This is a genomic window from Stratiformator vulcanicus, assembly GCF_007744515.1.
GTDB lineage: Bacteria > Planctomycetota > Planctomycetia > Planctomycetales > Planctomycetaceae > Stratiformator > Stratiformator vulcanicus.
Window position 1 is genome coordinate 2,626,840 of sequence record NZ_CP036268.1, and the last position, 57,671, is coordinate 2,684,510.

Annotated in this window: 46 protein-coding genes and 1 pseudogene (2 of these 47 only partly in view); 29 read left to right on the plus strand and 18 right to left on the minus strand. The window is 58.5% G+C overall.

Translation table 11 applies throughout. From position 1 onward, the window contains the following. The 6 genes from Pan189_RS10290 to Pan189_RS10315 all read right to left on the minus strand — a co-directional run. Positions 1–666, minus strand: the 5' portion of a protein-coding gene (locus tag Pan189_RS10290; RefSeq protein WP_145363832.1) for a DNA polymerase IV. The gene continues 528 nt to the left of window position 1, outside the view; the window shows 666 of its 1,194 coding nt (coding positions 1–666); it begins with the start codon at positions 664–666; the stop codon falls past the left edge of the window. A 90-nt stretch (positions 667–756) separates the two neighbouring features. Next, positions 757–2,811, minus strand: coding sequence for a DUF1549 domain-containing protein (locus tag Pan189_RS10295; protein WP_145363833.1), 2,055 nt, complete (start codon positions 2,809–2,811; stop codon positions 757–759). Positions 2,812–2,819: 8 nt separating this feature from the next. After that, positions 2,820–3,443 carry a sigma-70 family RNA polymerase sigma factor gene (locus Pan189_RS10300; RefSeq protein ID WP_145363834.1) on the minus strand — a complete coding sequence of 208 codons (624 nt, stop codon included), beginning with the start codon at positions 3,441–3,443 and terminating at the stop codon, positions 2,820–2,822. Positions 3,444–3,584: 141 nt separating this feature from the next. After that, on the minus strand, positions 3,585–4,853 hold the full coding sequence (locus Pan189_RS10305; RefSeq protein ID WP_145363835.1) for a DUF1501 domain-containing protein: 1,269 nt from the start codon (positions 4,851–4,853) through the stop codon (positions 3,585–3,587). Positions 4,854–4,956: 103 nt separating this feature from the next. Beyond that, positions 4,957–5,340, minus strand: a complete 384-nt coding sequence (locus tag Pan189_RS21675; protein ID WP_375154873.1) for a four helix bundle protein — start codon at positions 5,338–5,340, stop codon at positions 4,957–4,959. Between the two features lie 23 nt (positions 5,341–5,363). After that, positions 5,364–7,040, minus strand: a complete 1,677-nt coding sequence (locus Pan189_RS10315; protein ID WP_310820313.1) for a DUF1549 and DUF1553 domain-containing protein — start codon at positions 7,038–7,040, stop codon at positions 5,364–5,366. A gap of 473 nt (positions 7,041–7,513) precedes the next feature. On the opposite strand from Pan189_RS10315, the gene Pan189_RS10320 reads away from it, so the two are divergent. From Pan189_RS10320 to Pan189_RS10330, 3 genes are all read left to right on the plus strand, one after another. Further along, positions 7,514–7,858: a 4a-hydroxytetrahydrobiopterin dehydratase gene (locus tag Pan189_RS10320; RefSeq protein ID WP_145363837.1), complete on the plus strand. Its 345-nt coding sequence runs from the start codon at positions 7,514–7,516 to the stop codon at positions 7,856–7,858. A 30-nt stretch (positions 7,859–7,888) separates the two neighbouring features. Further along, the gene (locus Pan189_RS10325; RefSeq protein ID WP_145363838.1) at positions 7,889–8,287 is read left to right on the plus strand and encodes an FHA domain-containing protein; all 399 of its coding nucleotides are present in this window, start codon (positions 7,889–7,891) and stop codon (positions 8,285–8,287) included. Positions 8,288–8,398: 111 nt separating this feature from the next. Then, on the plus strand, positions 8,399–9,772 hold the full coding sequence (locus Pan189_RS10330) for a dipeptidase (protein WP_145363839.1): 1,374 nt from the start codon (positions 8,399–8,401) through the stop codon (positions 9,770–9,772). Between the two features lie 68 nt (positions 9,773–9,840). Here the strand turns inward: Pan189_RS10330 and Pan189_RS10335 are convergent. From Pan189_RS10335 to Pan189_RS10365, 7 genes and pseudogenes are all read right to left on the minus strand, one after another. Then, positions 9,841–11,445 (minus strand): annotated as a pseudogene (locus tag Pan189_RS10335) (FAD-dependent oxidoreductase); the annotation flags it as partial. Between the two features lie 74 nt (positions 11,446–11,519). Then, positions 11,520–12,845, minus strand: coding sequence for a sulfatase family protein (locus Pan189_RS10340; protein WP_145363841.1), 1,326 nt, complete (start codon positions 12,843–12,845; stop codon positions 11,520–11,522). 438 nt (positions 12,846–13,283) lie between these two features. After that, positions 13,284–14,918, minus strand: coding sequence for an arylsulfatase (locus tag Pan189_RS10345; RefSeq protein ID WP_145363842.1), 1,635 nt, complete (start codon positions 14,916–14,918; stop codon positions 13,284–13,286). 64 nt (positions 14,919–14,982) lie between these two features. Further along, positions 14,983–17,199, minus strand: a complete 2,217-nt coding sequence (thrS, locus tag Pan189_RS10350) for a threonine--tRNA ligase (protein WP_145363843.1) — start codon at positions 17,197–17,199, stop codon at positions 14,983–14,985. A 332-nt stretch (positions 17,200–17,531) separates the two neighbouring features. After that, positions 17,532–18,995, minus strand: coding sequence for a DUF805 domain-containing protein (locus Pan189_RS10355; protein WP_310820314.1), 1,464 nt, complete (start codon positions 18,993–18,995; stop codon positions 17,532–17,534). 70 nt (positions 18,996–19,065) lie between these two features. After that, positions 19,066–19,884 carry a glutaminyl-peptide cyclotransferase gene (locus tag Pan189_RS10360; protein ID WP_310820315.1) on the minus strand — a complete coding sequence of 273 codons (819 nt, stop codon included), beginning with the start codon at positions 19,882–19,884 and terminating at the stop codon, positions 19,066–19,068. Positions 19,885–20,047: 163 nt separating this feature from the next. Beyond that, positions 20,048–21,379 (minus strand): dihydroorotase, encoded by a 1,332-nt coding sequence (locus Pan189_RS10365; protein WP_145363845.1) that lies wholly within the window; start codon positions 21,377–21,379, stop codon positions 20,048–20,050. Between the two features lie 105 nt (positions 21,380–21,484). Between Pan189_RS10365 and hisI the strand changes: the two genes are divergently transcribed. From hisI to Pan189_RS10380, 3 genes are all read left to right on the plus strand, one after another. Continuing rightward, a complete protein-coding gene (gene hisI / locus Pan189_RS10370; protein ID WP_145363846.1) occupies positions 21,485–21,952 on the plus strand; it encodes a phosphoribosyl-AMP cyclohydrolase in 468 nt (155 codons plus the stop codon). Further along, the gene (locus tag Pan189_RS10375; RefSeq protein ID WP_145363847.1) at positions 21,952–22,401 is read left to right on the plus strand and encodes a 6-pyruvoyl trahydropterin synthase family protein; all 450 of its coding nucleotides are present in this window, start codon (positions 21,952–21,954) and stop codon (positions 22,399–22,401) included. Before hisI ends, Pan189_RS10375 begins: the two co-directional genes overlap by 1 nt. 293 nt (positions 22,402–22,694) lie before the next feature. Further along, positions 22,695–24,221 (plus strand): S10 family peptidase, encoded by a 1,527-nt coding sequence (locus tag Pan189_RS10380; RefSeq protein ID WP_310820316.1) that lies wholly within the window; start codon positions 22,695–22,697, stop codon positions 24,219–24,221. 57 nt (positions 24,222–24,278) lie between these two features. Here the strand turns inward: Pan189_RS10380 and Pan189_RS10385 are convergent, their stop codons facing one another. Further along, positions 24,279–24,581, minus strand: a complete 303-nt coding sequence (locus Pan189_RS10385; RefSeq protein WP_145363849.1) for a L28 family ribosomal protein — start codon at positions 24,579–24,581, stop codon at positions 24,279–24,281. 287 nt (positions 24,582–24,868) lie between these two features. Here Pan189_RS10385 and Pan189_RS10390 point away from each other — a divergent pair, with 287 nt between their 5' ends. The 20 genes from Pan189_RS10390 (at position 24,869) to Pan189_RS10485 (ending at position 48,850) form a co-directional block, all read left to right on the plus strand. Further along, positions 24,869–25,909 (plus strand): Gfo/Idh/MocA family protein, encoded by a 1,041-nt coding sequence (locus tag Pan189_RS10390; RefSeq protein ID WP_145363850.1) that lies wholly within the window; start codon positions 24,869–24,871, stop codon positions 25,907–25,909. Between the two features lie 126 nt (positions 25,910–26,035). Beyond that, positions 26,036–27,025: a 2-hydroxyacid dehydrogenase gene (locus Pan189_RS10395; protein ID WP_145363851.1), complete on the plus strand. Its 990-nt coding sequence runs from the start codon at positions 26,036–26,038 to the stop codon at positions 27,023–27,025. A gap of 138 nt (positions 27,026–27,163) precedes the next feature. Next, the gene (locus Pan189_RS10400; RefSeq protein ID WP_145363852.1) at positions 27,164–27,994 is read left to right on the plus strand and encodes a hypothetical protein; all 831 of its coding nucleotides are present in this window, start codon (positions 27,164–27,166) and stop codon (positions 27,992–27,994) included. Positions 27,995–28,219: 225 nt separating this feature from the next. Continuing rightward, positions 28,220–28,702: a SufE family protein gene (locus Pan189_RS10405; protein ID WP_145363853.1), complete on the plus strand. Its 483-nt coding sequence runs from the start codon at positions 28,220–28,222 to the stop codon at positions 28,700–28,702. 312 nt (positions 28,703–29,014) lie between these two features. Continuing rightward, complete coding sequence (locus Pan189_RS10410; RefSeq protein WP_145363854.1) at positions 29,015–29,224, plus strand: hypothetical protein; 210 nt, start codon at positions 29,015–29,017, stop codon at positions 29,222–29,224. Positions 29,225–29,234: 10 nt separating this feature from the next. After that, on the plus strand, positions 29,235–30,482 hold the full coding sequence (locus Pan189_RS10415; protein WP_145363855.1) for an aminotransferase class V-fold PLP-dependent enzyme: 1,248 nt from the start codon (positions 29,235–29,237) through the stop codon (positions 30,480–30,482). Positions 30,483–30,581: 99 nt separating this feature from the next. Continuing rightward, the gene (locus Pan189_RS10420) at positions 30,582–31,868 is read left to right on the plus strand and encodes an aminotransferase-like domain-containing protein (protein WP_145363856.1); all 1,287 of its coding nucleotides are present in this window, start codon (positions 30,582–30,584) and stop codon (positions 31,866–31,868) included. A 108-nt stretch (positions 31,869–31,976) separates the two neighbouring features. After that, positions 31,977–33,692 carry a hypothetical protein gene (locus Pan189_RS10425; protein WP_145363857.1) on the plus strand — a complete coding sequence of 572 codons (1,716 nt, stop codon included), beginning with the start codon at positions 31,977–31,979 and terminating at the stop codon, positions 33,690–33,692. Positions 33,693–33,702: 10 nt separating this feature from the next. Further along, positions 33,703–34,653 (plus strand): hypothetical protein, encoded by a 951-nt coding sequence (locus tag Pan189_RS10430; protein WP_310820317.1) that lies wholly within the window; start codon positions 33,703–33,705, stop codon positions 34,651–34,653. 95 nt (positions 34,654–34,748) lie between these two features. Then, complete coding sequence (locus Pan189_RS10435; RefSeq protein ID WP_145363859.1) at positions 34,749–35,414, plus strand: MotA/TolQ/ExbB proton channel family protein; 666 nt, start codon at positions 34,749–34,751, stop codon at positions 35,412–35,414. Further along, entirely contained in the window at positions 35,411–35,920 is a 510-nt protein-coding gene (locus Pan189_RS10440; RefSeq protein WP_145363860.1) for an ExbD/TolR family protein, read from the plus strand. Before Pan189_RS10435 ends, Pan189_RS10440 begins: the two co-directional genes overlap by 4 nt. Before the next feature lie 25 nt (positions 35,921–35,945). Next, on the plus strand, positions 35,946–36,551 hold the full coding sequence (locus tag Pan189_RS10445) for an ExbD/TolR family protein (protein ID WP_145363861.1): 606 nt from the start codon (positions 35,946–35,948) through the stop codon (positions 36,549–36,551). Positions 36,552–36,623: 72 nt separating this feature from the next. Beyond that, positions 36,624–40,136 (plus strand): outer membrane protein assembly factor BamB family protein, encoded by a 3,513-nt coding sequence (locus tag Pan189_RS10450; RefSeq protein ID WP_145363862.1) that lies wholly within the window; start codon positions 36,624–36,626, stop codon positions 40,134–40,136. After that, positions 40,136–42,607: an ABC transporter substrate-binding protein gene (locus Pan189_RS10455; RefSeq protein WP_145363863.1), complete on the plus strand. Its 2,472-nt coding sequence runs from the start codon at positions 40,136–40,138 to the stop codon at positions 42,605–42,607. Before Pan189_RS10450 ends, Pan189_RS10455 begins: the two co-directional genes overlap by 1 nt. Positions 42,608–42,732: 125 nt before the next feature. Then, the gene (locus Pan189_RS10460) at positions 42,733–44,268 is read left to right on the plus strand and encodes a hypothetical protein (RefSeq protein WP_145363864.1); all 1,536 of its coding nucleotides are present in this window, start codon (positions 42,733–42,735) and stop codon (positions 44,266–44,268) included. Between the two features lie 48 nt (positions 44,269–44,316). Then, positions 44,317–45,810, plus strand: a complete 1,494-nt coding sequence (locus Pan189_RS10465; RefSeq protein ID WP_145363865.1) for a sulfatase family protein — start codon at positions 44,317–44,319, stop codon at positions 45,808–45,810. Beyond that, positions 45,807–46,121, plus strand: a complete 315-nt coding sequence (locus Pan189_RS10470; protein WP_145363866.1) for a hypothetical protein — start codon at positions 45,807–45,809, stop codon at positions 46,119–46,121. The genes Pan189_RS10465 and Pan189_RS10470 overlap by 4 nt, the downstream gene beginning before the upstream one ends. Positions 46,122–46,391: 270 nt before the next feature. Then, the gene (gene csrA / locus Pan189_RS10475; RefSeq protein ID WP_145363867.1) at positions 46,392–46,580 is read left to right on the plus strand and encodes a carbon storage regulator CsrA; all 189 of its coding nucleotides are present in this window, start codon (positions 46,392–46,394) and stop codon (positions 46,578–46,580) included. 166 nt (positions 46,581–46,746) lie between these two features. Next, a complete protein-coding gene (gene guaA / locus Pan189_RS10480; RefSeq protein ID WP_145363868.1) occupies positions 46,747–48,354 on the plus strand; it encodes a glutamine-hydrolyzing GMP synthase in 1,608 nt (535 codons plus the stop codon). Between the two features lie 133 nt (positions 48,355–48,487). Next, positions 48,488–48,850, plus strand: coding sequence for a hypothetical protein (locus tag Pan189_RS10485; protein WP_145363869.1), 363 nt, complete (start codon positions 48,488–48,490; stop codon positions 48,848–48,850). A 24-nt stretch (positions 48,851–48,874) separates the two neighbouring features. On the opposite strand, the gene Pan189_RS10490 is transcribed toward Pan189_RS10485, so the two are convergent. The 4 genes from Pan189_RS10490 to Pan189_RS10505 all read right to left on the minus strand — a co-directional run bounded on the left by Pan189_RS10490 (position 48,875) and on the right by Pan189_RS10505 (position 52,490). Next, entirely contained in the window at positions 48,875–49,750 is an 876-nt protein-coding gene (locus Pan189_RS10490; RefSeq protein ID WP_145363870.1) for an endonuclease/exonuclease/phosphatase family protein, read from the minus strand. Between the two features lie 136 nt (positions 49,751–49,886). After that, a complete protein-coding gene (locus Pan189_RS10495) occupies positions 49,887–50,318 on the minus strand; it encodes a 3-hydroxyacyl-ACP dehydratase FabZ family protein (protein WP_145363871.1) in 432 nt (143 codons plus the stop codon). Between the two features lie 33 nt (positions 50,319–50,351). Beyond that, entirely contained in the window at positions 50,352–51,023 is a 672-nt protein-coding gene (locus Pan189_RS10500; RefSeq protein ID WP_145363872.1) for a Uma2 family endonuclease, read from the minus strand. Between the two features lie 39 nt (positions 51,024–51,062). Next, positions 51,063–52,490: a phytoene desaturase family protein gene (locus Pan189_RS10505; RefSeq protein WP_145363873.1), complete on the minus strand. Its 1,428-nt coding sequence runs from the start codon at positions 52,488–52,490 to the stop codon at positions 51,063–51,065. Positions 52,491–52,711: 221 nt separating this feature from the next. Here Pan189_RS10505 and Pan189_RS10510 point away from each other — a divergent pair, with 221 nt between their 5' ends. The 3 genes in view from Pan189_RS10510 to Pan189_RS10520 are tightly spaced (at most 10 nt apart) and all read left to right on the plus strand, a layout consistent with a single transcriptional unit that may run on beyond the window. Beyond that, positions 52,712–53,242, plus strand: coding sequence for a DUF2760 domain-containing protein (locus tag Pan189_RS10510; protein ID WP_145363874.1), 531 nt, complete (start codon positions 52,712–52,714; stop codon positions 53,240–53,242). Between the two features lie 10 nt (positions 53,243–53,252). Then, on the plus strand, positions 53,253–55,046 hold the full coding sequence (locus tag Pan189_RS10515; protein WP_145363875.1) for an Hsp70 family protein: 1,794 nt from the start codon (positions 53,253–53,255) through the stop codon (positions 55,044–55,046). Next, positions 55,043–57,671: the 5' portion of a hsp70 family protein gene (locus Pan189_RS10520; RefSeq protein ID WP_145363876.1), read on the plus strand. Its footprint extends 182 nt past the window's final position; the window shows 2,629 of its 2,811 coding nt (coding positions 1–2,629); it begins with the start codon at positions 55,043–55,045; the stop codon falls past the right edge of the window. Before Pan189_RS10515 ends, Pan189_RS10520 begins: the two co-directional genes overlap by 4 nt.

Here is a 57,671-nt window from a genome sequence, read left to right on the forward strand (position 1 = left end):
CAGGCGCGCAAGGTGTTCGCCATGTGAGCCGAACCTGGATTTCATGATGTCCATCGGGACGGCTCGAAGCTGCGCGACCGTTTCGATGCCGAGTGCGGCGAGCTTCTTCTGGGCGACCGGGCCGACGCCCCAGATGCGGCTCACCGACAGGGGGGCAAGGAAATCGAGTTCGGTCCCCGGCTGCACGACGGTAAAGCCGTTGGGCTTCTCCAGATCACTTGCGATCTTGGCCAAAAATTTGTTCGGTGCTACTCCGACCGAGCAGGGCAGATCGAGCTCAGTGCCGATGTCAGTTTGGATGCGGCGACCGACATCGACAGCGGGACCGAACAGCCGCTCGGAACCCGTCACATCCAGAAACGCCTCGTCGAGTGATAGCGGCTGCACCAGCGGCGTGTATCGGTGAAAAATCTCCCGGATCTGCTTGGACACCTCGGCGTAGCGCGACATCCGCCCCTTCACGAAGATGGCGTGCGGACACAGCCGCTTTGCCTTGAAGCCGGGCATCGCGCTGTGAATGCCGAATTTTCGGGCGACGTAGTTTGCCGCCGAGACGACACCCCGGCCGCTGCGCCCTCCCACGACCACCGGCTTTCCGCGCAGCTCCGGCCGGTCGCGCTCCTCGACCGAGGCGTAGAAAGCGTCCATGTCGACGTGCAGGATCATGGACTGAGTATATCGCGAAGAGTACTTTTAGCCGCTACCGGCAGGGAGCGCTCCCTCGCGGTCGCGGCTTAACAAATTCACAACGCCTCTCTACGGCACGAATGCGAACTCATTGGAGTTCAGCAGCGCCCAAGCATAATTCTGCAACCCGGTTGCAGGCGATGTCTGCGGACCGGTGCGGCTGTTTCGCATCAACTGCTTGATGGCGGCCATCTCGCCTGCGGTGGGATTGCGAGAAAGGATCGTGCGGCAAACATCCTTAATTTTTTCGGCATCAGATGCTCGCGCGGTGGCGATGTCGTAGAGGCGACGGCCGGGCCTGACCTCAAGTGCTTCATCGACTAATTCGCTATTCATCATGGCCAGCGCCTGAGGTAGCGTCCCGACAGTCGATGCCTCGTCATTCTCATCGTTTTGGTAGTTGAAGAAGAACTGCCCCAACCACTCATCGCGGTCAGGAATTCCGCCGTGTTCAACACCGGAGGCGACAACCAACGAGTCATATATTTGTTCGACGGTCATCGGCTTTACATAGACCCGGCTGAACAGAGGCATGTGTCCGGCCGCGGGATCGTCGATCGTGTTGTCTTCACTGAAGCGGCTCGAAAGTGCGTAGGCCTTGGTGCTGCAAATCCAAAGCGCGAGCTGCCGCACGTCGTATTCGGAGGCTACGAACGCCTCGGTCAGAGCATTAAGAATCTCAGGATGCGACGGCGGATTGTGCGGGCCCATGTCGTCGACCGGCCGCGTGAAACCCGCCCCGAAAAAGTGCGCCCATGTTCGGTTCACGAAGGCCCGAGCCAACTGACGGTCACTCCCCGTTGAGATCAGGCGGGCCAATTCCGCACGCCGATTTACTTCGGCCGCTTCGGAGACTTCGTGGCCGCCGTACTTGGGATAAGCCGCCCTCATAATGCCGCGACGATTCTCATAAAACGTCGGCCCGCCGCCCGACCGCTCCACAAGCTCGCCGAACATTCGGTCGCCTTGCTTGCGCTCAACAAGGTCCACCTGTTTAAAGAAGCTATTAAGCTCCCAGAAGTCGGACTGCTTCCAATCGTTGAAGGGGTGATCGTGGCACTGCATGCACTGAACCTGCGTGCCAAGAAGTACGCGCGACGTAATTGCCGTTGCGGGAACCGCTTCGTTGTTGACGTGCGCGACCAGAAAACCAGCCGCTCCGTTCTCCTTTGGGGAACCCTCGGCTGAGATCAGATCGGCTACGATCTCGTCCCAACCGCGATCTCGGGCGAAACTCCGCGTCATATAGAGTTCGAGAAATTCGCGATCCGTCGATCGTTCCGGCTGCCGCCCGACGAGCAAATTCGTCCAGACCGACCCGAGATGTCGGGCGTATTCGTCCGAGGCGATAAGTTGCTCGACGATCAGCCGACGTGCCGAGGCCGAACGTGTAGACAAGTCTGCGGACAGGAATTGATCGACGGTTTCTTTTTGGGGAATTCGACCGGTGATGTCGAGAGACACCCGCCGCAGCCATGCGCCCGGCTTCGCGCGGTCGGAGGGAGTAATGCCGGCATCCTGCCATCCGGCTTCCAAACGTTGGTCGATGAAAGCGATTAATTCCGGACTACTTAGAGGCGAACCGTTTCGGGCGAACTCGTCTCCCATCAACGCAGGGCGATCCGCTTCATCGGGCGACGACTCATTAACCGCTGAGTTCGTTTCAGGATCGGCCGTGGCTGCCAGTTCGATCGGTCGACGCTCCGGTAGGACGACCTCAGGCGACGACCCTATCGAGTCTTCCGGCGTTTCGCTGATCACGTCAGTCTGCGGATCAGCATCGACTACAACGGGGACCTCTTGATTTCCGCTAAGGCTGTAAAGGGCTGCGGACAAACCGACGAGTAACGCCGCCGCTAAGGCCATTGCCGACGCGAATCGTTTTCGAATGCGTCGTTCTTCAGTCGTGACAGGCTGCTTCAGCGGGTGATCGCTTAAAGCCGCATCCCACACAAGCGTTCCATGCAGACACATCAATTCGAGATAGCGACGGCGCGTCTGCGGGTCTTCAATCACCAGGCGTTCCATCCGGCGCATGCCGTCAGCGTCGAGCGCGTCTTCGCAAAACGCGTCGAATAGCTGATCGAATTCGCTCAGGCCGGATTGGGCCGCGACATCTCGCATCACGTCTCTTAAACCTCATTGCCGGTCGGATAGTTCGGTTCTAATACCGATTTAACTTCGCGATTGATGCACTCCAGCAGTTGGCGACGAACACGCCCGATCGACTGATAAACCGCATTCACCGGTCGGCCGAGTGTCTCGGCGATGTCTTTCCCTGATTTTCCTGGGGCATATCGCCGAGTAATTAGTTCCCGGTCGTTCGGTCGAAGCTTCTCAAGACAGGTTGCGAGAGCCTTTCGTCGCTCTTCATAAACAAGCGAGATTGCCTCAGCCTCTTCGGTGATCGATTCCACGAACTCGGGACTGAAATGTAGTTTGTCCCGGCCTTTTCGTTCTCGGTGCTTCAGAACTTCGTAAACCGCGATGCGTGATGCCCACGCGAAGAAATTAGAACCGAGTTCGAACTTTGAAGCCTTCCGCCAGATGACGATGTTCGTCTCTTGCAGAATCTCTTCGGCATCGTTTGGGCGGCCCACCTGACTCAGAATGAACAGGTAGAGTCGACGCTGACTCTTGGTGAACAGTCCGATAAATTCATCGCCGGGTGCAAAGCGAGTGTCATCACCCGCTTGCCGATCGGGACCGACGAAATCGGCCCCGGAATGACCTTGCGCATCCGAGGACGTACTCATACGCTCTGAATCTTAATCAACAGTCGGAATACCAAGTGAGGTTGTCGATACCCGGTCAACCGTAAGGTGCAAAAACGCGGGAAGCCGAAAAGGTCGGCTTCCCGCGGGCCCGCTGAATAGTTCTTTCGAACGACCGTGTTCTTAACCAATCAAATCCTGGATCGGCTGACCGCCGTTAGCGATTCGCATCGGACGACCACGCTTGCTCGTGTGAACCGTGTCGAGCGGAATGCCGAGGGCGTGAGCAACGGTCGCCCAGATGTCTCCGGGCTGATAGCTCTTACCGACGACGCGAACGCCGTCCGCGTCAGTCTCACCGACGGCAACACCGCCATTAAGACCGCCGCCGCCGACCATCACACTCCACGCCGCGGCAAAGTGATCACGGCCGACGTTCTGGTTAATACGCGGAGTTCGTCCGAATTCACCCATGCACACAAGTACGACATCATCGGCCATACCACGCTGTTTCAGGTCCGCGGCGAGCGCCGAGATTCCTTGGTCGAGCTGCGGCAGTCGTTGGTCACGCAATGTCTGGAAGACGTTGTTGTGCAGGTCCCAGCCGCCCATGTTGACTTCGATAAATGGAACGCCCACTTCGACAAGTCGCCGAGCCATAAGCAGTCCGCGACCGAACTGCGATGTCCCGTAGGACGCCTGCGTTTCGGAGGACTCCTGTTCGACTTTGAACGCGTCCATTTGAGAGGACGTCATGAGATTGACGGCCTTCTCATAGACCTGCCGGTGAGCCAAGGGGCTATCACCGCGATTCGAATTAATGAAGTTGTTCTCGACGACATCGAGCATCGCCAGCCGATTCTTTAGCCGTTGCTGATCCATACTGTCCATGTTGGCATTACGGATTCGCCCGTTGCTATCAACGGTGAACGGGGCATGGGCCATCCCGAGGAAGCCGGGGCTGCCGGCCGCGCCACCAATGCTGATGAACGACGGAATCTCGAGTTCGCTGCGAGCACTTCCAAGTTCATAGCTAACAACGCTACCGAAGACCGGATGCACGACCGTCGGATTCGGCACGTAGGCCGTGTGCATGTAATAGCGACCACGTGTGTGATCAGCTTCGCGAGTGCTCATGCTGCGGACGACCGAGAGGTTGTCCATCTGCATGGCCGTCTTGGGCATGTGCTCCGAAATCTGGAGATCGCCCTTAGTCGAGATCGGATTGAACTCGCCGCCGTTCTTGCTGCCCGGCTTCAGGTCCCAAATATCAATGGTCGGGGCACCGCCACCGAGCCACATCAAGATGCAGGCTTTTTGCTTCTTACGAACCTCAGCCGCATTCGCTTTGACGTGCGAAATAAACTCGAGCGTCGGGACCGTCGCGGCCGCCGTCGCCAGATGCCGCATAAAGTGGCGACGGTCCATGCCGGAAGGAGTGGGAAGATTCATTGGTTTCTCCAGAAAGTCTAGTTGTTGTTATCTTATCGTTCGAGAAGCGATGAGGGAGAAGCGCGAAGCGATTTCAGCACTACCCGATTCCGTTTCGCTTCGACTAAGTCTTGCTTCTACGCAGTCCACTTATCAGTTGGCAGCAACGAAACGCAGTCTGTCTCAACACGCAACAATCGCTATCGGAAGGGAAACCTTGTCGATGAGCGATTACTGAGTGCGAAATTACCTCCATCAGTGAACTATATGAGATTTCAAGAAACCTGATCTCGTCTCTCGGACCAGTTCTTGCATTCCCTTCGGCGATATTCGCACCAACCGAGACTGCTGCCCGCCGCATCTGGCTGACCAATCCGAACTGTTCAGAATTTGGAAACTTTCGGGTGACTCGATAGACCTCGTCGGCAAACGACATCGCTACCTGCCATGCATCCAATCTCTCGAACGCAAAAGTCGGCCAATCAGCCTCCTGTCGCTTCTCGCTCACCGCTTCTCTCTTCTCGTATTGAGCTATCGAATAAAGATGAACTCGTTGCTGTTCAGCAGCGCCCAGAAGAGGTCCTGATATCCCGCCAGCGGCGTCTCGCTGCCGCGGATCAGCTTCATTGCGGTATTTCGTTCCGACCCGCTCGCCGGTCTACCCAGTGAGGCCAGATAGATTCGGCCGATCGCTTCGGGATGATTCTTCGAATCGGTCATGACCGTGTGCAGGAAACTGCCCGGCTCGGCGCTGACCGCTTCTCGGATGAGTTCGCCATTCATCAACATCAATGCCTGCGGAATCGTGCCGTCAAATGTCGTCGCTTCGGTTCCTTCGTCATTTCCGAAGGCGACCACGAATTGCTGCAGCCATCGCTGGCGCTGCTGCTCGGCGGCGTCCCAACTCGTTCGGCCTGATTTGTGAGCTTCCGTCGCGATAATCAGCGAATCATAGAGCTGCTCGGCACCCATCCGCTTAACATACATGTGGCTGAATAACGGCGTCTCGCCGGCTGCCGGATTGTCGTATGTGTTGTTCTCGTTGAATTGGCTGGTCAAATGATAGGCGCGGCTGTTCGTGATCCAGCGAATCAGCCGTTTCACGTCATAGTCGGCCTCGACGAACTGCTCCGTCAAATAGTCGAGCAACACGGGGTGCGACGGCGGATTGTGAGGGCCCATGTCGTCGACCGGGCGAGTAAATCCGTACCCAAAGAAGTGTCCCCACGTGCGATTGACGAACGCCTTCGCGACCAGCGGATCGGCCTGCTCGGAGATCATCAGGCGTGCCAACTCGGACCGTCGATTCGTCCCCTCGGACGGATCGACTTCCACGCCGAAGTAGGTCGGAAAGGCGACTTGCATCAGCCCGCTGCGTTTTTCGAAGAACACAGGACCGGCCGCCCGCGGGTCGTCCGTCGCGTCTTTCAACTCGACGTAGTCTGTGACCATTTGGCCCGACGTTTCGTCGTACCGCTCGAATTCCTCCGAACGTGTCTGCCGGAAGAAACTATTGAACTGCCAGAACTGATCCTGCTTCCAATCGTTGAACGGATGGTTGTGGCACTGCGTACATTGCACTTGGATCCCGAGGAACAACCGCGTGGCGTTCGCGGTGGCCCGCACCCCTTCATCTTCCCGAATGTCCTGCGCCAATAGAAAGTTGACTTCGCCGTTGAGTTCGTAGTGACCCGAGCCCGAAATCAATTCGTAGACCGCTTCATCCCACGGACGATTCTTGCCGAATACTTCGCGGAAGAATCGCCGCATGCCTAACCGGCTCACGCCATCGGGGTTGCCCAGACCGATCGCGAGATTCGTCCAGTTTGTCGTCCAAAATCGCACATACGCCGGATCGTCGAGTAGCTTTTCGATGAGCTGAGCCCGCTTGGCGCGGCCTTCGGAGGCCACGAATTGCTCAATCTCGTCCCCCGGCGGAATGTGACCGACCGTATCCAGATAAGCCCGGCGGGCCCATTCAAAATCGTCCGCCATCGCGCTGGGCTCGACTTCGTTGTCGGTCCACGATTGCTCGATCAGACGATTGATCTCCGCAATCACTTCTGCATCGGTCAACGACTCGCTAATCGGTGACTCGCTGACCGATGCAGATTCGCTTTGGGCGAATCCGAACGATGCGTGGCAAATGCCGATCGCCGCCACGCTGAGGACAACAGCGGTTTGAAGAATTCCAAATCGAGTTTGCATTGCAAATTTGGGCATGAGCGTTGGCTGATGAAAGCGTAAATTGCTTGCAATTGACGGAAACTGGCCGGAGGTCTGCAATATCGGAACCCGCGACGGCAATCATCCCGATCGCATGCGTCGAAAGTCGAATCGACCTTGGCGTTGCTTGACCAACTCCATCACTAGTAGACCCGCCAAGGCAGGTCGTGATTCGTCCGAATTTCGGGCGGAAAGACCCTCAAAACGGGCCATGCAGAACATTGTCTCGCTTAACCTGTTATTGTCAAGTTGTTTACGTCGAATATTCGACGACCGGCAAGATCGAAAAATTTTGCTCCGAGGTGGACGCAAAATCGAGAATTCGGCGATTGGTTGGCTGAATGAGCCGGGCGAGATTGGTACGTTGGGTACGTCGAGATTGAACGAGACGCCGCCGCAGGCGTTGTCTTGTTTCTCAGCCGAGAATCCGAAACAGCGTTGAACGAGATAGAGACATGGCCGTCCAAACCGCCGACCAACTTCGCCAGGGAAGCTGCAAGCCTTGCGAAGGGGGTGTTGAAAAGATGTCTGCCGCCGAGGCCAAAGAGCAGTTGGAGTCGCTTGATGGATGGCAGTTGAGTGATGACGCCACGGTGATCAGCAAGAAGTGGAACCGAGGCGATTTCGTCTCTGCGATCGACTTCTTCAAGCAGGTCGCGGACGTCGCCGAAGCGGAGCAGCATCATCCCGATTTACACCTGACCGGTTATCGCAACGTCCGCATCGATTTGTCGACACATGCCATCGGAGGGCTTTCCGAGAACGATTTCATCGTCGCGGCGAAGATCGATTCGATCTGAGCTCGCGATTCGCTATCGCCGAGAACGCCCATGAAGCATTACCTCATCCCGCAGCCCAACGGGAAACCGATCCTGCTCAATCGAGCCGTGATCCTGATCGGTCGACACCCCGATTGCGACATCTCTGTCGGAGAGAGCGAACGAGTTTCGCGGCGGCACTGCTGCGTCGTGCAGGTCAACGAAACCTTCCTCATCCGTGATCTCGGCAGCACCAACGGCGTTCGCGTCAACGGTCGACATGTCGATCGCGAAGAAACACTGGAGCAAGGCGACGAGATAACGGTCGGCGACTCTCGCTTCGTCTTCGCCGGCGGGCAGCCGAATGCTGATGGGAAGGGCATGAAGCAATTTAAGCAGACACTTGCAACCAGCGACGACGCGGGTGACGTGGAAGACTTTAGCGGAGAGGTCGAGGTTCTGGAGGACTGAGAGTCGCGAACTCTAGCTCCAACTTGAGAGCCTCATCCCATGTTGCTATCTGTCTGATCAATTCGCACTCCCTGCGTTTTTCCTCTTAATCGTATCCAGAATGGATTCAGCATGGCCGATTCAATGGCTTCGGTGGAATCAATCCTTGCGCAGGACGCCGATCGCTACGTCGAGGATTTAAAAGCGCTGCTTCGAATTCCAAGTGTCAGCGCCGACACGGCATTTCATGACCATTGTCTCAGTGCGGCGGCCGAGACCGCCGAGCAACTTGAGGCGGCAGGCTGCTCAGCCGAAATTATTAGCACTGCGGGCTTTCCAATAGTCCTCGGTCGTTCTCCGGAAGTGCCGGGAGCTTCCACGGTGCTCGTTTATGGGCATTACGACGTCCAGCCGCCCGATCCGTTGGATGAGTGGGAGACGCCCGCGTTCGAGCCGACAATTCGCGACGGCCGCATTTATGCCAGAGGGGCGACCGACGACAAGGGGCAGATGCTGACGCATATTAAATCCGTCGATGCTTGGACAAAGGCTGCCGGACACCCCCCGATTAACGTGGTTTTTGTCATCGAGGGCGAGGAAGAAGTCGGGAGCGACAACCTCGATCAGTTCCTGAAGGATCATCGCGAGAAATTAAAAGCCGATGTCGCTGTCATCAGCGATACCAGTATGTACGGACCCGACATTCCTGCGATCACGTACGGTCTGCGGGGCATTGTCGCCTGTGAAGTGACACTGACCGGGCCGTCGCAAGATCTTCACAGCGGAATCTTCGGCGGTGCGATTGCCAACCCGTGCAACGAACTGGCGACATTAATCGGATCGCTTCACGATGCCGATGGTCGCGTGACCGTCGAAGGCTTCTATGACGATGTGCGCTCGTTAACGGATCAGGAACGGCAGGCGTTTGCCGATCTCCCGTTCGACGAAGCAACATTTTGTAACAATATCGGTGTGAAAGCCCCTCGCGGCGAAGCCGGCTTCACCACGACGGAGCGGCGTTGGGCTCGTCCGACGTGCGATGTCAACGGTCTGTTCGGCGGCTATTCGGGCGAAGGCCCTAAGACAATCGTGCCCTCCAAGGCGACCGCCAAGATCACCTGTCGGCTGGTCCCGGATCAAAAGCCTGAGGCAATCCTGGACGCACTGAAGAGGCATCTCGAAGACAGACTCCCCGACGGGGTCACGATGAGCTTTATGACGTATCACGGCGCTCCGGCGTTTGTGATGGACCCGGATCACCCGGCGATGGCGGCCGCCAGCACGGCCATCGATCGTGCTTTCGGAAAACCGCCGGTATTAATCCGCGAAGGTGGCTCCATTCCGGTCGTCGCTTCTCTGAAAAGTATTCTTGACGTCGACACTCTCCTGTTGGGGTGGGGCCAGAACACCGATAATCTCCACAGCCCTAATGAACGATTCTCACTCAAAGATTTCCAGCGAGGAATTCACGCCAGTGCCGCCCTGTGGGCAGAGTTAGCGAAGTAGCCACTTACGGGCGAAACAGATTTGCGAAGTTTCGACTGCGATGGATCCGAAAACGGTTCTTAATTAACGGGAAGTTCGAGAACCTGTTTTTGCCGGATCAATCGCTCGCGGAGATTGGCGTAGTCAACATCCTGCACGGCGACGTCTTGCTCTGCGGCCATCGCCGCCGCAACGCCGGCTCCTTGGCCGATGACCATCCACGCCCCTTCAATTCTTAGTGATGATATTCCGACGTGCGTGCAGGAAAGCGCCACGGGCACGAGTAGGTTCTCACACTGGGCACGCTTCGGTTGAATCGACCGATAGGGAACGTGATAGACAAAGCCGATCCCGGTTTCTTTATTCCGGACGGGGTAAATCGTTCCCTCGTTAATTACCCCTCCACCTTCGACCGCGACTCGCTGACAATCGTGTGAGTCGATCGGGAAGGAGGAAACGGCGATGGGGTCTTCTTTCTCGGGTGACTGAAGAATATCCGCCTGGCTGATCACGTAGCGACCCCGCATCCGCCTCGACTCGCGCACGTAGAGAGCAGGAGGGAAATGGTCGTAACTCGCGAATTCATCTTTACAAAAGCCGAGCCCCGCGTAGCGACTTCGAATTTTGTCCGGCACAGTCGGGTCCGTCTTAAGAAAATGCAATAATGCGAGCGTGTATTCCTTGTGGGCTTCCCAAATCTCTTTCCGCTGTGCTTCGTCGGCGGAATGCCATTCGGTACCGCCACCGACCAAGCCGATCGAGAACTGGCCATGAATTGAATTGTTGCCGTCGAACTTGCCGCCGGGGATCGGGTAGATGTCCATACGAATGTTGTCGAATCCCGCTGCAAAAGCCCGGCGCAAGACTTCAAACTCTGACGGGTCATATTCCTCAGGTTCGGGAAGGGGGACACGATTGTCCGCATCACGTGTCAGGCACAACCGGAAGCTATAGGTCATGATATTGTTGTCGCCTGCTTGGTCGGCTCCGGCTTCCTTCGTTGTGACAAGCGGCAATAAATTGCCCACGTTATCGAAGCCATCGATCTTCATCTTTGGCTTGGGATACCGCTTGCCCGCGAGCGATTCGCCGAATTCCTCGCGGCCCTCACGACCAATTGTCCACTCAACCCCCGCGGCGGCCATCAAGTCGCCTTCATAGGTGCCGTCCACAAACACGTCCGCCGCGAAGGTGCCGTCCTTGGTGGCTAAGCCGGTGATGCGGCGATCAGATATATTAACCGACTCAAGGTAGCGTCTCGTTAAGACAGTGACTCCTGCTTCGTCGAGCATCGCTTTCGTCACTCGCATCGCCACGTGTGGCTCATAAGTCCACCGCGATTGATCTTTCACTCTTGGATCGTAGGGGGCTTTAAGACCACGGTCGGTGTAGTCCTTCACCACCCGCACGTGCCATTCGTGAAACAATCCCATCACAGTGCTGCGGGCCATTTGATTTGAGTCGCAATGACTCAGGCCCCCGGTGATCATGCCACCAATGTGATCGGTCGGCTCAAGCAGAATGACCGACGCCCCCTCCCGCGCGGCAGCGATTGCCGCGCAAAATCCACCGGGAGTGGCCCCGTAAACGACAACGTCTGCGCTAACAACGTTCGCCGCGGCTGCCGAGCGAGCTTCTGCGAGAGCGTTGCTAACAGCCACTAAAGCAAATAGGAGAAGTGCGCTTGGTTTCATCGCGGGTATCCGTCGGACAAATCGGTAGGCCGAAAGGCGACTCAAGTGAGTTACATTAACGAGTGTGCAATGCGTTAATTGCTCTTCGCGGCATCGGCGAGTTCTGTCAGCCTTCTGACAAGTTCCGGGTTCTCAGCCGCGAGATTGTCAGCTTCGCCCGGATCGTCAGCCAACTGATATAGTTCCGCCTCCTGCGTTCCGCGATCTAACTCTGACCATTTGCGAATTTTCTTAATCCCGGGAAGCCGCAGCTTCCAATCACCCTTGCGGATGGCTTGCAGTTCGCCGCTAGCGTAATAGTGAAACTCGTCTCTTGCACCCTTTTCGCTACCGCCTACGAGGAGGTCTCGTTGATCGACGCCGTCGATCACGCGGTCAGTCGGAACATGGTCGGCCGCCCCCGCCAACGAAGCAAACGTGGGTAGCACGTCGAGCGTCGAGATCATGGCATCGCTGGTGCGTCCGGCAGGAACATGGCCGGGCCAGCGGACGATTGCGGGCACGCGTAGGCCACCCTCCCATGTCGAACCCTTCGCACCGCGCAGAGGCCCTGAACTTCCCCACGGAATCTCAGGTCCATCGGTCCATTCAATGTACTTTGCGTTTTTAGCCCGCTGGCGTTTGTGATCGTTCGACCAAGGGCCGTTGTCTGAGGTAAACAGCACCAGGGTGTTTTCATCAAGGTCCAGTTCCTCAAGAGTCTTGAGCAGGCGTCCGATTTCCGTATCGAGTTCTAATAGAGTGTCGGCGTAAAGCCCGTTGCCGGTGCGGTTGCGATATTCAGGAGACGCGTCGATTACGACGTGCATCATCGTGTGTGCGAGATAGAGAAAGAATGGCTCGTCCTTATGACGCTTTAAAAATTCGATGCTCTCATCCGTATAAAGTCGCGTCAGGGCGGCCATGTCATTCGACGTTTCGAGTTCTTCCCGATTGCGGTAGAGCGTTACTCGATTCTGGTCATTGGCCCCGAGCGGTCCGAAGTAGTAGTCGAATCCCTGCGAATTAGGCACCAGTTTTTCTTGGTACCTGCGGGCCGACATGTCCCATTTGCCGACGCATCCGGTGGTGTAACCGGCTTGCTGTAAGATCTCGGCGACGGTGACCTCTTCGGCGTTCGTGGTCCATCCTCCGCCAACGCGTACGGGGTACCGGCCGGTCATCAACGCCCCACGCGAAGGCCCGCAGACGGTTTGAGCATAGAAGGACGTAAACCGCGTCCCTTCCGCTGCCAGTGCGTCGATATGCGGCGTCGGTGCCGCGGTGCCGCCGTAGCAACCGGGATCGCCATAGCCCATGTCGTCGATAAAGATGATCAAGAAGTTGGGCCGGTCCTCGGCGGCGAAAACCGCCGAGCCAGTGACGAGGCACGCGAGAGCAACGACAATCAATTTTCGCATAACGCGACTTCCCTCGATGAGCGCAAGTGGTCCGAAGACCACCCAACTTACTCACCGAGTCGACGATCCGCTATGAAATCGCGATAAATCACCGTCTGTCAGTTCTTATCACGCTCGCTTTCGGCTCCTCTCGATTCTGGTCTCTTCTCTTGACTCTCGACTGAAAAAATCCGAACGCGTCCGGGCCGTATGCCGCGGCATCATCCGCCGCATGGGCCAACTGCAGCCACTCGGCCGCACCCACCGGCGGGGTGAAAAGAGGTGGTGCACCCTTCCTCTACCACACGGGAGAAGGTTGCGCGGAAATCGGGCCGCACCGGGTTTGCCCGTGCGCCGCAGTCGGAGACCCGGACTTGAAATCACCCGCAACCACCGGCGAGTGCCTGCGGCATCGGTCGCACAGCGCTCGGACGCAAGAACTTTTCTGGATTGATATCCTCAATCGACGCGTGCCCGGTCTTGCTCGAAGTCGGTGTCGAGACTTTCCCATCGTGCGACCATTCGCTGAGTCAGTTCAGGATGTTCCGCCGCGAGATCGTGCTGCTCGGCTCGATCGTTGGACAGGTCAAAGAGCGACCATGTTTCGGAATCCCGATCGCTGAGCACCTTCCAATCACCCACGCGGAGCGCTCGATGACCGCCGTGGCGGAAATAGATTTCTTCGCGTGTCAGTCTCACGTCTTCGTCAAAGGTCGTGACGAGGCTTTCGCCGTGCCGCATCGGAAGTCCCTGAGATGGCGGCCCTGTTTCAGGGCAGCCGGCGATGTCGACAATCGTTTCGAACAGGTCGATGCAATGGCCGTGTGCGGTCCGAAGCTCTCCGGCGGCGGTAATGCCGGTCGGCCAACTCACGATTAACGGGGTCGACACACCGCCCTCGTGAACCCACGACTTGTGTCGCCGCCACGGCGTGTTGGACGCGGTCGAAAAACCCGGCCCGAGGCACAGATAAGAGCCGGCCGAACCGGGCGAAGCACTCCTGTCGTGACGGTCGCCCCGATTGATAATTTCGGCACTCGCTCCGTTGTCACTCAAAAATATGAAGAGTGTATTGCTCAGTCCACCGTTGCCCATCCCCCGAACTTGATCGACGACGCGTCCGACTTCTTGATCCATTCGGTCGACCATGGCCGCGTGAATCGCCATTTTCGTCGCCTGGAATTGTTGCTCGCCTTCGCTCAATTTTTGCCACGCGACCGCTCGCCCGGTCTCGTCCGGATCGATCTGGGTCCGAAGTTCCTCTTCCGACATGCTCCAGTGTGCGAAGACGCCGGGCTCTCTCTCGGCGGGCGACGAATCAGTGAGGCCGAGTTCGCGAATTTTCGCCACACGTTCCTCTCGTAGCCGATCCCATCCCTCGAGATAGCGGTCGGCGTAGCCTGCGATATCGTCGGCGGGGGCGTGAAGCGGGAAATGGGGCGCGTCGAACGCCAAATAAAGAAAGAACGGCTGTTCAGAATAGCGTTCGGTATGTTCCTCCAAAAATTGAATCGCGAAGTCGGCAATCGCAGTGGAGGAGTAGTACCCGCTCCCCGGTTCGACCACGGGGAGGGGCTGATCGTCAAAAATATGGCGCTGCGGCGTGAACGAACGACTGTGGTCGCGAAGCCAGTACGAGTGATCGAAGCCCCCGTCCTTCACGACCCGAGCCGCCCGGAAGATGTGCCACTTTCCGCTATGATAACTGCGATAATTTTGTTCCCGCAGCCGGTGCGGTAACAAAGGCAGATTCTCCGGGAAGGGGGTCTTCGCGATCGGATCCATCCCGACCTGCTGCGGATAAAATCCCGTCATCAAGGCCGCGCGGGTCGGCCAGCACCGCGCAGTATTATAAAACTGCGTGTACTGGAGGCCTTTCGAGGCCAGTTTGTCGAGATGCGGCGTCGCAATCTCACCGCCATAGCAACCCAAATCGGACCAGCCGAGATCGTCCGCCAGAATTAAGACGATATTCGGGCGTTTCGAACCCGCCCTTGAAGCCGGATCGTCCGCACTAACCGCCGTTCCCGCCGTGACGATCAAAGTGAGAACCAGCAAGCACAATCCCGCCGTCGCGTCAGAACCAGTTCGCATAATGCGTATCTCAACTCCGAATAGTTTCATTGACTCGAAAAAAGTGCATCGATCGCGATGAATCTCAATACTCATTCACCTCATCCCCATCATCACCAAAGCCGCTGAACTCACTCTTCACCACCTGCCGGATGCGCTTCTCCTCGACTTCGCCTTGGAGTTTGGCGATCGCTTCCTCCAACGCCATCGCGCCGAGGTCGCCGTCGATGCGGTCTCGGACGGCGACGGTGCCTTGTTCGGCTTCTTTGGGGCCGACGACGAACATGTAGGGGATCAACTCCAGTTGGGCCTCGCGGATTTTGGCTTGGAGTTTGGCGTCGTGGAGATCGGTTTCGGTGCGGAAGCCCGCGGTTTGGAGTTGGGCGGCGACTTCCTGCGCGTAGTCGAAACTCTTTTCGCTCAGCGGCAGGACGCGGACCTGGACCGGGGCGAGCCAGAGGGGGAAGGCCCCGGCGAAGTGTTCGATGAGCATGCCGACGAAGCGTTCGAGTGAGCCGAACGGGGCGCGGTGGATCATCACCGGGCGGTGCGGGCGGTTGTCGGAGCCGATGTATTCCAGCTCAAACCGCTCGGGCAGGTTGTAATCGAGCTGTACGGTGCCGAGCTGCCACTCGCGGCCGAGGGCATCGCGCACCATAAAGTCGGCCTTGGGTCCGTAAAACGCGGCTTCGCCTTCCTCTGCGGTGAAATTCAAACCGGAGTTCTCCAGCACCCGCCTTAAAGCCGCCTCAGCGTTGGACCAGTTCTCTTCCGAGCCGACGTATTTATCGGACTTGGGATCTCTTAACGAAAGCTGCACACGGTAGTCGTCGAGTCCGACGCTTTTCAGCGCGACCTGTACCAATTCCAAAGTCTCGCGGAACTCGCCCTCGACCTGCTCCGGGGTGCAGAAAATGTGGGCATCGTCCTGAGTGAAGCCTCGGACTCTTAACAGGCCGTTGAGTTCGCCCGATTGCTCGAAGCGATAGACGGTTCCGAATTCGGCGAGCTTAATCGGCAGTTCGCGGTAAGAGTGGGGCCGCGACTTATACATCATGCAATGATGCGGGCAGTTCATCGGCTTGACGAGGAACCGCTCGTGATGGGCGTTCCACTCGTCGAGGGCGGCGATTTGGTCATCGATCGATTTCGCGGCGCGAAAATCTTTCAGATCGACGTTTAAGACTTCGGCGGCAATCGCGAGTTTGTCAATCGCGTTCTCATCTAAGCCCGGAGGCATGCCTCCGGCTTGGTTCGATCTCGCCTCTCTTAATCGAGTCAGGATCTCATCGACGACCTGCCCCGCCTGATGCGAGAAGAGCGGGGGGAATTGGGAGTCGCGGTAGTAAGGGAAGTGCCCGCTGGTTTCGTAGAGTTCGACGCGGCCGAGGTGCGGGCTGTAGACGGGGGTGTAACCCCGCTGAATTAATTCTCCTCTTAAAAAGTCTTCCAAGGCCGCGCGGATCGTCGCCCCTTTGGGCAGCCACAGGGCCATGCCGGAGCCGACCTTGGGGTCGATGTGGAAGAGATTTAATTTCTTTCCGAGATTTCGGTGATCGCGCTTCTTCGCCTCTTCCACCTGTTCCAGATATGCCTTCATCGCCTTCTTGTCGAAGAAGGCGGTGCCGTAGAGGCGTTGGAGCGGTTTGCCGGATGAGTCGCCCTTCCAGTGCGCACCGGCGACGGAGAGAAGTTTAAAGGCCTTAATCTTGCCGGCGTGGGGGATGTGGGGGCCGCGGCAGAGGTCGACAAATTCGCCCTGGCGGTAAAAGCCGAGCTGCTCGTGCGCGGCGAGGCCGGTGTTGATGTGCTCGACCTTCAATTCCTGATTCATGCCCTCGCAGAACTCGACGGCTTCGCCGCGCGGCAGGCTGAACTGCTCGAACGGCTCGGCCTCTTTAACGATTTTCTTCATCTCGGCTTCGATCGCCGCAAAGTCTTCCTCGGAGATCGGCCGGTCGAGGTCGAAGTCGTAGTAGAAACCGGTGGAGGTGGTTGGACCGAAAGCGAGGCCGACCCCCTCATAGAGCTGCATGACGGCGCGGGCCATGACGTGCGCGGCGGAGTGCCTTAGAACGCCAAGGGCCTCGGGGTCACGATCGGTGAGCAGCTTGAACTTCACCGGCTCGTCGGCCGAGGTCAGCTCGGCGATGGGGCGGGTGGCGTCTTTGATCTCGCCGTTGAGTTCGGCGGCGACGACTTGCTGGGCGAGGCGTTCGCTGATGCCCTCGGCGATTTTGACGGCGGTGACGTCGTCGGGATGCTCTTGAAGGTTGCCGTCGGGAAGTTGAATTTGAATCATCAAATCGCTCCTTATTCTGACGCCGGTACGAAGGGCGTTCATGGGGGTTGCGACGTGTGCTGACCAATTCAACGCGTCCGTCGCCAGGGATTAAGACGCCGCAGGTTGTATCGGGTTCGCTATTTCCAGGTCAAACGGGCGGGCACGGCCCGCTTCCGTGCCTGCGGCGGGCATGGCCCGCTTCTGTGCCTGCGGCAGCTCTTGGGTGTGCGTTGTGATTGCCTTATGTAGTGGGGAGGCCGCGGGCTTGGGGGGTGCGGCCGTTGTGATCCCCTTCCTGCCGGTCGGGGCTGCATGGAGTGGAGTTGAGGTCAGGCCGCGTTTAGATCCGCTTACTTCGTGCGCGGCTTGTTTTCAGAGCTCTCGCTGAGTGTTCGGACGTGGTTAAGCACGCGATGATGGATGCGGTGGATGATCACGTCGGACCACATCGTCCAGTAGCCGTGCGGGGCTAGGCCGAGGCGGTACCACGTGGTGCCGCTGAGCTGCGTGCGGCCATCGGGGAGTGGTTCGAGGCGGAACTCGCCGCGCTCGCAGACGAGACCCTGCGTCATGTGCGGCGTGTGGACGTGCCCCCAAGGCGTGAGTTCCCGCATCGGATCGGGCTGTTCGCGGACGTCAAAGGCGAGGCGGTGCGGGGCGTTCCAAGCGGTGATTGGTTCGACGAAGGTGCCGGTAGTGAAGCGGCAATGACGAACCGCGCCGACGCCTTGACCTTCGATCGTCGCACCGACGGGACAAGAAATACCCAGGTCGAAAAACCACTCGCGCTCGGCGGGCAAATCGGGAAAGGAGACGACGTTCTGCCAAACGATTTCAGGCGGGGCATCGACGATAGTCACCGTTCGCACGGCGCGGAGAGGCGGCGAGAACATGCAGGCATCGATCATCCCGCCGACCGGAAGCACGAGTGCGATCGGGGCGAGAGAATAGAATCGGTCGTTGCGAAACGCCTGTCGCTCGGCCAGCGAGATCGTCCACCCGAGTAACGCCCCGAGCAGCGTCAAGATGGCGACAATTGGAGCGGCCATCGCAATACAGATCGCTCCCTCCAAAGCGAACGCCAACAGGCAGAAGGCGCCGAGCGCGGCTGATAGCATCGCCCAGCCGAGACTTGGCAAAAACCCACGATAGACGCGGCAGTTGACGAGAAACGCCGTCCACGCCGCCGCGTGAATCGGAGCGAGGAAGAACAGGGCGATGCCATACTCGCCCAGTCCGTAGACGTAGAAGGCCATGGAAAATAGCGCCATCGCCGGGCCCATCAGAAGCGCAATGATGTCAGTGCCGGCGGTCGAGCCGTGAGCTTTCTCCCAGCGCTCGGTCTCCGCGTTCAACCGTTGTTCAGGATTGTTTTCATCATTGAGCGATGACCCTTCGATCGATGACACCTCTCGCGGCCAGAAGGCGAGGGCCGCAAACATCAAAACATTGGCATAGGGCACGATGGCCCAGAGACCCCACCACGGCGAGAGACCGGCATCGATCGCCCGGCGGACGCTCAGTGACAGGGCCAAAAACGCGAAGGGGATGCTCCACACGAAATAGGCCGGAGGAAACCAGTCGGGGGCACCGCTGAAGAGCGTTTCAAATGTTGAGTATTTGGGAAGCCAGAGTTGCCAGACCGGCGGAAAGCGATCGGTGAAAATCACGAAGCCGAGCGCTTCGGTGAACGTCTTGAAGATCGCAAGCAGGACCGCTGTCAAAAAGTAATCGGTCTGGGAGAGCGGTCCGAGAAGTTGCAAACGACGTTTGACAGTTTGAAGCATCGCGTGCGGCCTTGCGAAAGCATCCATCAATAGAGCTTGGACCGCTTGGCGCTGCGATGCTTAACCGTACTTCGCTTCAGTTAATTTCGGGCCGGCCTTATTTCGCGCGGGGCGTTTCGATTTCGTAAAGCACAGGCCAATTTTTCCCCGTGACGAAGAGTCGTTCGCTCTCGTCGTCGTACGCGATGCCGTTAAGCACTTCCTCATCGCTGCGGAGGTCTTTGGGAACGAGGTGCGAGCAGTCGATCCAACCGATCACGCGACCGTTTTCCGGATTGATCCGGGCGATGCCGTTTTTGTGCCAGATGTTCGCCAATATCTCGCCTTCGACGAACTCCAGTTCGTTCAAGTCGTCGACGACGCGGGTTCCGTCACGCACGGTGAGGCTTCTCGATATGCGGAACGTCTTGGGGTTGTAGAAACGGAGCGTCGGGGAGCCGTCGCTGAGGATCAGCGACTTGCCGTCGGAGGTCAGCCCCCAGCCCTCGCCGCGGTAACGGAAGGGTCTGACATAGCGCAAAGTCTTGCGGTCATAGACGAAGCCGATCCCGGCTTGCCAGGTGAGCTGATAGAGGAGATCGCCGTGCGACGCCAGACCTTCACCGAAATACCGTTGGTTGAGTGTCTTCAGCCGTTTGACTTTGCCCGATTTCAGTTCGACCTCGCGCAGCGATGATTGGCCGTACTGTCCGGTGCTCTCATAGAGGGTGTCTCCCTCGATCAGCAATCCTTGGCAGAAAGCCCCGCGGTCATGCGGGAAGCTGGCAACGATCCGGGCCTTTTCAACCGGCGCGGCTGCTTCCGAACGGCGGGGGCGCAATACGGCGACGGCGCTGATCACGGCAATGACTGCGATAAACATCACAGCCGGAAACGCGAGGCGAGCAGTCGTCGTCCGGCGGTCTGCTTCGTTCATGATTACACCAGTTCGCGCGGGCGTTGCCAATGCAGCATGTTGCCGCACCGGCAAATGACGTTCATTGCTTAAGAGCCGGAGCCCTCGCGGGCCTGCGGAGCTTTCTTCAGTATCGACAGTCGTGGACGACTAATCTCCGAGCGGACGCAAAAAGGCGATCGGATCAATCTTCAGTCGACGCCCAGAATCCGCCGCGATCGTGGTCAAATTTTGCTTCCGACCCGCGAACCTCTTCGTGAAACGTGCCGTCTTCGAAAACGAGTTGACCCATCACCCAGGTGTGAGTTGACCAACCTTTCAACGTCTGCCCGTGCCACGGACTCCACTTCGTTTTCGTAACTTGCTCTTCATCGCGAATTGTTCGCGATGCTTCAAGGTCGATCAAGACGAGGTCGGCATCGTAGCCCTCCTGAATACGACCTTTGCCGACGACATCCCACACGCGGGCCGGGGCGTCGCACATCCAACCCACGACTTGCTCAAGAGTGCAACGCCCCTCGTTGACCTGATTGAGCATTAGAGCGAGGGAGTTCTCGACCGCCGGCAGACCTGACGGCGATTTCGGGTAGGGCTGATCTTTCTCCTCCAGCGTGTGGGGAGCATGATCCGTGGCGATAACCGGGATGCGCCCATCGAGCAAAGCCCGCCAGATTTCGGCGTTGTCGTCGGCGGTCTTGATCGACGGATTCATCTGCACCCGCGACCCGAGCCGTTCGTAATCGTTCACATTGAAGAACAGGTGATGCGGGCATGCTTCAGCCGTGATCAAGCCGTAGTTTTCGGAGAGCAGCCTGGCTTCCTGTGCGGTCGAGACGTGGAGGACGTGAAAGCGATGACTGTGGCGGACTGCCAGTTGGAGAGATCTCAATGTCGCGATTACCGCGGCTTTGTGGTCGCGAATTCTGGAATGGTCGGCGTATTCGGTTCCCCCATCCAGTCGCTCGCTATTTTCGCGGACGGTCGCTTCATCTTCGCAATGAGCACAAATCGGCAACGTCGTCTCGGCAAAGATCGACTCCAGCGCGGCTTGTTCGTCAACGAGCAAATTTCCGGTGCTCGAACCGATGAAGATTTTGATTCCGGGCGTTCGCGTGGCCTTTTTCAGTTCTTTGACATTGTCCGGTGTCGCCCCGATGTAGAAGCCGTAATTGACGAGCGATTTCGTCGAGGCGAGTTGCAGTTTCTCGCGTAGCCGCTCGACCGTCGTGGTCGTCGGCTTGGTGTTCGGCATCTCGAAGTAAGTGGTGATTCCCCCTTTCGCGCACGCCCGGCTGCCGGTCGCGAGATCTTCTTTGTGGGTCAGTCCCGGTTCCCGGAAATGGACCTGATCGTCGATCACGCCCGGGATGAGGTATCGGCCGGAGGCGTCAAATGTCACATCGGCGCGAACCGCGCCGGGATCGATCGCCTCGATCCGATGGTCTTCGATGAGAATGTCGGCTTCTCGGGTCCCGTCGGGGAGAACGCAATGAGCATGTTGGATCAGAGTTCGCATGGGTCGGTGAAGGCCGGTCTGTCGGAAAATGGCGTTCTTGGAATCTCATCGCATCAAACGGTAAAGTGACCGCTGCGTTACCGCGAGAGTAAAGAGAATTGAAAGATGAGCACAGCTTCCGCGTTTGCCGATCGAGGTTCCAAGGAACAAATCGAGACCGGCTCCGCCTTTGCGCCGAAATTTGACGAGAAGGGTTTGATTCCGGCGATCGCGACCGATTTCGATTCGGGCGAAGTGCTGATGCAGGCGTGGATGAACGCTGAGGCACTCGCGAAGACGATTGAAATCGGCGAGGCGGTCTATTGGAGCCGCAGTCGGCAGGAATTGTGGCACAAAGGGGCGACGAGCGGTCACACGCAGATCGTCAAGGAACTTCGCACCGACTGCGATCAGGACTCGATCTGGCTGCGGGTCGAACAAAAGGGCGGGGCGGCCTGTCATGTCGGTTACCGCTCCTGCTTTTACCGCCGAATCCCGGTCGGTGCTCAGGCGGCGGGCGACGCCGAACTCGAAGTGACGGAATCGGAAAAAGCTTACGACCCCGCAGCCGTCTACGGGAAGAAGTCGCACTGATGCCGTTGTCTGTCGTGAGGCGCATTTCGTTCTGCGCCGGGCATCGCCTGCTCGGTCACGAGGGCAAATGCGCCGGGTTGCACGGCCACAATTACGTGGCGGAGATCGAAGTCACGGCTGACGGGACCGACGATGTCGGTCGCGTGATCGACTTCGCCGAGGTCAAGTCACGGCTCAAGGGGTGGATCGACGAATACTGGGATCACGGATTTCTACTCAATCGGGACGATGAAGCCGCGATCGCCGCGGTCCGCAGTGTCGAGCCGACCAAGGTCTTCCTGTTCCCCGGCAATCCCACCGCCGAAAAGATGGCCGAGTACCTGCTCGAGGAAGTCTGCCCGAAGGCGCTCGCCCCGTTCAACGTACGTGTTGACAAGGTCGTCCTGTGGGAAACGCCCGATTGCTTTGCGGTCGCTGCAAAAGGCCAGGGGCAAGGGGCTAGAGGCTAGTGGTCCTTTGAGAACTTCTGTAGACGGGTGCCGGGGTGCGTGTCGCCCCCGCAGTAAAAGGGCCGCTCGCCCATTGCATCGCGTCCACTTTGGCTCGTTGGCGGTACGACAAGCGGTGCAAATTCCACGCAAACTTGTCGATTCGGACGTAAAACACTCTCGGCACCCATGTGCGAGGTCTTCGTTTAGCCGCGACCGACAGGAAGCGCGGCCCCTTTCCTGCGCTCTACGCTTCCCGTTAAGCTGGGCAGTCCACGCAAATCGCACCGAGCTTTTTTCCAACAGCGGGCCTCATGATGCGCTTCTGGCTGATCCTTGCTCTCGCTTCATTCCTCTTCCCGTCGGTCGTCACCGCGCAAGAGGACGTGACCGTCACGCTGGAAGCCCCCACGGATGTCTCAGAACCCGCGGCTGAGCCGGATGGTTCCCCGAAATCGCAGTCTCGGAGCGTTCGCATCGCGGGCGAGTCGATCGAGTATCAGGCGATCCCGGACACGCTGACGCTCAAAGACGACAAAGGCGAACCGCGGGCGAAAATCTTCTTTGCCTATTACCGCGTGAAGCAAGAGGCAGATGCCCCCGAGCGGCCAATCACTTTCTGCTTTAACGGCGGCCCCGGGTCGGCCTCGGTCTGGCTGCACATGGGGATGCTCGGCCCGAAGCGGCTCGTCATCGACAGCGACGCCGGCCGGCTGCCGCCACCGCACGGATACATCGACAACGAATTTTCGCTCCTCGATGTGACCGATCTCGTCTTCGTTGATCCCGTCGGCACCGGTTATAGCAAGGCGACCGATCCCAAGAAGAAGGGCGACTTTTATGGCTTCCGCAAGGACCTGAAGTCGCTGGCCGAATTCATCCAACTCTTCGTGACGAAAAATGAGCGCTGGGGTTCGCCGAAGTTCCTGCTTGGCGAAAGCTACGGCACGCTCCGAGTCGCCGGGCTGGCCCGCGAGCTGCAAAACACCTATCGCATGGAGATCAACGGCCTCGTCCTCGTCTCATCAGTCCTCGATTTTCGCACGATCCGAGCGTCCGGCTCGAATGATCTGCCTTACATCCTGTTTCTGCCAACGCTCACGGCGACGGCTTGGTACCACGAGCAGCTCGACGACGGCTTGCAGAAAGATCTTGCCAAGACCGTTGAACAGGCCCGCAAATTCGCGTTCGGGGAGTATGCGACCGCCCTGTTGAAAGGGGCCGATTTGCCAAAGAAGAAGCGGCGACGCGTCGCCGAGCGGTTCGCCAAGCTGACCGGGCTCGATGCCGAATATATCCTCGACGCCAACCTCCGCGTCGACATGAGCCGGTTCGCGAAGGAATTGCTCGAAGAGCAGCAGGTCAGCGTCGGTCGCTTCGACAGCCGGTACACCGGCCCGGTCGCCGACCTGATCGACGACCGCTACGACACCGACGCGAGTAGCTCCGCCCTGTTCGGGGCGTTCACGTCGGTCGTCAATCAGTACTTCCGCGAAGACTTGGGTGTCAAACGGGACGAACCGTATGAAATTCTTGCTCGTCTCGATTGGGACTGGGATAGCGAAAATGGCTACGTGACGTCAGCCGACATGCTCTCCGCGGCGATGCGTCAGAATCCGGCTCTCAAGGTCTTCGTGGCGAACGGTTACTACGACTTGGCGACGCCCTTCGCCGCCACCGAATACACGTTCAACCATCTCACACCCCGCAGTCTGCGGGAACATGTCACGATGGAGTACTACGAAGCCGGGCACATGATGTATGTCCACGAGCCATCGCTTGAAAAACTTCGCACTGACCTCGTGAAGTACTTCGAAGCAGCGATTCCCTCGCAGAAATGAAAAAGCCCACGCGTTGCAACGCGTGGGCTTTGAGTCATCGCGAACCCCTTGGGGCCACTATTTGCCTTGCTCGGGCATCGTGAATGCTTCGCGTTTCACGGCTTTTTCGACGACACCGCTGCGGATCAACTTCACAGGCACTCGCCGTTTGACGACTTTGCCGTCTTCCATGACGCGGATCGTCTGCAGATTCCGCTTGAACTGCCGCTTCGTGATCCCGCGGGTCTTTCGACCGTTGCCGCCGAGATACTTGGGCTTACCCGACTCGACCTTCTTGTTGCCCGTTCCGGGCTTGAGGTCGCCGTACAGCGAGTACTGCTTGGCCCGTTTGATCCGCTTATTTTTCTTTAGCGTGCTCATGTCTTCAATCCTGACAGCTTTTTGCGAAGCTCAGAAGGATACGGATAATGCGGTCTGATGCAAGGCCACGGTGTCCTTCGAGCAGTTACTTCACCCGGTAAGGTCTGCGGATTGAGGCCTTGTGATTTCGGCGGTCGAGTCAAGTTTTTCGTCCCGGCGGTCCGATTCGTCTTGCGATTCCGGCCCGGTGACCGCAGCATCGCCCAATTCGGCTCGCCATCACCACGGCAATCATTGTGGTGATGGGAAGACCGGGCAGGCCAAGCGACAGGGTAGGCAACGGCAGTATGGACAAACTGAAAATTGGCGTCATCGGCCTCGGGATCGGAAAAACTCACATCCGGGGTTATCGCGAGCACCCTCAGGCCGAGGTGGTCGCGATCGCCGATCTGAACGCGAACCGGGTCGAAGAGGTCGGCCGCGAGTACAACATCAAGCGGCGATACACCAGCGCGGAGGAACTTCTCGGGCAGGACGATCTCGACATCGTCAGTATTTGCACGCCGAACAAATTTCACATGCAGCAGAGTGTCACCGCGCTCGGTCGCGGGATGCACGTGCTTTGCGAGAAACCGATTGGCATGAATGCCGATGAAGCCCGGCAGATGATCGAAGCCTCCCGCTCCTGCGACCGGCGGTTGATGATCAACTTCAGCTATCGCTTCAATCCGCAGGCGATCGCGCTGAAGAAACGCGTCGACGACGGAGCGCTCGGCGGAGTCTACTTCGCTCGCACCGTCTGGCACCGTCGCCGCGGAGTGCCCGGCTTCGGAGGTTGGTTCGGTCGCAAATCACTCTCAGGCGGCGGCGCGCTGATCGATCTTGGCGTGCATCGGCTTGATATGGCGCTCTGGTTGATGGATTTTCCTGAACCCGAATGGGTGATCGCGAACACGTGGGATGCCCTGACCGCACCTGTGGCCGAGCAAATCGAAAAGACATTCGACGTCGAAGACTTCGCCGCAGCGACAATCCGGTTTAACAACGGCACAATGCTCACCGTGGAGATTTCGTGGGCGGCAAACATCGAGCATTACGAACTGATGGAGACCCGCCTGTACGGCACCCACGGCGGTCTCGTCCACCGAAATATCCCGGACAAGTATGAATACGAAGCCGAGCTGTTCTTCGAGCAGGACGGCGATCAATACGACCAAAAGCTGAGTTCGACCCCTGACGATGTGAAGAGCTCCATGTACTATTTCGTCGAGTCGATCATCGAGAACAAAGAAACCCCCGCCCCCGCAGAAGAAGCGCTGCAGGTCCAAAAGTTGCTCGACGCGATTTACCTGTCCGCGGAGAAGGGCGAGCCGGTCCGGGTCTCCTAGATGGCGAGCAGCGGGCATCAGTCTGCTGTTTTCCCCCCTGCCTCAATCAGCAATCCACCACGAGAGAGTCAACACCTTCCGCTCGCCCAAGACTCTCACCACTCACCACTAATCTCTCACCTAGAAATGAAACTCACCGTCTTTTCCGCAAAAAGTTACGACCGAACTGCGCTCGATGCCGCGAACGAAGACCGCGGTCATGAAATTTCCTACCTCGAAGCTCGGCTCGACGCTGACACGGCAGGGCTGGCCGAAGGCTCCGACGCGATTTGCATTTTCGTGAATGATGAGGCCAAGGACGGGATCGTTGATCGGCTCGCTGATGTCGGGGTGAAAGGCATCGCACTGCGATGCGCCGGGTTCAACAACGTGGAACTGGAGCCCGCCCAAAGACGCGGCATTCGAGTCGTGAGAGTGCCCGCCTATTCGCCGCATGCGGTGGCCGAACACACGCTCGGGCTGATTCTTGCCCTCAATCGAAAATTGCATCGGGCCTACAGTCGGGTGCGCGAACACAATTTCGAACTGCGCGGCCTGTTGGGATTCGACCTTCACGGCAAGACGGTCGGCGTGATCGGGACAGGGAGGATCGGGATCGAGGTCTGCCGCATCCTGAAAGGGTTCGGATGCACGGTCCTCGCATATGACCTCTTTCCGAACGATGAAGTGAAGCAACTCGGCTGCGAATACGTCGAACTCGATCGGCTCTTTCGGGAGAGCCGGATCATCACGCTGCACTGCCCTTTGACGCCCGAAACGCACCATCTGATCAACGCCGATGCGATCGAGAAGATGCGCGACGACGTGATGATCGTGAATGCCAGCCGCGGCGCCGTTATTGAGACGCCAGCGGCGATCGAAGGCTTGAAGTCACGGAAAATCGGGCACCTCGCCCTCGATGTCTATGAGGAAGAGGAGGTCTTCTTTGAGGACGTCTCCAACGAAGTCCTGCAAGATGACATGCTCGCCCGGCTTCTGACGTTCCCCAACGTACTCGTCACGGGGCACCAGGCGTTCTTCACCGCGGAAGCGCTCGGCAACATCGCCGAGACGACGCTTGCGAACATTGACGACCTCGCCGCCGACCGCGATTGCCCGAACGAAGTGAAAGCGTGATCAAGAAGCCCACGCATCGCACTGCGTGGTCTTCTTTAGGGAGAAGCGCTCCCTGTCGGTCGCGGCGAAACGGGAGAGGCGTGTTACAATGGGACTTCATCGGTTGCTGCTCATTGCTCCTCGCTCATTGATCGCACCATGCTCCCACGTGAAGAATACGTCGAACAGCAACACTTCTTCCGGGAATTCCGGCGGCGGCTCAAGCAGAACGTTCCCACGCAGGAAATACTTGATCAATTGAAGGAGGAGGCACTCGCCACCACAAACCTGCCGATGGCGATCGACTTCCTGCGGACCGAAGTCATTCACAGCGGTCGGCTCTCGGATGCGGCGGCGCGGATACCGCACTACTTCACACCGTTTCAGACGTTCCTGTTGGCCTCGTCGGAGGAAGACCGCACCAAATTCGATCAGCGTGTCGCGCTGGCGATGATGGAACGACTCGCCAAATACATGGCGAAGAAGCCGAAGACCGCCGGCGTCTTCATCTATCAGTTCGAGTGCGTCGCGCGGAATCGCCTCGGCTACGACCACGCGCTTCGCGCGATCGAAGCCGACCCGATTTTTGATGAGAACTGGAAGACGTTCATCGCCACGGTCCGCCGAAACGTCGGGACGGTCGAATTCAGCGACATGATTTACGCCCGCTCACAGCGGTTTCTCGATGACCGTGCCCGCCGCAGCGGGGAAGAGCCGGCGAAGCAAGAGCCACTGTTTGATCGCGATGAAGGCCGGATTGCGTACGCGAACCGGGGCAAAGATCCGCTCTACATGTTCGCGGCGCTACAGCGTCAACTCGGTTACCCACGCGTCCCCCGGCCCACAATCAAACCGTCAACGCCGGTCTTTCATCCCGCCCTTGAAGAACGCTTGCAGCGGATCGAAAAGCGGATGAAGCTGATCGAAGCCGAACAGCGGGAGGAACTCGATCTGAGCAAGTTCTACAAGCCGCCGCCGGAGGGCGGCTGAGGAGCGGAGAGCACGGAGCGAGTAGAGTTCTTGTGAATCGCCTGATCGCCCACACGCGTAGTTTCTGCTCCCACATACGAAGTGCGTGCTCCTCGCTCCCTGCTTCTTCCGCAAGCACGCTTGGCACTCCGCCCGGCCGCCCCTACAATCTTTTCCACAGTCACACTTGCGAAAAATCATTCCGTCGGCTTCCGCTCGCCGACGTTCGAATGGAAGGACGAATCCTTGAAGGCGGCGACCGAATTGACCCTCGACGAACTGTATGACGAGTTCGACTTTCTCCACGATTGGGAGGAGCGCTGCGAACTGCTGATCGACTTGGGTATGGAGTTGGAACAACTGTCGCCCGAGGAGAAGAACGAAGAAAATCGCGTTCACGGTTGTCAGTCGATGGTTTGGATGACCACCGAACTTGACGAACAGGGTCGGATGCACGTGCGGGCCAACAGCGATGCCATGCTTGTGAGCGGCCTGATCGTCGTGCTGCTCGCGTTGTTCGACGGAAAGACCCCGAACGAGGTCCTCGACACTGAAGTGAAGCCGGTCTTCGACAAACTCGGCCTTGACGTCCACCTGAGTACCGCCCGCAAGAACGGCCTCGCCGGCATGGTCCAACGGGTCAAGCGAGATGCCGTGAGTTATCACAATCAAATGGAAGGCGACGGCACCACAGTCACCGAGATACGCCGACGTGAAGAGCGTCTCTAGCAAGTAGGGCGGGCTGCGCCCGCCGGAACCAGAAGGAGTCAGGAGAAGAGCCGGGAATATTTGATCGGGTGGCCCAGCCCACCGGGCTGGGTGCCGCAGGCACAAGAGGCGAACAAGTCACGAGCGACCCGTCACAAATCGAGCGGAGCAATCAAACGGTTCTGAAGTTCGATGATCGACGATATCCATCACCCAGCAGATTCATCGCCTCGTGTCGCTTCGCGACCCGGCCCGATTGGGCCGGGCCACCCGTCAGGGGTTGTTAGAAAGTAGATATCGGCTCAATTCTGTTCGGACGAGTGGATCGACCCGATGTCGCCCCGCACTGCCTTGAGACTTTCACTGGTGTGGTCGCCTTACCTGTTCTTCATCGCACTCCCGATCATCGAGGTTGCTTCTGAGCCATCAGTCGTTGAAGACTACCCGCCCTTCATCTTGGCACTCATCTATTTCTTTTGGGCCTACGTCGGATTTGTCATCACCGTAGTCGCCTACCACCTGACTCGGCCACGCCAGCATTAAACGGATACGAATGATCCCGACAGTTGATTCTCCGACCGCCACCGACGTTCGATCAGACTTTCCGATCTTTGAGGAACCACTCGAAGGTGGGAAGCCGCTGATTTACCTCGACAACGGGGCGACGGCTCAGAAACCGCGGGTCGTGATCGAGGCGATGACGGAGTGCCTGTCGCGGTATTACGCGAACGTGCATCGCAGCAAGAGTCGCCTGGCGATGCGGGTGACCGAGGCCGTCGAAGCTGCCCGCGAGAAGGTCCGCGGGTTCATTAACGCCGATGATGCCTCGGAGATCATTTTCACGTCCGGCACAACGATGTCGATCAACGCCGTCGCTCAGGCTTGGGGGCCGGCAAATATCGAGGAAGGGGACGTCATCGTCCTGACCGAGATGGAGCACCACGCCAACCTCGTCCCGTGGCAGATGCTCGCCCGTGAAGTCGGTGCCGAACTCAAATTCCTCCCGCTGACCGACGACTGGCAGATCGACCTCGATCGGATACCGGAGGTCGTCACCGAGCGGACGAAGCTGATCGCTGTGACCGGCTTATCCAACGTCTTGGGGACGGTCAATCCGGTCGCCGACTTGGCGAAGGCGGCCCATGCGATGGACGCGAAGATTCTCGTTGACGGTGCGCAATGGGCGCCGCACGAGCCGGTCGACGTGCGGGAACTCGATCTCGACTTCTATATCTTCAGCGGCCACAAACTCTATGGACCGTCGGGCATCGGTGTGCTGTATGCGAAGCGCGAGATTCTCGATGAGATGCCGCCGTTTCTCGGCGGCGGAAACATGATCGACCGCGTCTACCTCGATCACTTCACCGAAGCCGAGCCGCCGGCGAAGTTCGAAGCCGGTACGCCACCGATTGCTGAAATCATCGGCTTGGGCGCGGCCGTCGATTACATCCGAAACCTCGGTTGGGAGTTTATCACTGCCCACGAAGCCCGGCTTTCACAGGTCGCCCACGCTAAGCTCAGCGCCGTCCCCGGCATCACGATCTACGGACCCGCTCCCGAACACAAAGCCGCCATCTGCAGCTTCACAATCGAAGGCGCCGCCGCGGAGGACATCAACTTCCTCGTCGATCGCAAAGGCATCGCCGTCCGCCATGGCCATCACTGCACGATGCCCCTGCACGACAAACTGGGTGTCTCCGCGACAACGCGAGCCAGCTTCGGAATTTACAACACCGAGGAAGAAGTCGACGCTCTCGTCGAAGCCCTGCTCGCTGCAAGAAAACGATTGAAATTGGACTAAATACAAGCCCGACGCGCCAGCGAGGGACGTTATCTTGTGGCACCCTTTTGAGTGAAGACCCTCGCTCGCGCGTCGGGCTTGTCGATCAGAGCATTGCAAATGACCTCCGCCGAAATGTCCGCTTCCGTCCAACTCGCCGATCGCGCTCTTTGGGCAAAGGGCGGGGCGATCAGCTATTTGATGCAGCAGGGGATCGAAAACCCGCAGTGCCTGTCGCTGGCCGCGGGATTTGTTGACGCCTCGACGTTGCCGGTCGACCTCGTCCGCAACGCGACCGATCGGCTCCTCGCTGAAAACATTCGCGGTCGAGCCTTTTTGCAATACGGCACGACGGGCGGAGCCGAGCGGGCCCGACGCGCGGTGTTGGAACATTTCGCCACGCAGGAAGGCAAGGCTGTTGCCGATCTCGGTGTCGACCTTTCACGTGTTATTCTGACAAACGGGTCCCAGCAGTTTCTCTCCCTGGTGGCGCAGGTGTTGCTGAATCCGGGCGACATTTGCCTCGTCGCTGCTCCGACCTATTTCGTGTTTCTCGGCACCATCGCCGGTGTCGGTGCGAAAGCGATCACGGTCGAAACCGATACCAACGGAATGCGGCCCGATGCGCTCGATGCGAAGCTCGACGAACTCGATGCCGTGGGGCTCGGTGATCGCGTCAAGCTGATCTATTTGGTCAGCAACTTCGAGAATCCCAGCGGCTACGTTCTTGCCGCCGAACGTCGGGAACGAATTGTCGAGATTGCGAAGCGCCGCTCGACTTCACATCGCATTCATGTGCTAGAAGATTCCGCCTATCGCGAGCTGCGCTACGAGGGCGATGACCCTCCGAGCGTGTGGGGCTGCGATCCCGATGGCGAGCATGTGATCTACACGCAGACCTTTTCCAAGAGCTTCTCCCCCGGGCTTCGCGTCGGCTTTGGCATCGCGCCGACAGAGCTCGTCGCGCCGATCGCGAGTCGCAAGGGCAATGAGGATTTTGGCTCGGCACATCTCAATCAGCACATCATAGCCTCAGTCCTCGCCGATGGCTCTTACTATGAGCATGTCAATGAGGTCTGCGAGTCCTATCGCCGCAAGCGCGATGCAATGGTCGCCGCCGCCCGGGAGTACTTCTCCGATATCGATGGTGTGAGCTGGGTGGAACCGCGGGGCGGGCTTTACGTTTGGATGACGCTGCCGGAGCACTTCGATACGTCTTTCGACAGCCGGCTGTTCGAGATCGCCACCCAGAAAGAACTGGTCATGTACGTCCCCGGCGAGCTCTGCTACGGCGGCGAACCGGCGGAGCGGCCTCGCAATCACATGCGGCTCAGCTACGGCGTGCTGTCTCCCGACGAAATCACCGAAGGCATCCGTCGTCTTGCCAATGCGATTCGATCACTTTGACGCGAGGGACCGATTCGCTCGCGGCTTTGCGCAGGCCGATTGATTGTGTCGCTGTTGCGGTTTAGCATCGACCCGTTGGGCCTTTCTTCTGAAATCGAGATTCTTTCGATGCGTATTACGTCGCCGGGCATTCGCTCGATCGGTGGTTTCATCGTAGCGTTTGCGGTCTTCTCCGTATGCGTGTCCTGTGCGGTGCCTGCGGACAGGACGCCGGAAATTGACGCCGCGATCCGCCGCGGTCAGGACGCCCTGAAACGTGAGCTGAGTGACGGCGGGGGCAGGGCGGGCGACCGTTCCTTAGCCGCACTCGCTCTGGTCAAGACGTCGGTCCCAGCCACTGATCCTGCCGTCGCTGCGGTGCTGCAAAACGTTCTGAGTCGTTGCAGAACCGACTATCAGCCCAGCAACCAGTACTATGCTGCCGGGCTGGAGATGATGCTTCTTGAATCCATCGATCCGAAGCGTTACCGCAATGAGATGAACTCCATTCTTTCGTACCTGCTCGCAGGCCAGCGGGCTCATGGGGCGTGGTATTATCCGAATCAGACGGGTGGGGGAGACACGAGCATTACGCAGTATGCCGCGCTGGGTTTATGGTCGGCCGGACGGTCCGGGCTGACTGTCCCATCAACTGCTTGGAGCGATCTCGCTCGCTGGCATGTTGCGACACAATTTCGTGATGGAGGTTTCGCCTATCACCCGCCGCAGGGACCGTCCAAAGACACGATGTGTCTTGCCGGTGCCGGGACGTTAGCGTTGGCCCTTCGGCAGCTTTATCCGAGTGGAGGCCGCGTCAAAACTCCGAAAGATCCGATGCCGGCCCCCAAACTCTTTGGCGTTTTGGAAGCTGTCGATTTGGACGAAAATAATAGCGTTCCGACGGGTGGTGGTGTCACCGGGCAGGCGACGATCTCTAAGACCGATCTTGAAAGATCAAGATCGGCTGCACTTGCCTGGATCGATCGCAACTACACGACGGAATCAACGACGGAGTGGAAGCTCTATTACCTCTATACCGTCGAACGGACCGCCGCGTTTGCCGACCGCGATCAGTTTGGAGACGTCGACTGGTATCGCGATGGGGCGGCGCATCTGTTGGCATCACAGAAGCCCGATGGCACGTTCATCGGTGGCCATCGGTATGAAAATGAAATTGTTGGCACATCGTTCGCCATTTTGTTTCTGTCGAAGGCCACGGCGAAAGCGGTCGGACGTCGAGACGTTCCGACGATCGGTGGGGGCCTGTTGGCCGGCGGGCGAGGGCTTCCCACCGACCTCAACGAAGTGCGCGTCGACGGGAGCAAAATTGAAACGCGAAAGTCGACAGGTCCGCTCGACGACCTTTTGTCACAACTGGAGCGGATTGATACGGGGGATGCCGCCGCCGTCCAACAGGCGATTGTCGAAAAAGTGAGGCTCGCCGAGCCGGAGAAACTGATCGGCGAAATGGACCGTCTCGTTCGATTGGCCAACGATCCGCGGGATGAAGTGCGGCTGACCGCCTTCTGGGCCCTTGCTCGGAGCGGCAAAATTCGGATCGCCCCCCTGCTGATTCGCGGCTTATCTGACGATAACGCCGACGTCGCGATTGAAGCTCACAATGGACTATGCGTGCTCAGCCGACGACCGGACGGCTTCGGTTTGCCAGCCGGCCCATTCGCCGGCCTCGACGAAGGGGCCGGTGATCGCCTTCGCGCCGAAGCACTCAGGCAATGGCAGTCGAAATCGATCAAGGCGTGGCAGGACTGGTATCGGCGTATTCAGCCCTATGATCAAAGAGACGGCCTGTTCGAAGTCGACGACCCGACGTTTTTGACCCGCTGAATCCGGATCGTTGAGAACACTTCCAACCTCTTCAATTTCGATTGAGCAAGGCATTCCATTGGCGACGGTCGACTCACCCGACGTAGAGCCAAAACCGCAACCCGTTCTGCGGGTGACGCGATACGATGTGACGCTGGCACTGGTGGTTGCGTTTATCATCTCGCTGGTCGTCGTCGTTCTTTGGCTGTCCGGGGTGTGGGCCGCGGTTCATGTTTGGCAGAAGGACGAGGCCGTCCCTTTGGAGATGATCACGCTTTCCGGAGGATCGGAAGACGGCACGCCAGACGAGACCTTCGACTTGGAAAGTCCCTACGAGGAGATACCGGACCCGACCCTCGCCGAGCTTCGCTCCGATGAGACGGAGATTGAACCGCTGCTTGAGGCCGTCGTCGAACTGTCTGACGTGGCGACGCAACAAGCCGAGCAGCAACTGGCGCTCGACGCGCGGAGCGCGGGCAATCCCGGCAGCGCCGACGGAACCGGCAACAAGGCCTTGGGCGTCGGGGACGGCGACAGCGGCGTGCCGCGGGAGCAGCGTTGGTTTATTCGGTTTGCCGATGGTGCGACTTCGGAGGAATACGCCCGTCAATTGGACTTCTTCGGGATCGAGATCGGTGCGCTGGTGCCGGGCGGGCGATTAGCGTATCTCAGTAGTCTCACGTCACCTTCTCCTACCGTGCGAATGGTCAATTCCGGGGCGGGAGAGAATCGACTCTACATGACGTGGCAGGGAGGGGGACGCAAAAGTGCCGATCTCAAACTACTGCGGAAAGCGAACGTCGATGTCGGATCGGGAACGATCTTCCACTTCTATCCGCCTCGGACCGAGGCGCTGCTTGCGCAACTGGAAAAATCTTATCGAGGTGCCTCACCGAAAGACGTCCGTCGGACCTACTTTGTCGTCCAACGCAAAGGCTCCGACTTCGAATTCGCGGTCACCAGACAAACGTATTTTCGCTGACAGAATTGCACCGGAAAATTTTCGCGGGAAGACTTTCACTGTACAGGAAGCGTCGTTCAACAAACCTGACGAGGCATGAGCCTCCAGACCGAAAAATGAATCAACAAATATTCGACATTGCCGCGACCGTCATCTACACAGCGATGGCCGCGGTTGCCGTTTACGGCGTGTTCGTGGTCGTGCTGCTGATCCGACGGATCGGCCAGAAACAATTCCGCAATGCCGCTCAGGGAGACGCGTTTCTCGAAGAGATCACCGAGCATCTGCGACGGCGCGAATATGAGGCCGTCGTCGAGAAATGCGACCGCCCGCCGTACTGGAGCAAGGCGGTTCCCCAGTTGATGATGATGGCAACAACGAATCGGGGCACGCCACTTCCTAAGCTCAAGCGCAATCTCGCTGAAAAATTCGAGCGAGACGTGCTGGCCGATCTCGAGTATCGCACGAGTTGGATTACGACCATCGTCAAGACGGCCCCGATGCTCGGGCTGTTGGGAACCGTCGTGGGGATGATCGCGGCGTTCGGTAAAATCGCGTCGATGCAGCAGCAGGGGGCGACGAATCCGGCCGACCTTGCCCAAGACATCAGCTTCGCCCTGGCCACGACGGCCGTGGGACTGTCGATCGCGATTCCGCTAGTGCTGGCGGGGAACGTGTTGCAGGTCAAAATCGGCAAGCTGCAAGACTCGGTGCAGGACTATCTGGGTCGGTTTCTTGATGAGTTTGCCGAGTCGATCGGAACCGGGGGAGGTCCGTCATGATCGGTTCCCCACCCGTCGCCCCGGTCGACGCGGGGCCGAACGAAGCGGACGACGAAGCCTATGTGCCCAAACGTCGCAAGCTGGGCGAGGCCGATCTCGACATCACGCCGATGATTGACGTCACGTTTTTGCTGCTGATCTTCTTTATGGTCACCTCGACCATGCAGGAGACCGATTCGACCGACATTCCCCCGGCACGTTTTGGTGTCGGAACGGAAACGGGCGAGTCGATCATGATTACGCTGAGACGTCCGATATCGGAGGGAGACGAGCCGACCGTCGTTTTTCCCGGTGGGGATGAGCGAGCTTTGTCGGAGGCCGTCGAAGCCGAGACGCTCAAAAACCTCGTCGAAGCGGGCTTGAATGAAATACCGCGGACCGAGCGGGTCATCGTCAACGCGGATCGAGATCTGCCGTTCGGCGACGTCAGACGACTGACCTCCGGTTTGTCCGACTTTGAAGAAATTCGCCTGTTCTTCGGGGTTCAGGATCCCGCGTCCCGTTAGATCGTCCTTGGGTTCCAGAAGTAATATGTCCTTCAAATTTCGTTGCGGCTCTTGTGATGCCGTGCTTCGGATCGGACCTCGCTACGCCGGGCAACGGGTCCGCTGCGGCGAGTGCGATGCGATTTTGAAGGTGCCGACGGAGGCGAGCGGGCAAGCGAAAAAGCCCGCGTCCAGCTTCAGCGTTCACGATGCGCTCGAAGGCGGTTTTGCACTCCGCCCCCGCGCGAAGAAAGAGGACGATTTCGATCTGACGCCGATGGTCGACGTGACCTTCTTGCTGCTGATCTTCTTCATGATTACGGCCTCGTTTAGCGTGCAAAAAACGCTTGAGGTCCCGCCGCCCGATCCTGAGGACAAGGGAGCGTCCCAGGCGATTCCGCTCGAAGATTTGCAGGACGACTCGGTCATTGTGAGGATCGAAGCGGGCGATCGCGTGTTCGTCGACGATGAGCCGATCAATTCGATCGATGATCTGTCCGTACGGCTTTCCGAATTAATGCGGGAAGACCGGAAGACAGAAATGGTGATTCAAGCCACAGATCAAGCCCGGCATGAAGCGGTCGTGATCGCTTACGACGCCGGCAACGAAGTCGGAATGCAGCGAATCCGCATTGCAAATCCCGACAGTTGAATTTCGACGAAGAAGAGACAAAACGACCCCGTGACGACAGCCTGTTCCCGTATCTCGTGACCGACGATCCTGATGGCAGAGATTGAAATTATTCGCGATGGCCAATCACAGGACATCTTGCCGATTTCTCGTCGGCAACCGCTCGCCGTCGGTCGAAAAGACATCAGCGATATTTGCTTGGAAGGTTCTGACGTTCCGCCGATGCATAGCCGCATTCGCTGGTCGGGAAAAGGTTACGAAGTCACGGCTGCCACGTCCGAAGGAATCGAAGTCAACGGAACGGTCGTCCGCAAAAAACTGCTCGACAATGGCGACGTGATTCGCGTCGGATCGTTCGATCTCAAATTCACGCGCGGCATTCGTAAAGCAACCGCGCGACGCCTCAAAGGGAAGATGAAGCCGGCGCCGAAAGTCGAAGAGCCGGAAGTGCAGATCGACAAGAGCGGCTTTCCAGTCGCAGAGGTCGTGATCGCCGGCAAGTTCACTGGCCCAAATGGATCCGCGACCCAAAAGTCGACGCCCGACATTGGAGAAGAAGGTGAGAGCGGTTTCGCCGACGATTTTGAAGAGGATTGGATCGACGACGAATCGGATGCCGCGCCGAAGACGGAGGGAGCGCCCGTCGACGCAGAGTCGTCATCCACTAAGCCGATTTCCAAGCGGGCCCGTCGCCCCGGAGAAGAAGACGTTTTAAGGTCGCCCGTCGTGCTGGGCAGCGTGGGGACGGTACTCGCCCTATTCTTGGCCGCGGCTGCGATCTGGTTCGTGATCGGTCGAGAGTCTTCAACGGCGTTGCTCGATCAGGCGCAAGCCGATCTCGATGTCGGTCGGTACTCTCAGGCGATCCGCGGCTTCGAACAATTCTTACTTGAGTACGCAACCGACTCTCGGGCGTCGGAGGTTCGGCTGCGACTGGGGTTGGCGCGAGTGCAAAGCGTCGTTGAATCGACCGCCCCCGACTATCCGAAAGCGCTCGAACTGCTGGAGCGATTTCATCGAGACAACCGAGATCGCCCCGGCTTCGACGATGTCCGGCCCGAGGTCGCGCGGCTTTCGCTCGCGATTGCCGAGGGAGCAGCCGCCGGCGCCATTCGTGACGGTGATCGCGAGCTGTTGGAGACCGCGCAGGTCGCCGCCGCCACGCACGACCGATTTGTTGACGCTGAAGCCCGCGATTCGGCCGTGCGGAAGCGCCTTACTTCTGAGATCACCGAAGCCGAGTGGTCGGCCCGTCGACGCGAGTTCTTTGAGTCGCAAACGGCGTCCATTCGAAATCAGATCGAGGAGGCAAAATTTGTCGAGGCCTATCAGGCTCTGAGCGAACTGCTTGCTCGCTATCCGGAATTGGCGACACGGCCGGAGATCGAAGCGATCCGAGCGGAGGCGAAGGCGGCAGAGGCGATGTTGGTTGAAATCAAATCGGACGATCCCGTCACATCAATCGGCACCGATGAAATCCAACTTCCGTCGACGGTGCTATCGTCTCGCCTGCGTGGCCAAACGAACGAAGTCTCGGACGGCCGCACGATTCCGGTTATCGGCTCGCAGGCAGTCTTCGGCATCGATGCATTGACTGGCGCGGTCACGTGGCGCACCGGATTGGCGCGCCGACCGCCTTTTGCACCAGTGGAGTTCTTTCGGCCGGAGCCTTCGGTATTAGTCTTCGCGCCGGTCGCCGGCGATTTGATGCTCCTCGATGCAGGGACCGGCAAGTCGGTCTGGCGTACGCCACTGAATGGTCAACCGGTCGGGGAGCCGCTGCTATTGCCGCGGCGTGTCGTGCTGTTAATGGACTCCCAAGAGCTCGTCATCGTTGATCTGCGGACAGGTGATCTGGAGACGCGCCTTTCGTTTCCGCAACCGGTTGTGGGCGGTGCCGCACTGATGCCGAGCGGGCAGGAGGTCTTCGTGCTGGGCGAGAGCGAGACCGGTTATGTCGTCACGCTCGATCCCCCGGCTTGCGAAGAAGTCGTCGCGGTCGGTCACGCTCCAGCTTCGATCGAGTACGCACCGTTGACGATGGGCTCATTACTTTTGCTCTGCATGAATGACCGCGTGAAGCAGTCTCAGTTGGTCGTCTTGCGAGTCCTCGATGGGAAGATCGACGAGAAACCGGCTGCGACGCTTCGCTTGGAAGGGCGAATCAATGGTCGCCCCCTTTTGCGTGGCAACAAGCTGTTCGTCCCTACCGACGGCGAGCGGCTCAGCGCATTCATCGTTTCCGATAACATCGAACAACCGGTACTCACCGCCGGGCCGAGTGTTCAACTCCCCGACCCACAGCCCGGACCAGTCGAGCTGGTCGCCGGATCGGGCGGACGTGTCTGGATGGCCGGCTCCTCTCTGCGTCAACTCACATGGACGGCAGACCGATGGGAGATCGACCCGAGTTCAATCGCTTCGGGCCGCCATACTCAATCGCCGCAGACGCTGGGTGAAGACCTATTCGCCACTCGCCAGGTGCCGGCGAGTTCGGCGATCTTTGTGACAAGAGCTGACCGAACGACGATGCAGCCTTTATGGCGGACCGTCATCTCGTCACCCGTGTTAGCGACCTCAGTGTCCGACCGCCTGTTGACGGTCGTCACGACTGCCGGTGAAATCTTTCGAATGCGGGTCGACGAAATCGGCACGAGCGCGGCGATCGATCGGTCGCAACCACTGCCGGAGTTCGACGAATTCGGCCGTCCTCTCATTGTCTCTCATGACGCCGGCGGCAACTCCGTGATCCTGCAGCGTGGCGAGTCGTCTCGAATTTGGATCATCGACAGTTCGGGCCGAGTCCGTTCGATGCTCCAAGCCGATGTGTCTATCGACGTTCCGCCAGTCGTGACGCGCAATTCGGTTGTCGTTGCCAAGCCCGGTACGCTGACTATCGCGCGGCTGAACGACCGGGTCATTCCCGATCGAGTCGATTTTCAACTACCGGTCATCGATGGCGAAACTGCCGATTGGGCGCGACTGATGTCTGCACCGGGAGGGCAGGTTGTGGCCATCGACACCGCGGGTGTCATTCGCGTATTTGAGTCACCGGCGCAGTCCGGCGGTTCGCTGGTCGAAATTGCGACCGCACAATTCACATCGCCGATTTTGGCCGGCTTCAACGGTGACGGAAGCAACCTGCTGGTGGCCGACGGACGAACGGTTCTGTCACTCGCGTTCCCTGAACTCCGGTCGCGAAAACAGGCTCAGTGTACCGCGGAGGTTTTGGGAACTCCGATGTCGATCGGTTCGCTGGTCGTTGCGGAACTTGCCGACGGATCGGTCCAGGCAGTCAAACAAAATGCGATCGAGACGGGGCCTTTGTGGCGAGTCGAAATTGGCGACGCCGGGCTCGCCGGTCATCCGTTTTTCACCGAAGATGTCATCGGTCTCGCCGGTCGCGACGGTGGGGTCACGTTCGTCAACGCCGACGACGGTCGACTACAGCGACGCCTTGATTTGGGACAACCGCTTGACGGTGATCCCATTCGCTTCGACACGATGACAGTTCTGACCACGATGGACGGCACGCTGCTTAAACTGAGCGACGAGTCGACTGGCACGGCCGGCGAGCAAAGCCCCTCGGGAGATGAGGTGGATTAATGCGCGTTCAGACATCGCTTTCAGCGCTTGCAAATTCTTGCGTCGACCGGCTTTTCCGCGATCGATTTAAGCAGTCGCTGCAGCTCGGTTTCTTTTCGTTAGCACTGCTAACTCTTTCAATTTGCTTCCCAAGCTATGCCCGATCGCAAGAGGACGCTGACTCCGAAGCGCAGCAATCAGAGTTACCCAAGTTTGACGAGTTGGAGCTACCGCCAACCGAGAAGTTGTTGAGCAACGAACGTCGCGATTGGATCGTTTTAAAGTCCGGACGGGTTCTGGTCGCCGAACCGGTTTATCCGCGCCCGAACACGCTCGAAGAATTGAAGGTTGCCGCCGATAAGGTGCGAGCAAATCCGCGATTGCGGGTCACCGATGCCGGACGTGAGGAAATTCGGAATAACTCCAACATCGCCGTGATACTGCCCGGCTCGGGAGAGGTTGCCGAATATCTGCTCCCGGTTGCCCGAGTCGAGCAGGTGCTTCACCACGAAGACCTTATGCTCAGGCGGGCCCAAGCATTGCTTGCCGAGCCAACGCGGGAGTCGATTCGCGAAGCATTCGAGCTGCTATTCGTACTTGGACGACGAACTCCCGATTGGCCGGGACTGACTGCACTTGAAGAGCAGGTCCTCATTGCCGAAGCCCGCGTGATGTTGGAAGACGGCCGGCCATCCGAAGCATTGATTCGAGCCGAAGACCTTTACGCCCGGAATCCCAATGCAATGGGATTGGAGAAATTGGCCGATGAGATCGCCACGAAGATTCTCGACAGCGCCATAGCGGCAAATGAATATCGGCGGGCCCGTTACTATCTGGCTCGGCTGTCAAGCACCTGGGAAGTTCTTCCCGCCGTGAGGCGTATCAGCGCAAACTTAATTCAAAAATCGGAAGGCTATCGTGATGCGGCGATCGCGGCGGACGACGCAGGTGATCACGCGAAAGCCGCCGCCCAAATTGAACTGGCGGCATTAAGTTGGCCACGGCTCGACGAAGTCGCCGAAATGCATCGCCGTTTGACGACGCGATTTCAACGGCTGCGCGTCGCAGTACCTCGGCTATCGGCTGGTTCGAATCGGCGGTTCGTACTCGATAACGCAGATATTCGCGTCCATCGATTGACCCAGGTCCCCGTCTTCGAGGTCATTCGACTCGAGGGGCAACCGATTTTTCGATCAAAATTGCTCGACAACTGGCTGCCAACCGATTTGGGCCGAAAGGCCGTCTTCAAATTTCGTTCGACGACTGCAGCTTGGTCCGCACATGAGCCCATGACGGCCGGAGAAGCGTGGCAGGCTGTGGCGAAACTGGTCGCCCCTTCGGCACGGGCTGAGGACACGCGATTCGCGGCTGCGGTATCGCTCGTTCGCACTCAAGGAAAACGAGAACTGGAACTGGGATTTACCCGCATCCCGCTTTCGACGGAGGCACTAATGTCTCCACGAAGAGGAACTCGATCAGGCGGACAGCTTTCAAAATCTGCATTCCGTGAGTTCGAGCGATCGAGGCAATCGGCACGGTACGGGCGAGTTCGGATTGAACCCGATAATGCCAGAACTTTTCATGTTGCTGAAGTGACCGAGGCCGCCTTCCCGAGCTTCGCTGACGCAGCTCAGGCATTTGATCGGGACGAGGTTGACGCCATCTCAAACGTCCCGCCGTGGGCTTTGGCTCGTTATCAAGATGACGAGTCTTGCACGGTGTCGAAGTCCGATGTTCCTGATGTCCACTTTCTGCAGTTCAATCCCCGATCGCCGCGCTTAAAAAGCCCGGAGCTTCGCCGTGCGTTAATTTATGCGCTTGATCGTCCGCGAATGGGTCGTGAAATTCTCGGACGCGGTCGCGACTCTAATTCGATTCGAACCGCTGTTGCCCCATACTCTCGATCCAGCATCGCCGCTGACATTCGCATCGAACCGCGTCCCTACGATCGACTCCTCGCGTTATCTTTGTCGTTGTCCGTAAAGTCATCGAGACCTGACGATAAGGTCCGATTAGTCCTCGTTCGTCCGGATGTCGCGCCGATTGTTGAAATCGTCGAGCAAGTCGCCGAGGCGTGGAATTTCTTAGGAGTCGATCTTGAGATCGTCGACGACACGACGTTGCTCGAAATTGACAGCGCGGAATGGGACATCGTTTATCGCTGCCTGCCGATCGTCGACCCCGTTAGTGAACTTTCATCGCTGCTATCGCTCGACCCGCAGGTTCGGCTGAAATCGCTCATGCCGTTATCTGATCGTCTACGGCAGGCGTTGCTGAGACTGGAAAGGGCCTCCGATCCAGATTCGGCACTTCAAGTTGCTAAAGAAGTGCATCAATTAATGTATCACGAAGTCCCGCTCATTCCGTTGTTCGAGACAGACCACTATTGGATTTACTCGAGACGGCTACGCAACAGACCGGAACGTTCTGTCGACTTCTACCAAGACTTAGATCGCTGGGAACTCCGGCCTACATACCCGCAAATTTTCTAACCGTTGAGACAGTTCGTCCTGAACGATTCTGCTATGAGCGTACTGCCTCCTGAATTATCTATTTTCCATGCGGAACGTGTTCTACGGAACCGTTTTCCGAACCTTAATCGCACAGGCAAGAAATGATGAAGAGCCGGGCAGCACTAGTCGCCTGCATTGCGATGATCGGCGCGATTGATAGTCGCGCTGGTGCCGAAGATCTTGATGCGGTTACCGTTCCTTACGAGTTCAAAGCGTACGCTGTTACCGTCTCCATCAATATTGAACCTCAACTTCGTCCGTTCATTGATGACTCGCGTTTGTTGCGAGACTTGAATCAATCGCTGCTGCGGACATTCGGTGGGCATTTTAGAACAAACATAACGATCGGAGCGCCGTCCGAGATCGACGAAAGTTCAAAGTCGGCTGCCGGTGATGACCAAGAACCATCTCAGTCCGATTCAAACGAGGACTCAGACAAAATATATGAAGTCCTCGTTCGCAGTTCTCATCCGTTCGCGGAGATCGCGGTGGAGGAAATCGATGCGGCGACCGGGACAAGGGGCGGAAATATCCGGCGAACAGTCGTGCAAGAAGCCGTTGGCGAAACGATCGTCGAATTAATCGCCGCGACTTTTCGGCCGATCTTTCTCATCGAAGAAGTGAACGAGGACGGCTTCATTTTGTTGAGGCAGCGGGCCGGAACGCTGATGCCGCCCGACCCGGCCGCAATGCCGGCGGGGGTCGGCACGTTCGTGCGACCGTTCTATCGAATGACGACGCGTGATGGCGAATTGCGCGAGATTCGCGAAATTCCTTGGACCTATTTGCAATTGGCGTCGCCCTCCCGCGGCATTCGGAGTGCTTCCCCGATTTCCGCGCTCCGCCGACCGATCGGGCCGCGGCGTCGGGGGAGTGTGACTGCGGTCGCGATTCTTGTGAGACCTTCGCATCCCGAGACGACCTTTAAGATCGTCGAATCGGCTCCGTCCGAATTCGTATTTGCTGGGCGAGAGGTCAATATCGCACCGATTGCTGAGGAGACCGCAACGAGTGGCGACAAGACTGCCGAACCTAATGTTGTTGTTGCGCCAGAATCTGAGCGAGTCTTGATCACGTCCCGCCGGGGGGAAGTCATCATTCCTCAAACCTCTAAGCGACGGCCGGTCTGGGCGACGGTCCGCAGTGGATCGGCTACTTTGGCCAAGGTGCCAATTTTCCCAGGTGGTAAGCAAGTGGCCGTATTGGAACTCCCTTCAGACGAAGTCCGATTAAAATTCGAAGCGGATATTGCGGCCCTTTCTGTCGAATTGACTGACAATGTCGCCCGCCGCGCAGCCTTGTTGACGAAGGCACGACGGGCCGGCCGATCCGATCAATTTCAGCAGGCAGAGCAGTATTTGAACGATGCCGAGCGTTTGCCCGATTCAGCTCAGTTTGCCAGCAGAGCCGAAACATTGGAGGGGTTGGCGGTGCGGGCGGCGAATAAACAAAATAATCGTGTCGCCGTTGCGCGAATTCGTGCAATGACACGTCAGGTCATCGGCGTGATCGACAAATATTTGGGAGAGGATGCCGTTCGCGTTGTTCGCGAAGAAGTTTCGGAATTAAAGCAAACGGCTATCGACGTCCGGCAACCACAAACCCGTCCACCCGACACAATACGGCAAATTGAACCGTAATACGTTGCTGCGTTTTGTCGCGGAAGTGGGTGGAGATAAGGATCTTTAATGAGCGTTTGCATTCGCTTCAATTTCGTCATTATTTGTGTGGGCGCCCTACTCGGTGGGTATACCTCTTTCGCAGTTGCAGTTGATCGTCCGAACGTGGTACTGATCGTCAGCGATGATCAGCGCGTCGATACGATCGCGGCGCTGGGCAACGAGATCATCAAGACGCCACATCTTGACTCGCTCGTTCAAACCGGCACGACGTTTGAGAACGCCTACTGTCAGGGTTCGATGTATGGAGCGGTCTGCGTTTCCAGCCGGGCGATGTTGCTGTCCGGCGAGAATTTGTGGAAGGCGGATAAACATTTAACAGGACAGACCACGCTTCCCGAACACTTTCGCAACGCCGGTTATGCGACTTTTGGCTGCGGCAAATGGCACAACGGGCGAGAATCGTTCACGAGAAGTTTTAATGCCGGCGGAGCCATTTTCTTTGGTGGAATGAGTGATCACTTCGCCGTCCCGGTTCATGACTTCGATCCAGAAGACCGCTATCCCAAAAAGTCGAAGCGAATCGGAACGACACACTCGAGTGAATTATTTGCCGATGCGGCTGTGTCGTTTCTTAAAGGTCGCGAAGACGCGGAACAGCCCTTCTTTCTCTATCTGGCCTTTACAGCTCCGCATGATCCGCGGACACCTCCGGCACCTTATGACACGATGTACGATCCGGCCGACATGCCGCTGCCGCCGAATTTTTTGCCTGAGCATCCGTTTGATAACGGCGAGATGAAAATTCGGGACGAGAAGTTGGCGGAGTGGCCCCGCACGCCCGAAGTCGTCAAAGAACATCTCGCCGCGTATTACGGGATGATCTCGCACATGGATGCGCAGATCGGACGAGTCTTAAAAAAGCTCGATGAGAGCGGCGAGCGGGAGAACACATTGATCGTATTCCTTAGCGACCACGGCCTCGCAATCGGCAGCCACGGATTAATGGGGAAGCAAAACCTCTACGAGCACAGCATGAAGGCCCCGTTGATTTTTAGTGGTCCGGGTGTGGCTAAAAACCGGCGAGTCGATAATCTTTGCTACCTCCACGACGTTTTCAGCTTGGTTCTGACGCGGGCCGATGTGTCGGGCCGGTCCGTCGAGTCCCACAAGCTTGCCCGAGAAGTTTTCCCGCCGCTAAATACCAATGAAATGCAGAGGCGACTTCTGCGGTCACGGAGCGACGAAGCTGTGCCCGCATTCTTGCGCGAGTATCGCCGGGGCGTCGAACTCGCGTACAAGGATGAGCAGTTTTCCTACCGACAGGGAAAATGGAAAATCGTCGTCTATCCTGAGCAGAGGCTCGTCCAATTATTCAATTTAGAAGCCGATCCCAATGAGACGACGAACCTTGCCGGAGAGAAAGACGCACATTTTCACTTATCAAATCTCTGGAATCATTGGAATGACTCTCAGGTACTCTTTGATTCCAACTCAACGAAGAATCGCTTCAAGCTGGCACTGAATGATCTCAAACCCGCCCCGGACGGCAAACGCCCATGAGCGCTCCCATTCAAATCGTCAACGGCATCACGATGACTCCCGAGGGGGAGGTCTCGGTCGAATTGGGCCTTGAAGAAACGCTGTTCGATATTGCAGGTGCGATGGAAGCCCGAACCGAATTGCCGGTTGATCCGAATCATGTGCTGGCCGCAGTGATTCTTGCCTCCCGTGTCGGTCATGTGACGCCGCTGTACACGCTCAAGTCGGACGACCAGGAACTCATCGCGCTGCTCGACACCCATATTCGCGTTGTGTTTGACAAGTACGGCGGTCTGGTTTGCGAAGACGAGGACCTCTCGAACGAAAGCTGAGCGGCGAGGGGCCCTCCGAACGGATTCGCGGGAACCGGCCCGCAACGGTTGCGTTTGGTCCGCAAAAGGCACAGTCGTCAAGATCGCCATGATCGACAGCGATCCGCAACGTCGCGACCGAAGCATTCGGCAGAACCGCACCCCAACGTGTTGAAATGCGTCAACAGTGGGTGCTGCCAACTTGCATCGCGCAACCAGCGGGGGACAGTTAGAGCGTGAGGCAGTTCTCACGCCCAACCCACCCCCACCCCCGCATGGCAGGGAATCGCGATGCTCGTCTTAAGCCGCAAGAAGGATGAAAAAATTGTCATTGGCGACCAGATCACTTTGATGGTGATCGAGATTCGCGGTGACAAGGTCCGCCTCGGAATCGACGCGCCCAAGGACGTCAGTGTCCACCGGCAAGAGGTTTACGATGCGATCCGCAACGAACGCAACGGAACGAACGCCACGGCGTGAGCCGTCGGATGTCGCTACCGTGTTGACCTCTCTCGCGACCGAGTTTAGCCGCGTCCGGCAGGAAGTTGTTCCTGTCGAGCGCGGCTAAACTTTCGATCGCGTGATTTCGCTCCCCAGGCCCGCTATATTGTGGGGTTTTTCCCGTACCCTTGGGGAATGCCCGGCCATGTCGGAGCCTTTGAAATCGCCTGCGGGCAACGACCGATCCTACCGTGGTGGACTGATTCAGACCGAAGGCGAGCAACGCGTGCTCGTTCTCGACTTCGGATCGCAGACCGCGCAATTGATCGCCCGCCGCGTGCGTGAGCAGGACGTGTTCTGCCAGATCGTGCGCCCGGATCTTTCGGCCGACCGGATTCGCGAACTCGCTCCGAAGGGTCTGATCCTATCCGGAGGCCCGGCCAGCGTTTACGCCGAAGGGGCTCCGCAGCCCGACCCGGCGATTTTCGACCTCGACGTCCCGATCCTCGGCATCTGCTACGGCATGCAGATCGTTTGCCGGGCCATGGGAAGTGAGATCAAACCCGGCAAGTCCCGCGAATTCGGACGCACCGAAGCGACCGTCACCGACTCGTCCGATCTCTTCTTCGGTATTACCGACTCATTTACGGCATGGATGAGCCATGGCGACCAGGTCGAAGGCTTGAGCGAAAATTTTGATCCGCTCGCGGTGACCGATACGTGCCCCGCGGCGGCGGTCCGGCACAAAGAGCGACCGATCTTCGGGCTTCAGTTCCACCCGGAAGTCACGCACACGCAGTTCGGTGGGCAACTGTTGAAGAATTTCGTCCGCGATATCTGCGGGGCGAAAGGCAGTTGGAAGATCAGTTCTCTGATCGAGCAGGAAGTCGAAGCGATTCGGCAGCGCGTCGGCAGTTCGCGTGTGATCTGCGGGCTGTCGGGCGGTGTCGATTCGTCCGTCGTGGCGGCCCTGCTGGCCAAAGCGATTGGGACTCAGGTTTCGTGCATCTTTGTTGATAACGGCCTGCTGCGAAAAAACGAGCGAGACAAGGTCAGCAAGCGGTTCGGCGATCACTTCAAGACCGATCTGCACGTCGTCGATGCCCGCGATCGTTTCATGTCGGCCCTGGCCGGCGTCTCTGATCCGCAGAAGAAACGCAAGATCATCGGCCGCGAGTTCATCGAGGTCTTCAAACACGAAGCGAAGTCGATCGATGACGCCCGCTTTCTCGCGCAGGGAACACTTTATCCCGATGTGATTGAATCGGGGGCCAATCCTGACGGCCCGGCGGCAACGATCAAATCGCACCACAACGTCGGCGGCCTGCCCGAAGAACTCGGATTCGAGCTGATCGAACCGCTGCGCGAGTTATTCAAAGACGAAGTTCGGCAGATGGGGGCGGAACTGGGTTTGCCCGACGAATTAATTTGGCGGCATCCGTTCCCGGGCCCCGGATTGGCGGTTCGTTGTCTTGGCGAAGTGACCGAAGAGCGTCTGGAGGTCCTGCGAGAGGCCGATGCCCTGCTGATCGACGAGTTGTATCGCAACAATCTCTACCGCGAGATTCAGCAGGCCTTCGCCGTACTGCTCCCCGTACAATCGGTCGGCGTGATGGGTGACGGTCGAACCTACGAAAATGCCGTCGCGATACGGGCTGTGCAGTCGAGCGATTTTATGACCGCCGACTGGTATCCGATGCCGCACGATGTACTCGGTCGGATCGCCACGCGAATCATCAACAGCGTCCGCGGTGTGAACCGTGTCGTCTACGACGTCAGCAGCAAACCCCCCGCGACGATCGAGTGGGAATGAGTTCTCAGGCCGTGCTCGACGACGTTTTGCGAAGCTTCCGTAAATTCCGTGTTCCCCCCAGTTGCTTTTCGTGTCGGGATTTGACTCAATATCGATGCGATCGATTGAGCCAGTTCTCCAAGAGGGGTCAACAATGCGGAATTTTCTGTTCGGACTGATTGCGGCGGCTGCCGTCACCTTCTCAGCCGGTCCGGCTGAGGCCACATGGTGGGGCTACGGATACTATGGCTATTACGGGCCATATTATTCGAGTTACTACACACCCTACTATGCTGGCTACTACGCTCCGGCAGGCGGCTTGTACACGACGCACTACACTCCGTATCCCGTTTCGTACACGACCTACTACGGCAGTTACGGAGCTTACTACGGCGCCTCGGCGTTCACGCCGATCGCGTATCGGCCCGTCTATCCGACGTACAGTTCGTTCTACTACCCGACCTTCGGCGTCTATCCGACGACCTCGTACTACGGGTATTACGGCTACGTCTGGTAGACAGCACAATCGCTCGACGATGGTCTATTTCGGCGATGGATCGATGATCGTCGCCGAGACGGGGCGATGGTCGGACCCGATCGGCGGTCCGACCGTTCGGCTGGTCGTCACCATCCCGTGTGAAACGAGGATGTGATCGATCGGTGTCCACAGGAGGCGCTGATGATCCGGCCAAGTGCCGAGATAGCCGAAGCCCGCTCGCGAGTCTTTCACGCGGCCATCGCGAAGCAGGTCGCCGAAGAAAGGTGACCAAGGCGACGTGTTCAAGTCCCCGCAAATGATGACCCGCCCGTCCTGCTGCTTCGAAAGTGCAGCTAGGGCTGCGAGATGCCGGTTCCGTGCTCCCCAATGATCATTGCCCACTGGTGGCAGCGGATGAGTGGCGATGATCGTCCAAGTTTCGTCTTCGAGACGAATTCTCGCCACGATGGTCGGAACGTCGGAATCGGCTAGAAATAGAATCCGGCTCATCTCAAACGGCTGCGTGCTGAGCAGGGCGATCCCGAAGTTGTCGTTTCGCGAATCGACGATCTGGTAGGGATAGAAATCAAGCTCGTCCAGCACGTTCGCCCAACGAGCGTCGACCTCCAATACGGCGAGAACGTCGGGGCGCGCTGCTTCAGCCCATTTCAAAAATGAAGCGTGGTCGCGGTTATCGGTTCGGACGTTCGCTGAGGCGATCCGCAACTTCGGCCCGTCGCGAACGTCGCTTTGGCGGTTGATGGGCATCCCGCTTAACAAGATGAGGCCGTTGATCGCGACAAGAGCTCCCGCTGCAACGGCCCACCACTTCATTCGAGCGATCATGAATCCGATCGCGAACGGAATTGTTCCGAGCGTCAGTTGCAGCGGAAACGACGTGAGCGCCTCGCAAAACCAATGCAGGCGGGCAAGTAGCATCAAAAGCGTAGGCAGCGAGGCTGCGACGAACAGCCCACACGAAATCCGGCGCACGCTCTGGCCAAATTTTTGCGCCGCATCGTCCAGCGGGATTGATCAGCCTCGGCCACCGTTGATGTTCTCAACAGCTGACTCGCTACCGCGGCTTCGCGGCGGTGGAAGCGAAATCGCACCGCATCGCAAGATCGTCACCAACCATAATTTTCCCGGTCAGATAGAAGGTGTCTTTCAAGCGATCGGTAATCTCCGCGTAGATCTCGACGGTATCGCCGGGACGGACCATGCGACGAAACTTGACTTTGTTCGCCCGTGCGACGACCGGGACTTTGCCGTCTTCGACCGGCTGAATCGGAGCAATCAACACCGCCGAGGCCTGAAAGCACATCTCGCACTGGATCACGCCGGGCAAGACGGGGAAGTCGGGATAGTGTCCTTGAAATACCCAAATGGATGGGTCGAGGTGCTTCCGCGCATGAATCTTCTGCTCATCCACCTCGACGACTTCGTCGAGCCAGAGAAACGGATCGCGATGGGGGATCAGGTCTTGAATTTGGGCTTTATTGAGCATGCGCTGGCTTTGTTGACTATTAATTGCTGTTTGTCAGGTTTTCGAATCTGCTCCAAGACTGTTATTTCGCAACCAGTCGCGGAACTCGCGCATTAACGTCGTGTCGTCAGTTTCGAGGGACCGCTTCAGAAATTGCTTAAGATCAGCCGGCCTGAACCCGTGGAAAATTTTGCTGGTGTCCGCATCAATAAAAACGTCATGTTCGATGACTTGGCAATGGATTTCTCCATCCCGAAATCGCCAAAGCTCTCCCACTCCAAGAGCTTCGTAGATTGATTCGCGACCGAGCCGGGGAGGCGAAACATCGACTTCGATCGCAAGATCGGGTGGGGGATCGGCGTCGAGATCAAGAACCTTCTTCCCACGCGTCGCCGACTCGTTCGTAATGTAATAACAGTGGTCCGGCTCTAAACCCTTCTGCAAATCAGATCGCTTGCATGTCATATCGTCGCAGCACCGTCGGGGCAGCCGGTATTCGTCAGTAAGTACGATCACGAATTGGTTGAACAAGCCGCAGAGCCAGCCGTGATATGAGCCGATCGTCATGAAGCTCAGTCTCCCTCGATCATACGTGAGCCGCACGTGTCGACCGGTCATCATGCGATCGAAATGCTCATAGTCCTCCCAAGAAATATCGTGGAGGACGGTGTAGACCGCTTCTTTTGCGCGACTATATTTTTGCGGCACTTCGAGAACTGAAGACATTAAAGTGTCCCCCAACCATAGTTGTCCGGAAGAGCTATGTTACACAGTCGCAGGCGCCGGCGTCAGATATTGATCCACCTTGTTCGATACGATCACGCCGTAGTTCACTGCGCCGAGCCAGCCTGACATGATGATACCCACGCTGCCGGCATGGTAGAGGCCGGCGATCTGTTCGGGGAGCGTTTCGCTGACCTTGAGACCTTCGAACTTGGTGCCGAAGCTTGCGCCGGCGAGGTGGCGGGTGTAGTGCTGAAACGTACGCGGCGTCGACGCTTCAATGTGATCGAGCTTGCTGCGGATGTCGGGTACATATTGCTCCAAGCAGTCGAGCGTCGAGTCGCAAAGCTGTTTCTTAGATGCCTCGTATTCTTCCTCGGAGAGGTACGCCCAGTCGTCATAGTTCGCGTTTGTGGATGAGACGACCAGCCAGCGGTCGGAGCCGGGGCGAGTTTCGGGATAGTAGAAGCTGAAGGTGCGGCTGCTGACGTCTCGGCTGAGCATCGCGTTGGCGTCGAAGCCTTCATGCTCCGAATGGAACAGAAGGTCGCCGACGTTGTCGAAACCTTCGCCCGGCTTAAGTGCGATGTAAACCTGGCAACTGCTGTTGTTGAGCCGGACGGCTTTGGTGTCTTCGACGTAGCTCGGGTCGAAGTGGTCCTCGCCGACGAGTTTCAGAATCGTCGACTTGATGTTCGCGTTCGAAACGATCGCCTTGCACCCGATGCGGCGGCCGTTGACATGGACGGCGGAGACTCGGCGGTCGGGGGTGACTTCGATCTTTTCGACGAGCGTGCGAATGCGGATGTCGACGCCGTTTCGCTCCATCTCCGCCTTCATCTGCTTCACCAGATGATCGGTGCCCCCTTGGAACGTGAAGACCCCCTTGTGCATGAAATTCGAGAAGACGATTCCGTAGGTGATGGCGGGATCGTCAAGCGTTGAGCCGTTGGCGTAGGTGATCGGCTCCATCAGCATTCGCACGACGTCGCTGCGACCGGGGAAGAACCGCTCGAACAATTCGCGCGTCGTGGTCGTCTGGTCGTCGTAGTAGTTCATCGACCGGGCATGGTCGAAGAACGCCTGCACGACCTCCGGCTCGATCCCGAATTTCTCGATGATGTGCTTCGTGAAGTCCTGCCGGTCGAAAGTCGTTCGCAGCGAGAACTGCGGATTCTCGAAGCGGATGCCTTTGAGCTGCACGATCGAGTCGGCGATCTCCTGCGTCCAATACTTGCGACACGACTTTTTCATCCCGATGGGAAAGCCGTGCAGCGAGATATCGAAGATGTGCCCGCCGGAGCGTTTGAACCAGGTCGCCATCCCGCCGAGTTGGTAATGGTGTTCGAGCAGCAGGACGGAAAATCCCTGCCGGGCGAGAATGTTGGCGCTGGTCAGGCCAGCGAGTCCGGAGCCGATTACGACGACGTCGTACTCGTCGCGGGCACCTTTCAGGAAATCTTTGGGCATCGGATTTGGAGGTCGCTCGAATGAGCCGAGGAGGGCTGTGGATCGCTGCAAGGATTCTGTGGAGAAGAATGTAACCCGGCGAGCGGGCAAAGCAAAATCCAGTGACGGCACGATCGAGGGAGATCAACAGACACTCGGTGCCGTTTCAACGGCGAAACTGCTAATCTCCGCGACTTCAAAGTGCCGTTTAGCAGCGATTCAGGTCGAGAGGACGGGAGCGAATGGGTTTCATTGAGCGGTTCGGGCTGGGCTGGAAAGCCCTCATTGCGGCATGTTCCGATGAAGAGACGGCCGATCAGATCGGTGACGTTTTAGTCGGGAAAACTCCCAAACTGCCCGAGCCGCAGGGGGCTCCGACGCCGCTGAAGCCGGTCAGGAGCGAGGCGATCACGCTGCTCGCGACGCTCCAATCAGAGGCGCGGCTGCTCGACTTCCTGATGGAAGATATCGGCCCGTACGAAGATGCGCAAATCGGGGCGGCCGTTCGCGACGTGCATCGCGATACGCGAAAAGTCCTCGATCGGATGCTTTCTGTATCGCCCGTCGTCGATCAGGAGGACGGAACCGAGGTGCCACTCGGAGAATCGTACGATCCTGCAACGATGCGACTTGTCGGAAACGTCACGGGCGAGACTCCTCCATCCGGTCGGCTGACCCATCACGGCTGGGCTGCCTCGAAAGTTGAAATTCCCAAATGGTCGGGTGATGAAGCGGCGGCGAAAATTATCGCGCCGGCCGAAGTTGAAGTGTGAGTCGAGAACAATGTCCAAAAATTACTGCGTCGGGATCGATCTCGGCACGACGAATAACGTGTTAGCGTTTGCGGCTACCAGCGAAGACGACGCGTCCGTGGAACTACTCGGCATCCCGCAACTAGTCTCACCGGGGACGGTCGAGACGCGATCGTCACTGCCGTCGTTCCATTACGCCCCCGCGGAGTCAGAACAGACCTCCGGAGCATTCGATCTCCCATGGGCGAGCGACAATGACTTCGTCGTCGGCGAGTACGCCCGTCGTCGATCGGCGGAGGCTCCGGATCGTGTCGTGAGCGCGGCGAAGTCGTGGTTGTGTCACGGGAAGGTCGATCGACATGCCGACATCCTTCCGTGGCAGGCTCCGAAAGATGTCGCAAAGGTTTCGCCGGTTGAAGTCTCACGGCGATTTATCGCGCATCTCGTCGGGGCATGGGAAGCCAATTTCCCTGACGCGCCGCTCGCTGAGCAGCACGTCGCGCTCACGGTACCCGCTTCATTCGACGCTGCAGCTCGCGAATTGACACGCGAGGCCGCGTTGGCGGCGGGACTGCCGAATGATCTGATTCTGCTCGAAGAACCGCAGGCGGCGATCTATGCGTGGCTGCATCAGGCGGGCGATTCGTGGCGTAAACAAGCGAACGCCGGCGATCGCATCCTCGTCTGCGATGTCGGGGGAGGAACGACCGACCTGACGCTCGTCAGCGTGGAAGATGAAGCGGGCGACCTGACGCTCAAACGGATTGCGGTCGGCGATCACCTGTTGGTCGGCGGCGACAACATGGACCTCGCTCTTGCGCATCGGGCATCGCAGTTGTTTGCCGACAAGGGCGTCAAGCTCGACCCGTGGCAGTCGGTCTCGCTGTGGCACGCCTGCCGCGGGGCGAAGGAGCAACTGCTGACGGCCGACGCCCCGGATTCGCATTCAGTCTCCGTTTTGGGCCGGGGAAGCAAACTGATCGGCGGAACGGTGACGGTCGACCTGCCGCGAACGGCAACAGAAGAAACGCTGCTGGACGGCTTCTTTCCAGACTGCGAGATCGACAATGCTCCTCAAAGACAGCGGACCTCGGGTTTTCAGGAGATCGGTCTGCCGTACGAGTCGGACCCGGCGATCACCAAGCACATCGCTGCGTTTCTCACGCGGCACGGTGAGGACGAACCGGTTTGTCCCTCTCGCGTTTTGGTGAACGGTGGCGTGTTCAAGTCGGCGAAGATTGCCGCGCGACTGCTCAGCGTGATCGACTCGTGGTTCGGCGAAGACGTCTCCTATCTGCAGAGCGATCCTGACCTCGATCACGCCGTCGCCAAGGGAGCGGCTTTCTACGCTCAGAGTAAGCAGCAAGGCGGGATTCGAATTCGCGGCGGCACCGCCCGGTCCTACTACGTGGGCATCGAGTCCTCAGGCTTGGCGATTCCGGGATTGCCGCGACCGTTGCGAGCCTTGTGCGTCGTTCCATTCGGCATGGAAGAAGGCTCGTCAGTCGAAGTGCCTTCAACCGAGGTCGGCGTGGTCGTGGGCGAGCCGGCGCAATTCCGATTTTTTAGCTCTCCGTCCCGAAAGCAGGATGCGCCGGGTGATCTATTGCCCGGCGTGGACGACGAGGAACTTGCCGAGACCGACCCGCTCGAGACGACGCTCGAACAGTCGGACGATTCGGAGGAAACGTTCGTGCCGGTTTCCTTCGAAGCAAACGTGACCGAACTCGGAATGCTGGAATTGTGGTGCCGACACGCTGAGAGTGACCGACGATGGAAGCTCGAGTTTAGCGTCAGGGACGATGTTGCGGAGGAATCGCAGTGAGTTCGGTCACGGAGCCGCCGGAAGCACGCTACCTCGTCGGCATCGATCTCGGAACGACGAACTGCGCCGTCGCTTTCATTGATTTGGAGGATACGACGCGGACGGTCACACCTTTCGCAGTGCCGCAGCTCACGTCGCCCGGTCAGGTCGAACAGCGCGATACGCTGCCGTCGTTCCACTACGAGCCCGCAACGAACGAGTTCGCGCCAGATCAACTAAAGCTTCCGTGGACGAGCGAGGAGGCGCCGCAATTCGTCGGCGCGTTCGCCCGCGATCACGGCGCCCGCGTGCCGGGGCGGCAGGTGCAGTCGGCAAAGTCCTGGCTATGTCACGCCGGGATCGACCGAACCGCGGCCGTGCTGCCTTGGCATGCGGCTTCTGACGTCGAACGCATTTCTCCCGTTGCGGCTTCGGCACGCTATCTGGAGCACATCCGGCTCGCGTGGGATGACGCCTATGCGGAGCATCCACTGGCCGAGCAGGACATCGTGCTGACGATCCCGGCTTCGTTCGACGAAGTCGCAAGAGAGCTGACGGTGCGGGCCGCGCGGGAGGCGGGGCTGCCGAAGCTGGTGCTGATCGAAGAGCCGCAAGCCGCCTTCTACGCGTGGATCAATCGCCGCCGGGACGACTGGCCGACACAGGTCGATGCTGGGCAGACGATACTCGTCTGTGACATCGGCGGCGGCACAACCGACTTCAGCCTGATCCGCGTCCGCGCTAACGACAACGGCACTGTCGGATTCGATCGCATCGCGGTCGGCGAACACCTCGTTCTGGGGGGCGACAACGTCGACTTGGCCGTCGCCAAGTTACTGGAAGAGTCGGCGAATGTGCCCGGAGGTTTGCAGCCGGCTCAATGGGAGACACTGGCAAGGCTCGCGCGGCGAATCAAGGAGGATCTTCTCGCCGAAGACGCCCCTGAAACGGTCACGGTCTCGGTCTCCGGCGGTGGTTCGAAACTGATTGGCTCGGCACTGCAAATCGAGGCACGGCGGGACGTGATTCGAGAAGCTGTGATTGATGGTTTTCTGCCGAAGTCAGCCCTCAAAGAACGCCCCCTCCGCCGGGCGAGTGGCTTTCAAGAATTCGGCCTGCCCTATGCCGCCGACGCTGCGATCACAAAACAACTCGCTGCCTTTCTCACTGATCATCGTGAGGTCGTCGCGAAGTTCGGAGCGAGGGACGACGCGGCCGATCCGGCGCGGCCCGATGTCGTGCTCTTCAACGGGGGCTTTTTCGAGTCGCCCCTGCTCAAAGAGCGTCTCTTGGAGACGCTGAGCGAATGGTTTGACCCGACCCATCAATGGCGGCCGAAGGTGCTCGCTCATGACCGGCTCGACCTCGCCGTCGCCCGCGGTGCGGCGTACTACGGTCTCGTCCGCCGCGGTGAAGGGGTTCGCATCGATGCGGGACTCGCGCGGAGCTATTACATCGCAATCAGTTCGGCCGACGGCTCGAAGCCACAAGCAGTTTGCCTCGCACCCGCGGGAACAAAGGAGGGCAGCGAGATCGAGCTCGCGCAACAGTTTGAAGTACTCGTCTCGCAGCCGGTCGAATTCCCAATCTTCGTTTCCAGCACGCGTAGTACGGACGACGCCGGTGACGTGGTCGGCGTCGACCCGTTAGAGATGCGTCCCCTCGCGCCGATCCGCACGGTGCTTCGCTCGCGCGGGAAGTCGTCCGACGAGGCCGTGGCGGTACATGTTGTTACGCGACTCACCGAGATCGGGACGCTCGACCTGCAATGCCGGGAGGTCGACGGTAACCGACGCTGGAAAATCCAGTTCGATGTCCGGGCCGCAACGCGAACCGAAGTCGACGTGACTGAATCAACCGGCGAAACAGCCGGCATTCTCGATGAGGAAGTCGAACGGCAGGCGGCGGAATTGATCGAGCAGACATTCGGGCCGGAGAAATCACTCAAGCCGCGTGATCTGCCGAGGCGGCTGAGTGAAGTCATCGGCGAAGACCGAGATAACTGGCCGGCGCCGTTGTTGCGATCGATGTGGGAAACACTATTCGAGCACCGCGAGGGCCGACGGTTCGGTCCCGCCCATGAGGCTCGCTGGTTGAATATGACCGGCTTCGCGATGCGTCCCGGCTACGGCGTCGCTCTCGATGACTGGCGAGTGTCGGAGACTTGGAAGGGACTTAAGAATCAACTCGTGCACGCCGATCCCAGGTGCCTGTCGGAGTGGCGTGTCTTCTGGCGACGGCTCTCCGGCGGCTTGGAAGCGGGGCAGCAACGCGCGCTTGCCGATCCGTTACTCAGCGTATTGGCGGCGAAGCCATCGCGGCAGCAGCGGGGCGCGATCGCTCCCGCGGCTGATCCGGAGACATGGCGGATGCTCAGTAGCTTGGAGCGACTGCCGGTTCAAATGAAGCGTCGGATCGCAGACCTCGCTGTCGTTCGGCTCAACACCGGCGACGCTGCAGGGATTGAAGACGCCCTCATCTGGTCGCTCGGTCGACTCGCCGCACGCGTCCCGCTGTACGGTCCGCAGAATGAGGTCGTGGGCCGCTCCGATTGCGAGCGGTTGATCGAACAGCTACTCGTCCACAAGAGTGACAGCCGAATGCTCGAATCGGCTCTCGTGCAAATGTCCCGCCGCAGCGGCGATC

Bases quoted from the DNA above. Each gene is read 5' to 3' on its own strand.
- Pan189_RS10470 (WP_145363866.1), top strand. From the start codon at position 45,807: ATGAGCGCTCCCATTCAAATCGTCAACGGCATCACGATGACTCCCGAG.
- Pan189_RS10450 (WP_145363862.1), top strand. From the start codon at position 36,624: ATGGCAGAGATTGAAATTATTCGCGATGGCCAATCACAGGACATCTTG.
- Pan189_RS10315 (WP_310820313.1), bottom strand. From the start codon at position 7,040: ATGCAAACTCGATTTGGAATTCTTCAAACCGCTGTTGTCCTCAGCGTG.
- Pan189_RS10465 (WP_145363865.1), top strand. From the start codon at position 44,317: ATGAGCGTTTGCATTCGCTTCAATTTCGTCATTATTTGTGTGGGCGCC.
- Pan189_RS10305 (WP_145363835.1), bottom strand. From the start codon at position 4,853: ATGAATCTTCCCACTCCTTCCGGCATGGACCGTCGCCACTTTATGCGG.
- Pan189_RS10420 (WP_145363856.1), top strand. From the start codon at position 30,582: ATGACCTCCGCCGAAATGTCCGCTTCCGTCCAACTCGCCGATCGCGCT.
- hisI (WP_145363846.1), top strand. From the start codon at position 21,485: ATGAGCACAGCTTCCGCGTTTGCCGATCGAGGTTCCAAGGAACAAATC.
- Pan189_RS10410 (WP_145363854.1), top strand. From the start codon at position 29,015: ATGTCGCCCCGCACTGCCTTGAGACTTTCACTGGTGTGGTCGCCTTAC.
- csrA (WP_145363867.1), top strand. From the start codon at position 46,392: ATGCTCGTCTTAAGCCGCAAGAAGGATGAAAAAATTGTCATTGGCGAC.
- Pan189_RS10300 (WP_145363834.1), bottom strand. From the start codon at position 3,443: ATGAGTACGTCCTCGGATGCGCAAGGTCATTCCGGGGCCGATTTCGTC.
- Pan189_RS10295 (WP_145363833.1), bottom strand. From the start codon at position 2,811: ATGCGAGATGTCGCGGCCCAATCCGGCCTGAGCGAATTCGATCAGCTA.
- Pan189_RS10505 (WP_145363873.1), bottom strand. From the start codon at position 52,490: ATGCCCAAAGATTTCCTGAAAGGTGCCCGCGACGAGTACGACGTCGTC.
- Pan189_RS10345 (WP_145363842.1), bottom strand. From the start codon at position 14,918: ATGCGAACTGGTTCTGACGCGACGGCGGGATTGTGCTTGCTGGTTCTC.
- Pan189_RS10320 (WP_145363837.1), top strand. From the start codon at position 7,514: ATGGCCGTCCAAACCGCCGACCAACTTCGCCAGGGAAGCTGCAAGCCT.
- Pan189_RS10355 (WP_310820314.1), bottom strand. From the start codon at position 18,995: ATGGATGCTTTCGCAAGGCCGCACGCGATGCTTCAAACTGTCAAACGT.
- Pan189_RS10340 (WP_145363841.1), bottom strand. From the start codon at position 12,845: ATGCGAAAATTGATTGTCGTTGCTCTCGCGTGCCTCGTCACTGGCTCG.
- Pan189_RS10330 (WP_145363839.1), top strand. From the start codon at position 8,399: ATGGCCGATTCAATGGCTTCGGTGGAATCAATCCTTGCGCAGGACGCC.
- Pan189_RS10440 (WP_145363860.1), top strand. From the start codon at position 35,411: ATGATCGGTTCCCCACCCGTCGCCCCGGTCGACGCGGGGCCGAACGAA.
- Pan189_RS10400 (WP_145363852.1), top strand. From the start codon at position 27,164: ATGCTCCCACGTGAAGAATACGTCGAACAGCAACACTTCTTCCGGGAA.
- Pan189_RS10515 (WP_145363875.1), top strand. From the start codon at position 53,253: ATGTCCAAAAATTACTGCGTCGGGATCGATCTCGGCACGACGAATAAC.
- Pan189_RS10495 (WP_145363871.1), bottom strand. From the start codon at position 50,318: ATGCTCAATAAAGCCCAAATTCAAGACCTGATCCCCCATCGCGATCCG.
- Pan189_RS10460 (WP_145363864.1), top strand. From the start codon at position 42,733: ATGAAGAGCCGGGCAGCACTAGTCGCCTGCATTGCGATGATCGGCGCG.
- Pan189_RS10510 (WP_145363874.1), top strand. From the start codon at position 52,712: ATGGGTTTCATTGAGCGGTTCGGGCTGGGCTGGAAAGCCCTCATTGCG.
- Pan189_RS10435 (WP_145363859.1), top strand. From the start codon at position 34,749: ATGAATCAACAAATATTCGACATTGCCGCGACCGTCATCTACACAGCG.
- Pan189_RS10455 (WP_145363863.1), top strand. From the start codon at position 40,136: ATGCGCGTTCAGACATCGCTTTCAGCGCTTGCAAATTCTTGCGTCGAC.
- Pan189_RS10425 (WP_145363857.1), top strand. From the start codon at position 31,977: ATGCGTATTACGTCGCCGGGCATTCGCTCGATCGGTGGTTTCATCGTA.
- Pan189_RS10325 (WP_145363838.1), top strand. From the start codon at position 7,889: ATGAAGCATTACCTCATCCCGCAGCCCAACGGGAAACCGATCCTGCTC.
- Pan189_RS10500 (WP_145363872.1), bottom strand. From the start codon at position 51,023: ATGTCTTCAGTTCTCGAAGTGCCGCAAAAATATAGTCGCGCAAAAGAA.
- Pan189_RS10365 (WP_145363845.1), bottom strand. From the start codon at position 21,379: ATGCGAACTCTGATCCAACATGCTCATTGCGTTCTCCCCGACGGGACC.
- Pan189_RS10490 (WP_145363870.1), bottom strand. From the start codon at position 49,750: ATGCTACTTGCCCGCCTGCATTGGTTTTGCGAGGCGCTCACGTCGTTT.
- Pan189_RS10395 (WP_145363851.1), top strand. From the start codon at position 26,036: ATGAAACTCACCGTCTTTTCCGCAAAAAGTTACGACCGAACTGCGCTC.
- Pan189_RS10445 (WP_145363861.1), top strand. From the start codon at position 35,946: ATGTCCTTCAAATTTCGTTGCGGCTCTTGTGATGCCGTGCTTCGGATC.
- Pan189_RS10390 (WP_145363850.1), top strand. From the start codon at position 24,869: ATGGACAAACTGAAAATTGGCGTCATCGGCCTCGGGATCGGAAAAACT.
- Pan189_RS10415 (WP_145363855.1), top strand. From the start codon at position 29,235: ATGATCCCGACAGTTGATTCTCCGACCGCCACCGACGTTCGATCAGAC.
- Pan189_RS10385 (WP_145363849.1), bottom strand. From the start codon at position 24,581: ATGAGCACGCTAAAGAAAAATAAGCGGATCAAACGGGCCAAGCAGTAC.
- Pan189_RS10380 (WP_310820316.1), top strand. From the start codon at position 22,695: ATGATGCGCTTCTGGCTGATCCTTGCTCTCGCTTCATTCCTCTTCCCG.
- Pan189_RS10360 (WP_310820315.1), bottom strand. From the start codon at position 19,884: ATGAACGAAGCAGACCGCCGGACGACGACTGCTCGCCTCGCGTTTCCG.
- guaA (WP_145363868.1), top strand. From the start codon at position 46,747: ATGTCGGAGCCTTTGAAATCGCCTGCGGGCAACGACCGATCCTACCGT.
- thrS (WP_145363843.1), bottom strand. From the start codon at position 17,199: ATGATTCAAATTCAACTTCCCGACGGCAACCTTCAAGAGCATCCCGAC.
- Pan189_RS10375 (WP_145363847.1), top strand. From the start codon at position 21,952: ATGCCGTTGTCTGTCGTGAGGCGCATTTCGTTCTGCGCCGGGCATCGC.
- Pan189_RS10485 (WP_145363869.1), top strand. From the start codon at position 48,488: ATGCGGAATTTTCTGTTCGGACTGATTGCGGCGGCTGCCGTCACCTTC.